General features: G+C 38.2%; 56 protein-coding genes, 5 pseudogenes and 1 riboswitch (1 of these 62 running past the window's edge). Of the genes and pseudogenes, 15 read left to right on the top strand and 46 right to left on the bottom strand.

Translation table 11 applies throughout. From position 1 onward, the window contains the following. The 11 genes from HT709_RS02985 to HT709_RS02935 all read right to left on the bottom strand — a co-directional run. Positions 1 to 641 carry the 5' portion of a protein phosphatase 2C domain-containing protein gene (locus HT709_RS02985; protein WP_023935650.1) on the bottom strand. It extends 106 nt beyond the left edge of the window, so only the first 641 of its 747 coding nucleotides appear in the window; the start codon lies at positions 639 to 641; its stop codon lies beyond the left edge, outside the window. Further along, the gene (gene pfbA / locus HT709_RS02980; protein ID WP_172925507.1) at positions 625 to 2,781 is read right to left on the bottom strand and encodes a multi-ligand-binding adhesin PfbA; all 2,157 of its coding nucleotides are present in this window, start codon (positions 2,779 to 2,781) and stop codon (positions 625 to 627) included. Before pfbA ends, HT709_RS02985 begins: the two co-directional genes overlap by 17 nt. A 1,143-nt stretch (positions 2,782 to 3,924) precedes the next feature. Further along, positions 3,925 to 5,160: a DegT/DnrJ/EryC1/StrS aminotransferase family protein gene (locus HT709_RS02975; protein WP_172925506.1), complete on the bottom strand. Its 1,236-nt coding sequence runs from the start codon at positions 5,158 to 5,160 to the stop codon at positions 3,925 to 3,927. A gap of 42 nt (positions 5,161 to 5,202) precedes the next feature. Further along, positions 5,203 to 5,895: a sugar transferase gene (locus HT709_RS02970; protein ID WP_023935647.1), complete on the bottom strand. Its 693-nt coding sequence runs from the start codon at positions 5,893 to 5,895 to the stop codon at positions 5,203 to 5,205. Between the two features lie 129 nt (positions 5,896 to 6,024). Then, on the bottom strand, positions 6,025 to 7,767 hold the full coding sequence (locus HT709_RS02965; RefSeq protein WP_050975794.1) for an ABC transporter ATP-binding protein: 1,743 nt from the start codon (positions 7,765 to 7,767) through the stop codon (positions 6,025 to 6,027). Next, positions 7,757 to 9,502, bottom strand: coding sequence for an ABC transporter transmembrane domain-containing protein (locus tag HT709_RS02960; RefSeq protein WP_138700615.1), 1,746 nt, complete (start codon positions 9,500 to 9,502; stop codon positions 7,757 to 7,759). The genes HT709_RS02965 and HT709_RS02960 overlap by 11 nt, the downstream gene beginning before the upstream one ends. A gap of 54 nt (positions 9,503 to 9,556) precedes the next feature. Next, positions 9,557 to 10,189: a DUF421 domain-containing protein gene (locus tag HT709_RS02955; protein ID WP_138700614.1), complete on the bottom strand. Its 633-nt coding sequence runs from the start codon at positions 10,187 to 10,189 to the stop codon at positions 9,557 to 9,559. Next, entirely contained in the window at positions 10,186 to 10,641 is a 456-nt protein-coding gene (locus HT709_RS02950) for a DUF3290 family protein (RefSeq protein ID WP_023932595.1), read from the bottom strand. The genes HT709_RS02955 and HT709_RS02950 overlap by 4 nt, the downstream gene beginning before the upstream one ends. 126 nt (positions 10,642 to 10,767) lie before the next feature. Next, on the bottom strand, positions 10,768 to 11,409 hold the full coding sequence (locus HT709_RS02945; RefSeq protein WP_172925505.1) for an SdpI family protein: 642 nt from the start codon (positions 11,407 to 11,409) through the stop codon (positions 10,768 to 10,770). After that, entirely contained in the window at positions 11,390 to 11,677 is a 288-nt protein-coding gene (locus HT709_RS02940; protein ID WP_050222921.1) for an autorepressor SdpR family transcription factor, read from the bottom strand. Before HT709_RS02940 ends, HT709_RS02945 begins: the two co-directional genes overlap by 20 nt. Continuing rightward, a complete protein-coding gene (locus tag HT709_RS02935; protein WP_166732137.1) occupies positions 11,661 to 12,560 on the bottom strand; it encodes a type II CAAX endopeptidase family protein in 900 nt (299 codons plus the stop codon). The genes HT709_RS02940 and HT709_RS02935 overlap by 17 nt, the downstream gene beginning before the upstream one ends. 220 nt (positions 12,561 to 12,780) lie before the next feature. Between HT709_RS02935 and HT709_RS02930 the strand changes: the two genes are divergently transcribed. The 4 genes from HT709_RS02930 to HT709_RS02915 all read left to right on the top strand — a co-directional run bounded on the left by HT709_RS02930 (position 12,781) and on the right by HT709_RS02915 (position 16,452). Continuing rightward, the gene (locus HT709_RS02930; protein ID WP_166732138.1) at positions 12,781 to 13,608 is read left to right on the top strand and encodes an exodeoxyribonuclease III; all 828 of its coding nucleotides are present in this window, start codon (positions 12,781 to 12,783) and stop codon (positions 13,606 to 13,608) included. An 11-nt stretch (positions 13,609 to 13,619) separates the two neighbouring features. After that, positions 13,620 to 14,006, top strand: coding sequence for a VOC family protein (locus tag HT709_RS02925; RefSeq protein WP_166732139.1), 387 nt, complete (start codon positions 13,620 to 13,622; stop codon positions 14,004 to 14,006). 383 nt (positions 14,007 to 14,389) lie between these two features. Next, positions 14,390 to 14,485, top strand: a riboswitch (purine riboswitch). A 123-nt stretch (positions 14,486 to 14,608) separates the two neighbouring features. Continuing rightward, entirely contained in the window at positions 14,609 to 15,190 is a 582-nt protein-coding gene (locus HT709_RS02920; protein ID WP_172925504.1) for a xanthine phosphoribosyltransferase, read from the top strand. Further along, entirely contained in the window at positions 15,190 to 16,452 is a 1,263-nt protein-coding gene (locus HT709_RS02915; protein ID WP_001194489.1) for a nucleobase:cation symporter-2 family protein, read from the top strand. Before HT709_RS02920 ends, HT709_RS02915 begins: the two co-directional genes overlap by 1 nt. A 55-nt stretch (positions 16,453 to 16,507) precedes the next feature. Here HT709_RS02915 and HT709_RS02910 read toward each other — a convergent pair whose 3' ends face one another. After that, positions 16,508 to 17,998 carry a Sau3AI family type II restriction endonuclease gene (locus HT709_RS02910; RefSeq protein ID WP_172925503.1) on the bottom strand — a complete coding sequence of 497 codons (1,491 nt, stop codon included), beginning with the start codon at positions 17,996 to 17,998 and terminating at the stop codon, positions 16,508 to 16,510. A 116-nt stretch (positions 17,999 to 18,114) separates the two neighbouring features. Between HT709_RS02910 and dcm the strand changes: the two genes are divergently transcribed. Then, the gene (dcm, locus tag HT709_RS02905) at positions 18,115 to 19,380 is read left to right on the top strand and encodes a DNA (cytosine-5-)-methyltransferase (protein ID WP_050207411.1); all 1,266 of its coding nucleotides are present in this window, start codon (positions 18,115 to 18,117) and stop codon (positions 19,378 to 19,380) included. A gap of 63 nt (positions 19,381 to 19,443) precedes the next feature. Here dcm and HT709_RS11675 read toward each other — a convergent pair. From HT709_RS11675 to HT709_RS02790, 22 genes and pseudogenes are all read right to left on the bottom strand, one after another. Beyond that, a pseudogene (locus tag HT709_RS11675) lies at positions 19,444 to 19,824 on the bottom strand (DpnD/PcfM family protein); the annotation flags it as partial. Next, positions 19,820 to 20,582 (bottom strand): annotated as a pseudogene (locus HT709_RS02895) (DpnI domain-containing protein). The pseudogenes HT709_RS11675 and HT709_RS02895, both read right to left, overlap by 5 nt. A 139-nt stretch (positions 20,583 to 20,721) precedes the next feature. After that, a pseudogene (locus HT709_RS11670) lies at positions 20,722 to 21,060 on the bottom strand (hypothetical protein); the annotation flags it as partial. A 256-nt stretch (positions 21,061 to 21,316) separates the two neighbouring features. Continuing rightward, positions 21,317 to 21,667, bottom strand: a complete 351-nt coding sequence (gene rbfA, locus HT709_RS02885) for a 30S ribosome-binding factor RbfA (RefSeq protein ID WP_001273597.1) — start codon at positions 21,665 to 21,667, stop codon at positions 21,317 to 21,319. Positions 21,668 to 21,832: 165 nt separating this feature from the next. Continuing rightward, the gene (infB, locus tag HT709_RS02880) at positions 21,833 to 24,634 is read right to left on the bottom strand and encodes a translation initiation factor IF-2 (RefSeq protein WP_023938704.1); all 2,802 of its coding nucleotides are present in this window, start codon (positions 24,632 to 24,634) and stop codon (positions 21,833 to 21,835) included. A 16-nt stretch (positions 24,635 to 24,650) separates the two neighbouring features. Then, complete coding sequence (locus HT709_RS02875; RefSeq protein ID WP_001041390.1) at positions 24,651 to 24,950, bottom strand: YlxQ-related RNA-binding protein; 300 nt, start codon at positions 24,948 to 24,950, stop codon at positions 24,651 to 24,653. Then, positions 24,943 to 25,236 (bottom strand): YlxR family protein, encoded by a 294-nt coding sequence (locus HT709_RS02870; RefSeq protein WP_000857562.1) that lies wholly within the window; start codon positions 25,234 to 25,236, stop codon positions 24,943 to 24,945. Before HT709_RS02870 ends, HT709_RS02875 begins: the two co-directional genes overlap by 8 nt. Before the next feature lie 21 nt (positions 25,237 to 25,257). Further along, entirely contained in the window at positions 25,258 to 26,394 is a 1,137-nt protein-coding gene (nusA, locus tag HT709_RS02865) for a transcription termination factor NusA (protein ID WP_023932582.1), read from the bottom strand. A gap of 43 nt (positions 26,395 to 26,437) precedes the next feature. Continuing rightward, positions 26,438 to 26,917 carry a ribosome maturation factor RimP gene (rimP, locus tag HT709_RS02860; RefSeq protein ID WP_007284956.1) on the bottom strand — a complete coding sequence of 160 codons (480 nt, stop codon included), beginning with the start codon at positions 26,915 to 26,917 and terminating at the stop codon, positions 26,438 to 26,440. Between the two features lie 125 nt (positions 26,918 to 27,042). Then, on the bottom strand, positions 27,043 to 27,678 hold the full coding sequence (trmB, locus tag HT709_RS02855) for a tRNA (guanosine(46)-N7)-methyltransferase TrmB (protein WP_001266096.1): 636 nt from the start codon (positions 27,676 to 27,678) through the stop codon (positions 27,043 to 27,045). Beyond that, the gene (locus tag HT709_RS02850) at positions 27,675 to 28,469 is read right to left on the bottom strand and encodes a phosphotransferase family protein (protein ID WP_000363006.1); all 795 of its coding nucleotides are present in this window, start codon (positions 28,467 to 28,469) and stop codon (positions 27,675 to 27,677) included. Before HT709_RS02850 ends, trmB begins: the two co-directional genes overlap by 4 nt. Before the next feature lie 160 nt (positions 28,470 to 28,629). Further along, positions 28,630 to 29,241, bottom strand: a complete 612-nt coding sequence (locus tag HT709_RS02845) for a type II CAAX endopeptidase family protein (RefSeq protein WP_000394033.1) — start codon at positions 29,239 to 29,241, stop codon at positions 28,630 to 28,632. Positions 29,242 to 29,270: 29 nt separating this feature from the next. Further along, the gene (gene blpZ / locus HT709_RS02840) at positions 29,271 to 29,519 is read right to left on the bottom strand and encodes an immunity protein BlpZ (RefSeq protein ID WP_000278083.1); all 249 of its coding nucleotides are present in this window, start codon (positions 29,517 to 29,519) and stop codon (positions 29,271 to 29,273) included. 42 nt (positions 29,520 to 29,561) lie between these two features. After that, positions 29,562 to 30,251, bottom strand: coding sequence for a CPBP family intramembrane glutamic endopeptidase (locus HT709_RS02835; RefSeq protein ID WP_000760519.1), 690 nt, complete (start codon positions 30,249 to 30,251; stop codon positions 29,562 to 29,564). A gap of 31 nt (positions 30,252 to 30,282) precedes the next feature. Continuing rightward, a complete protein-coding gene (locus tag HT709_RS02830; protein WP_000379956.1) occupies positions 30,283 to 30,516 on the bottom strand; it encodes a ComC/BlpC family leader-containing pheromone/bacteriocin in 234 nt (77 codons plus the stop codon). 307 nt (positions 30,517 to 30,823) lie between these two features. Further along, positions 30,824 to 31,860 (bottom strand): annotated as a pseudogene (locus tag HT709_RS11665) (thioredoxin domain-containing protein). A 165-nt stretch (positions 31,861 to 32,025) separates the two neighbouring features. Further along, positions 32,026 to 32,211 carry a hypothetical protein gene (locus HT709_RS02815; protein WP_078156111.1) on the bottom strand — a complete coding sequence of 62 codons (186 nt, stop codon included), beginning with the start codon at positions 32,209 to 32,211 and terminating at the stop codon, positions 32,026 to 32,028. A 235-nt stretch (positions 32,212 to 32,446) separates the two neighbouring features. Beyond that, on the bottom strand, positions 32,447 to 32,677 hold the full coding sequence (locus HT709_RS02810; protein ID WP_033679712.1) for a Blp family class II bacteriocin: 231 nt from the start codon (positions 32,675 to 32,677) through the stop codon (positions 32,447 to 32,449). A gap of 299 nt (positions 32,678 to 32,976) precedes the next feature. Then, complete coding sequence (locus HT709_RS02805) at positions 32,977 to 33,096, bottom strand: PncF family bacteriocin immunity protein (protein WP_007284953.1); 120 nt, start codon at positions 33,094 to 33,096, stop codon at positions 32,977 to 32,979. 2 nt (positions 33,097 to 33,098) lie between these two features. Continuing rightward, complete coding sequence (locus HT709_RS02800) at positions 33,099 to 33,329, bottom strand: bacteriocin class II family protein (RefSeq protein WP_172925501.1); 231 nt, start codon at positions 33,327 to 33,329, stop codon at positions 33,099 to 33,101. 191 nt (positions 33,330 to 33,520) lie between these two features. Then, positions 33,521 to 33,925 (bottom strand): hypothetical protein, encoded by a 405-nt coding sequence (locus HT709_RS02795; RefSeq protein ID WP_050207408.1) that lies wholly within the window; start codon positions 33,923 to 33,925, stop codon positions 33,521 to 33,523. Positions 33,926 to 33,944: 19 nt separating this feature from the next. Further along, on the bottom strand, positions 33,945 to 34,181 hold the full coding sequence (locus HT709_RS02790) for a Blp family class II bacteriocin (RefSeq protein ID WP_000379959.1): 237 nt from the start codon (positions 34,179 to 34,181) through the stop codon (positions 33,945 to 33,947). 282 nt (positions 34,182 to 34,463) lie between these two features. On the opposite strand from HT709_RS02790, the gene blpA reads away from it, so the two are divergent. Genes blpA through blpC form a run of 3 tightly spaced genes read left to right on the top strand, consistent with a single transcriptional unit; the run spans position 34,464 to position 38,201 of the window. Continuing rightward, positions 34,464 to 36,617, top strand: a complete 2,154-nt coding sequence (gene blpA / locus HT709_RS02785; RefSeq protein WP_000205164.1) for a peptide cleavage/export ABC transporter BlpA — start codon at positions 34,464 to 34,466, stop codon at positions 36,615 to 36,617. Between the two features lie 10 nt (positions 36,618 to 36,627). Continuing rightward, positions 36,628 to 37,989, top strand: a complete 1,362-nt coding sequence (locus HT709_RS02780; protein WP_001069109.1) for a bacteriocin secretion accessory protein — start codon at positions 36,628 to 36,630, stop codon at positions 37,987 to 37,989. Positions 37,990 to 38,045: 56 nt separating this feature from the next. Further along, positions 38,046 to 38,201, top strand: coding sequence for a quorum-sensing system pheromone BlpC (blpC, locus tag HT709_RS02775; protein ID WP_000358818.1), 156 nt, complete (start codon positions 38,046 to 38,048; stop codon positions 38,199 to 38,201). A gap of 41 nt (positions 38,202 to 38,242) precedes the next feature. Here the strand turns inward: blpC and HT709_RS02770 are convergent, their stop codons facing one another. From HT709_RS02770 to HT709_RS02760, 3 genes are read right to left on the bottom strand one after another with little or no spacing between them, the layout of a single operon-like run. Then, positions 38,243 to 39,583, bottom strand: coding sequence for a sensor histidine kinase (locus tag HT709_RS02770; protein WP_172925500.1), 1,341 nt, complete (start codon positions 39,581 to 39,583; stop codon positions 38,243 to 38,245). 13 nt (positions 39,584 to 39,596) lie between these two features. After that, positions 39,597 to 40,334, bottom strand: a complete 738-nt coding sequence (locus HT709_RS02765) for a LytTR family DNA-binding domain-containing protein (RefSeq protein ID WP_001219132.1) — start codon at positions 40,332 to 40,334, stop codon at positions 39,597 to 39,599. Positions 40,335 to 40,338: 4 nt separating this feature from the next. Continuing rightward, a complete protein-coding gene (locus tag HT709_RS02760) occupies positions 40,339 to 40,677 on the bottom strand; it encodes a LytTR family DNA-binding domain-containing protein (RefSeq protein WP_000682128.1) in 339 nt (112 codons plus the stop codon). Between the two features lie 358 nt (positions 40,678 to 41,035). Here HT709_RS02760 and HT709_RS02755 point away from each other — a divergent pair, with 358 nt between their 5' ends. Beyond that, the gene (locus HT709_RS02755) at positions 41,036 to 41,287 is read left to right on the top strand and encodes a hypothetical protein (RefSeq protein ID WP_001130045.1); all 252 of its coding nucleotides are present in this window, start codon (positions 41,036 to 41,038) and stop codon (positions 41,285 to 41,287) included. A gap of 28 nt (positions 41,288 to 41,315) precedes the next feature. Further along, a complete protein-coding gene (locus HT709_RS02750) occupies positions 41,316 to 41,645 on the top strand; it encodes a hypothetical protein (protein ID WP_023935628.1) in 330 nt (109 codons plus the stop codon). Positions 41,646 to 41,706: 61 nt separating this feature from the next. On the opposite strand, the gene HT709_RS02745 is transcribed toward HT709_RS02750, so the two are convergent. Both HT709_RS02745 and HT709_RS02740 read right to left on the bottom strand, forming a co-directional pair. Further along, complete coding sequence (locus HT709_RS02745) at positions 41,707 to 42,756, bottom strand: ABC transporter permease (RefSeq protein ID WP_172925499.1); 1,050 nt, start codon at positions 42,754 to 42,756, stop codon at positions 41,707 to 41,709. After that, complete coding sequence (locus HT709_RS02740; RefSeq protein ID WP_000889950.1) at positions 42,753 to 43,484, bottom strand: ABC transporter ATP-binding protein; 732 nt, start codon at positions 43,482 to 43,484, stop codon at positions 42,753 to 42,755. The genes HT709_RS02745 and HT709_RS02740 overlap by 4 nt, the downstream gene beginning before the upstream one ends. A 67-nt stretch (positions 43,485 to 43,551) precedes the next feature. Between HT709_RS02740 and HT709_RS02735 the strand changes: the two genes are divergently transcribed. Continuing rightward, a complete protein-coding gene (locus tag HT709_RS02735; protein WP_001278321.1) occupies positions 43,552 to 43,962 on the top strand; it encodes an HIT family protein in 411 nt (136 codons plus the stop codon). A 9-nt stretch (positions 43,963 to 43,971) separates the two neighbouring features. Further along, positions 43,972 to 44,259, top strand: a complete 288-nt coding sequence (locus tag HT709_RS02730) for a hypothetical protein (RefSeq protein WP_000777749.1) — start codon at positions 43,972 to 43,974, stop codon at positions 44,257 to 44,259. Between the two features lie 682 nt (positions 44,260 to 44,941). Here the strand turns inward: HT709_RS02730 and dnaJ are convergent. From dnaJ to HT709_RS02700, 6 genes are all read right to left on the bottom strand, one after another. Further along, on the bottom strand, positions 44,942 to 46,081 hold the full coding sequence (dnaJ, locus tag HT709_RS02725) for a molecular chaperone DnaJ (protein WP_014017330.1): 1,140 nt from the start codon (positions 46,079 to 46,081) through the stop codon (positions 44,942 to 44,944). 278 nt (positions 46,082 to 46,359) lie between these two features. Then, positions 46,360 to 46,761, bottom strand: coding sequence for a hypothetical protein (locus tag HT709_RS02720; RefSeq protein ID WP_000114360.1), 402 nt, complete (start codon positions 46,759 to 46,761; stop codon positions 46,360 to 46,362). A gap of 1 nt (position 46,762) precedes the next feature. Next, positions 46,763 to 48,586 carry a molecular chaperone DnaK gene (dnaK, locus tag HT709_RS02715; RefSeq protein ID WP_000034669.1) on the bottom strand — a complete coding sequence of 608 codons (1,824 nt, stop codon included), beginning with the start codon at positions 48,584 to 48,586 and terminating at the stop codon, positions 46,763 to 46,765. Positions 48,587 to 49,061: 475 nt separating this feature from the next. Continuing rightward, the gene (gene grpE / locus HT709_RS02710) at positions 49,062 to 49,586 is read right to left on the bottom strand and encodes a nucleotide exchange factor GrpE (protein ID WP_000046024.1); all 525 of its coding nucleotides are present in this window, start codon (positions 49,584 to 49,586) and stop codon (positions 49,062 to 49,064) included. A gap of 26 nt (positions 49,587 to 49,612) precedes the next feature. Then, a complete protein-coding gene (hrcA, locus tag HT709_RS02705; protein WP_000255760.1) occupies positions 49,613 to 50,647 on the bottom strand; it encodes a heat-inducible transcriptional repressor HrcA in 1,035 nt (344 codons plus the stop codon). Positions 50,648 to 50,786: 139 nt separating this feature from the next. Then, the gene (locus tag HT709_RS02700) at positions 50,787 to 51,248 is read right to left on the bottom strand and encodes a DUF2812 domain-containing protein (protein ID WP_172925498.1); all 462 of its coding nucleotides are present in this window, start codon (positions 51,246 to 51,248) and stop codon (positions 50,787 to 50,789) included. A gap of 607 nt (positions 51,249 to 51,855) precedes the next feature. Between HT709_RS02700 and HT709_RS02695 the strand changes: the two are divergent. The 3 genes and pseudogenes from HT709_RS02695 (at position 51,856) to HT709_RS02685 (ending at position 57,210) form a co-directional block, all read left to right on the top strand. Next, positions 51,856 to 54,190: pseudogene (locus HT709_RS02695) on the top strand (DEAD/DEAH box helicase family protein). A gap of 12 nt (positions 54,191 to 54,202) precedes the next feature. After that, the gene (locus tag HT709_RS02690; RefSeq protein WP_000029046.1) at positions 54,203 to 55,666 is read left to right on the top strand and encodes a class I SAM-dependent DNA methyltransferase; all 1,464 of its coding nucleotides are present in this window, start codon (positions 54,203 to 54,205) and stop codon (positions 55,664 to 55,666) included. Continuing rightward, positions 55,666 to 57,210, top strand: coding sequence for a restriction endonuclease subunit S (locus tag HT709_RS02685; protein ID WP_172925497.1), 1,545 nt, complete (start codon positions 55,666 to 55,668; stop codon positions 57,208 to 57,210). Before HT709_RS02690 ends, HT709_RS02685 begins: the two co-directional genes overlap by 1 nt. Here the strand turns inward: HT709_RS02685 and HT709_RS02680 are convergent. Then, positions 57,170 to 57,671: restriction endonuclease subunit S (locus HT709_RS02680; protein ID WP_226373517.1), on the bottom strand; the 502-nt coding region annotated here is incomplete at its 5' end. The genes HT709_RS02685 and HT709_RS02680 overlap by 41 nt on opposite strands.

Raw genomic sequence — 57,671 nt, 5'->3', positions numbered from 1 at the left:
TGATTATTTTGATAGAATTCATAAAAGCCATCGCTCATTAAAACAATTTGTTCACTAGTAACATCTATTTGATTAATAATAGCATGGTCTAAAAATCTCTCATCCAACGAACCTATCCAGTACCCACTCGGTTGATTAGATAATTTTCTGATTTTTTGTAAAATAATTTTTTTATTTAAAACACTATTTGTACCAATTGAATCTTTTATCTCATTTTTCCCTTTTTCAAATAAGTTATCTACTCTATGATCAGTTATTTCCATTTCGTTTACTAACATGACGCAGTCACCTAGCATCATATACTCCAACTTTTTTTCTGAAAGTTTAGCAAATATAAAAGCAAATGTTGGTAAGCGATAATACTCTGTTAATTCATATGAGTTTAAACCGATTTCATCTTTAACCTCAAGTAAAGCAGTTTCAAATATTTGTTTAAGAGTTTTTGATTCTTTACAATTAACCGACAAACTTTCTGATAAAATATGTACAACTTCTGAGACTGAATAACCTATCTCCTCTTTAGAATTATATAAATCTGTAGCTCCATCAATAATCCAAAAATACTGATTTTGTGAACCTACAGCATCCTCATTTTCTACAGAACTTCCTTGTATCGAACAAATTTTATTTATCTTTACCATAATACTTCAACCCTTTTAGTGTCAAAAGTAAACCAATTCCTGTCACTGTTAAGAATAGTTCCATAATCTTGTTCGAACCAGTCTTTGGTAATTTTTGTTTTACATCTACTATTTCTTTAGATTTATTAATATGATTTTCAGTTTCTCTGCCATCTCCAACTATTTTATGGTTCACTTCTTCTGTCTTATTATCTTGTTTATTGTCGATCTTGTCATTCATTTGTCTATTATCTTTACTTGAGTTAAACTCTCCGTTCTTCTGGTTACTATCAATTACATTATTTGAATTAGATTGTTTTTCATGCACATATGAACTTGTTTTAAATTTTTCCTCTTTGTTTTTTTCTTTTTCGTTTTTATCACTTAAGTTATTTGTTACAATTTTATAAAGCCCATTCTCCGTTACAATATTGAAATTACCATCGCTATCACGTATAACAGGTTCTTTCTCATTTGCATTAGATTTGATGAATGATATATACTTACCGGATAAATTATAAAATTGGTTATTTAAAACGGTTATTTTACCCTTTGAATCCTCAATAACAATTCCTTCTTTACCACCGAATATACTATTCTCTGACACTACTAAATTATCACTAACTCGTAATAATTCAATATTTGGTTGTTCTGTTTCCTTAGAATTATTATTAATTACATTTTTTGTTACAGTAATATCTGATACTTTTCCTAAATATTCTGCACTATCTTTTGCAACTCGTATCGCTTTTGTTTTAGGATCGGCAATATTAAATATATTTTCAGTAATAACGACTTTCTTATTTAAATCAAGTTCATCTTTTACATTTTTATAACTAAAAGCATTTATTAAGGCTGCACCATTTTCTCTATAATGTACACTTTCTCCTTTTACTTTCTTATCAAATCTATTTCCTTTGATTAATACATCAGTGAATCCTGTAAAACGTACACCTGCATACATCATGTTATCAAAATGATTATTTAAAATTTTAATATTAGAGGGGTTCTGTGTCGACAATGTTTGATAGTGTGTGCCAATTGCTGTTACTAATTCCCCAGATTTATCACTTTTGCCAAAATAGGAATTTTGAATAGTCACATTTTCAGATTTTTTCCCATCATCATTCAAGGCATAAGGAAAACCTTTTCTAGTTAATGGTTCAATCTGAATGCTCTCCTTACTTATGATTTGCCCATCTTTCATCGTTTTGGGTAAAGCTTGACCAAGAAAACGAGAATTATCAACTAATACATTTTTCGAACCTGCAATTTGAATAGCATGCCCTTGATAACTATCCTTGAATGTTACATTTTTTATAGTTACGTTATTTGAATTCCCAATAGCAAATGCACCTGAAGAATTTATAAGTGGTAGATTTTTTGCTTTAGTTCCTTCTTCATTCAAAGCACCGTTCATATCAATCGTACCACCAGAATAACTAATATCTTCTGTTGGGCCCCATTCTACTTGCGCACCATCATCCGTAAATAAACCTGTCATAAAAACAATGGAAGGGTGATTCTTAATATTTATACCATTTAGAATTGTAGCTTTCTCATTCAATTCTAAGTGTGTATGACTTTTTAAAAAAACAATTTCTTTTACTAAATAAGTTCCTTCAGGAAAATATACATTTCCTCCACCTAGCCCTTGAGCTGCAGCATCTATTGCATCTTGAATTGCTTGTCGATCATCATGAATCCCATCACCTACCGCACCATAATCTTTTACACTTAAAGCAGTATCTTCAAATTCTTTTTTGATAATTCTGTCACTTATAACATCTTCCTTATAACTCTTATTTTCATTAGTAGATGTTACTGTAGATTCAACTGTTCTGTTGTCTAATTGTGAATTGGAACGAATAGTACCATTAGAGCTGATACTATTAAGACTTAACGAATTATCTAAACCATTAGTGGTTGAATTAGAGGCAATCATTTCAGCAGAACGATTCTGATTAACAGTTGGTGAATTATCTAAATCATTAGTAATTGCATTAGAAGACTCTTTTGTAGCCATCGGTGAAGAACTAGTAACAACTTCATCCGATAAAATACCTTGGCTTCCCAAAATTGAAATTGCCAATAGTACCGAGCAAGTCCCCACCTTTAATTTACGAATACTGAATACCTCATTAGGAACAAAATATTTCATCAGAACCTCCAATTTTTTTTACTATTTTTAACAATTGATTATTACTTTTCTTAAAATAGATAGAATGACACCGCTGTCATTATCTTTATCATATATTTTCCAAATTGAATTGTCAAGGAATAACACAAGAAAATATTAAAATTTATACTCTTCGGAAATCTCTTCAAACTAGGTCAGTGCCGCCTTGCCCTAAGTCTAGGTTACTGACTTGGTCAGTTCTATAGTAGACTGAAACTAAAATAGTACACCTCTACTTCTAAAACNNGTCCTGATCGATTTGTCCTATTCTTATTTCATTTTACTATATCTACAACCTCAAAGCAGGGTTTTGAGCTATCTATGGCCAACTTCCTAGTTTGCTCTTTAGCCTTCCATTCAAAAGTGATGCTATCTTTCTTAGCTTGAATATAAAATATCCCATTTACTATATTTAAATTTGTTGATATGTTGTAAATTATAAATGAAAGAACAAATATCTTGTCATACAAGCATTCGCCAGGGATATTTACATGAATATCGCTCATATGGCGGATTGAAACTAAAACACTACAATATATTTCTTAAATAGACCTTCTATAAAAGCTAGATTTAACCTCGATAAAAATAGATGCAGTGCTTCTAAAATACTGGAATAGGGTATATAGGTAATCGTAGACAAGTGTTTTATAGATTGTCTCGCAGGAGATCTAATGATGTATAGCAAGCTTCACTAAACATATGGGATATTTGTATTATTGTAATATCAACATACTATAAATTCTATCATGCAAAAGAATGACTAGAACATGAAAGACAGGCACAAAACTTTGAACAATATTCTGAAAACAAAAAAAGACGCGAGTTTCCACAATCTCACTCATGGAAACTCACGTCTTTCAAAAAATAGGGTGAATTGAAAACTAGAACAAGACACTAGATTTTCTAAATGATGTCTAGTAAGGATTCTAAATGCTACACCAAATTGCTCACATCTTATTTCAAACCACGGGACTCCCACAAGAAAGGAAAATCCTATAAAAATTCTCTCTCTGAGGAGAAAGGAGCCTCAACTACAGGTGTAAACTATTATCAATTGAAAACAACAGTTTTTACACTCAATTAGACTTTTTAAGGACAGGATCACTTTCGCTTGTCTGTAGTTTGTCATTTTTTTGATAAAGTTAGTACTTTTTCAGAAACTATTTTGAAAGTCTCAATGATATAGTCTACTTCTTCATCGCTTAATTTAGTATGAAGAGGGAGGGTAATTTCATTCTCAAAGAAGGCATAGGCCTTAGGATAGTTCGTCATATCAAATCCAAGATTCTTATAGGCTGTCAAGAGCGGAAGCGGTTTGTAGTGGACGTTACTTGCAATTCCTGCTTTAGCTAATTCTTGGATGATAAGATTGCGTTCTTCTAAGCTCGCTCCTTCTACATGGGTAATGTAGAGATGGCGTGAAGATTCAACAGTATCAGTCTTGTGTGCCAATGGATGGATGCGAGAACCTGCAAAACCACGATCATAGCGGTCCACAATGTCCTTACGACGTTCTAGCAAACCAGAGAAACCAGAGTAACGGTCCAATTGTACCAAACCAAGCGATGCCATGATATCAGTCATATTGCACTTGTAGGCTGGTGTGACGATATCGTATTCCCATGACCCCAGTTGCATCTTGGCAAGGGCATCCTTAGTTTGCCCGTGAAGGGAAAGGATTTGGAATTCCTTGTACATCTCTTCGTCGTCAATCGCTGGATTGGCCTTCCAAGTCGCACTTCCACCTTCTGCCGTTGTAAAGTTCTTAACGGCATGGAATGAGAAGGAAGTAAAGTCAGCGATAGAACCAGAAGGTTGTCCTTTATAAGTAGATCCCAAAGCGTGGGCACTATCAGAGACAATGACAATACGGTTAAAGGCCTGTTGCCACTTGCTTGAAGCGGTAAAGAAGTCACGTTTTTTCTCCACGACTTGGAACAAACGGTCATAGTCGCAAACAATCCCCGCAAGCTCAACCGGAATAATCACCTTAGTCTTTTCAGTGATAGCTTGCTCAAGCAAGTCATAGTCCATCTCAAACGTATCTGCTTGGATATCCACCATGACAGGGGTTGCTCCCACGTGCGTAATGACACTACATGAAGCCGTATAGGTCATGGCTGGAACGATGACTTCATCACCAGGTCCCACTTCCAAAACGCGTAAAATCAACTCCAGAGCGGCTGTCGCAGAGTTGAGACAAACAGTCTTAGGTGTCTGTGTGTAAAGAGACAAGCGGCGCTCCAGTTCTTTTGTTTTAGGACCTGTTGTGATCCAACCAGAACGCAGGGTATCCGCTACTTCAGCAATTTCTGCTTCTGTGATATCAGGCGGTGAAAATGGAATATTGTAATTTGGCATTGATTTGCTCCTTTTATCTGTACTCATTTTCTTATGACTACTTTATTTTAGTACCTCAAACACGGTTTGAAACATGATTTTGATGTCCCCAAGGAAACTAAACTCTCGGAGATAGGCGAGGTTATAGCGCATCTTTTCAGGAAGAACATGCTCCACATAGGCCTGATCAACTGACATACCTTTCTCCGTCATTTGACTGATGATGGTGTCCTCATCCTTGTAGTTGATGCTGGCTGGAGAGGTAATCCCTGCTTGCAAGAGCAAGGTTGCCATCATTTCAGGGCTATACTGCTCTGTATAACGTGGCACTTCAGGTCGTGTACCGACAAAGGACATCTCACCTTTAAGGACATTGACCAACTGAGGCAGTTCGTCCAAACGGACACGTCGGATGAAATTTCCAACCTTGGTAATGCGGCTATCGTTAGCAGAAGTCACCAGACTTCCTTTTTTATCCGCATCCGTCACCATGGTACGGAACTTCCAAATCTTGAACCGACGGTTGTACTGGGTCACACGCTCTTGCTTGTAAATCACTGGCCCCTTGCTATCCAACTTGATCCAAATGCTCAAGATGAGAAAGATGGGAGAGGTCAGAACCAGTAAGCCCAAGGCCAAAACCCAGTCCAAGCAACGCTTGAAAATCAGCGAACCCTTCCTTTTAGAGACAAGCTGGTAGTAAGACTCAACCTCGCTTGATTTCATTTCCACAGGCAAGTCTTCCCATTTCAGCATGCTGTTCTCCTTTGTTTTTATTATACTATTTGTCAACATTTTTCATTATACCACAAAATGGAAAAGGCGGTGAAAGAAATCTGTAATTTGAAGGATTTCCTTCTTTTACTCAATGAAAATCAAAGAGTGTTAGGACATGGCCCCTGCCTGCAAGCTATACATCTTGTGATAGGTTCCTCCCAAGGCCAAGAGTTCTTCATGAGTTCCACTCTCGATAATGCGCCCCTTGTCCAAAACATAGATGCAGTTGGCGTCTTGAATAGTAGAAAGGCGGTGAGCGATAGCAATAGTTGTTCGGCCCTGTCTCATCTTCGCCAGAGAAGCTTGAACCAAGCTTTCTGTTTCAGAGTCAATATTGGCGGTCGCTTCATCCAAAATCAGGATTTTAGGCTGGCTGGCAACTGTTCTGGCAAAGGCAAGAAGCTGTCGCTGACCAGTTGAAAAACTCGATCCACGCTCAGACACAGGGGAGTCGTACCCCTTAGGAAGTTCTTGAATAAAGGAATCTGCATCCACAAAGGCTGCCGCAGCCTGAACCTGATCATCACTGATTTCTTGGTACATGGCGATATTGGACTTAATAGTTCCATGATAGAGGAAGGGTTCCTGCAAGACCAAACCGATGTTTTTTCTCAGCTCTTCTTGACTGAAATCCCTGATATCCACATCATCCAAGAGAACTCTCCCTGACTGGAATTCATAAAAGCGCATGAGGACATTGATAATCGAAGATTTCCCCGAACCTGTATGACCTACAAAGGCAATGGTTTCACCCTTGTTGACCGAAAAAGAAATATCATCCAGAATAGGATGTTTGCCATCATATGAGAAACACACATGTTCAAAACGAATATTGCCTTCTTCAACCTCAACCTGACTATTTTCTTGAAGAGGCTCATAGGTTGCCTCGTCAATCAAGGCAAAGACACGGCCTGCAGACACCATAGACGTTTGCAGGGTTGAAAAGTTTTGCGTTACTTCAATCAGAGGATCAAAGAGACGATTGATGTACTGGATAAAAGCATACATAGTCCCGACCGTTATCCCGATAGAAAGACCACGGTAGCCAAAATAGGCCATTAAGACAGTATAACCTAGGAGTTTCAACAAACTCATAGCAGGGCGCAACAAGAGGGCATCAAAGGCTACAGAGCGGTTGGCATAGACCAAGTGTTCTTGGTTAATCTCATCAAATTCTGCCTGCTGGCGCTTTTCTTGATTAAAGACCTGGATAATCCTAATTCCTTCGATATTTTCTGCCAGCTTACTATTGATATCTGACAAGAGACTTCTGGTTTTCTCGATAATCTTGACTGATTTTTTACGATAGAGATTGACCAAAAGGAAAATCAAGGGGAGAAAGAGCAGGACTAATGCTGTCAAACGAAAATCCAACACCAACATGGTATAAAGGGTTGTCAAAAAGATAAAAATTGCTGAGATAAAACTGGATAAAATCCCCGAAAACATATCACTGATTGTCTCGGTATCATTAGTCAAACGAGAGACGATAGAGCCTGCTGGCGTCTTGTCAAAATAAGACATGCCTAGCTTCTCCATATTGGCAAAGGCATCGCGACGAATATCCCTCACAATACTGTAAGACACCCGTACAAAGAGAAGATTTCCGACATACTGAACCAGAGTTTGCAGGATATAGAGACCATAGTAGGCCAGCAACACTGTCACAGCGAGTTGATTGAGATTGCTGAGATACTGGTCGATAAAGTGGGAAGCCACAAGGGGAATGACACTTTTAATGACCGTAGTCGCTAGGAGAAAGCTGAGTGCCAAAAAGGTCAGAAGACCATAAGGTTTGAGATAAGATATCAAGCGCTTCAATACAGCCCATTGTTCTTGTTTATTCTGCATCTTCTTCTCCCTTCATTTCCAGCTGCTGAGACTGGTAGGTTTGGGCATACCAGCCATCCAAAGCTAGCAAGTCTTCGTGCCTGCCTCGTTCGATGATTTGACCATTTTGCAGGACTAAAATCAAATCTGCATGGACAACTGCACTGAGGCGATGAGCCGTAATAATGGTTGTCTTGTCCTTTCGCGTCTCCTTAAGGTTGTCGATAATCGCATACTCTGTCTTGGCATCCACGGCCGACAAAGAATCATCCAAAATCAAGATATCAGGGTCTAAAATCATAGCCCGACTCATAGCCAGCCGCTGCTTTTGCCCACCAGAAAGACTGACTCCCTTTTCACCAATCAACGTATCAAATCCCTGTGACATGACTACAATGTCTTGGTAAACTTGAGCTAGCTTAGTCGCTTCCTCGACCGCTGAAATGGGCAAGTTAGGATTGCCAAAGCGAATATTGTCTAAAATCGAAGTCGCAAAGAGGAACTGGTCCTGAGGGACGTAGCCCATAAGACTACGAAGCTCTGTCAAACGATAATCGCGAATATCGTGACCATTTAGATAAATAGCTCCCTTATCCACATCGTACTCACGCAAGAGGAGTTTAATCAAGGATGTTTTCCCAGAGCCTGTCTGCCCAACCAAGCCCAGAGTTTGCCCTTTTTCCAAACTAAAGTGAATATCCATCAGCGTTTCCTCGTTTTCAAAAGCAAAGTTATCAATAGCATACTCCAAGCGCCCGTTTTCAATACCATCCAGAGGAAACTCGGAGTCTTTTACAGATGATTCCTGAGACAAAAGATTCTCAATCCGCTGGTAAGAAACCTTTCCTCGCTGAGTGATATTAAAGAGGAAACCAATAGCCATGAGAGGCCAGACCATCATATCCAAATAACTAATAAAAGTGACCAAATTTCCAACTGTAATCTGCCCCTCCCGAACCATCAAAGAGCCGACTAAGAGTGTTAAAACATAGGATAATCCAACAAACAAGAAAACCATTGGGTCAAAGAGTCTATCGTATTTCATGGTTTGGAGGTTCTTTTGGAAGGTTAATTCATTGACTGCCTGAAAGGACTCCAGCTCATCTGCCTGATAACCAAAAGACTTGGTTACTTTGATACCTGATACAGACTCCTGAACCTTGTTATTGAGTTCAGAAAAGGCATCCTGTGACTCTCCAAAGACCTTATGAGTCTTTCTTCCCAAACGACTGGTCGCATATGCCATAAAAGGCAGGGGCAAAATTGCAACTAGAGTCATCTGCCAGGAAATGCTAAAGAGCATGGTCAGCAAAGTCACTAAAGCTGTAATAGAGGCATCCACCGCAGATATAACACCACCACCTGCAAGACTCGTCAAAGAATTGATATCATTGGTTGCGTGTGCCATCAAGTCCCCCGTCCGATAGGTTTGATAAAAGGCTGGAGACATCTTTGTAAAATGCTCAAACAAGCGAGACCTCATAATCTGCCCCAGACGGTAGGATGTCCCAAGAATATACATACGCCAAACATAGCGCAGATAGTACATACCAAAGGCCGCAAGAAGCAAGTAAAATAGGTAAATAAGTAGTTCATTCTGAATTAATTGCCCCGATGTGATAGCATCAATGATCCGCCCCATGACCATTGGGGGAATGAGGTTAAGGACAGAAACCAAGACCAAGGCCACAATTCCGACTAGATAACGGCGTTTTTCTAGCTTAAAAAACCACCAGAGTTTTTGAATAATGGACATAAAATTCCTTTCTAGTTCCAAATGGAAACCTGAGACTCCGACCCCAGGTTTTTCTTATTCATAGGTTACAACTGTAACGTCACCTTTGTCATACTCAGCGATAAAGATATTGGCTACATTGTCATGCCCTTGTTTGCCGAGATTATCAATCAACCACTCTTCGCTACAGCCAAGCGATTCCAAGACTTCTACTTGGATAACACCATCAGTCACAATTAGATACTTAGGATTTTCATCTCCCATTTGGACCACGATGAGTTGGTCATTTTGCTCCTGCACAGCTCGTTCAACTTGCTTCATCTGGAAAATCCCTTGGCTACGAAGTTTGAGGGTTACATCCACCCCAAACAAATCAACCGAACGACAGGCTTCTAGGTCAATCTTCTCATGTTTGATGAGGAGAGTTGGCTTACCATCAATCAAACATTTCACAAAACGAATATTATGAAGCCACTTGAGGGTCAAAACCAAAATAGTCCACATCAGTAAAATCACCTCGTACTGCAAAATGCTGATAGAACTATTGTAAATCACCCCACCGATAATACCACCAAGAACATAATTCTGAATTTGGTCTGTCGCAGAGTTAGGTGCTAGGTTTCCTTTTCCTGTCACATTGATAACAAAAACAAGCGAGAAGAGACCCAAGGCCAGTTTGATTAAAATTTCCATATAGTTGAGTGTCATTTGCTTACCTCCACCAACTCAATAGCGTCTGTTTGATGCAATTCTAATTTCTCTAAAAGATACTTGTCTGGTTGGCTCCCATTCATAGCGCGGTAGAAATTTGAACCCACCTTGATTAGCGCTCCATCAGTGGCTGCAGAAGTATTGACGTAAACTTCTGATTTATCCACTCCCAAGTCTTTGGAAATGACCTCTATGAAATGAAGGGAAGTTTGAAATTGATTGTTAGAGGCTTGATTGGTCTGGTATTTTGAAATTGTCACCAAAAGCATGACCACTAAGGTCAGGGCCAAAATCATGACCAATTCCCGAAACTTAGTCCCCTTTTTATCCCGATAAGCCTTAAAAGCAAAAAATCCTGTGATAGCTAGGAGCACAATCCCAAAGCCAATCATGATTCCATTTTGCTGACTGATTTGGCTAAGCACATAGTCATATGAGTAAAATTTCATTTATTTTCACTCCTTTTCATAAAATCATTCTTCATTATAAACGAAAGAGAGTGATTTTTCAAACCATACGTTGGGGAAATAGACCTATCAGACCAACTTCTCAAACTAATGACTCCAGTAGCTATTTCAAGATTCTGATTTTGATAATTGATAAGAATAGACACTAGGAATTATCACTGCAAAGAAAAGTGTCAAGAAAAACACCCAGTAAACATACAGTTGCACAAAGGAATTTAGAAACAATAACAATCCTCCTAATACCCAAATTTTTCCAGCTAGGCGATGTGTTTTTCTCCAGTTTTTATCACTCTCCAAGGTCCACGGAAGTCGAATACCGATTATATAATTTCGGTGTGTTTTTGGTAGATAATTTCCAATTACGATCATCACGACTCCCATAAAAATCTGAGCTAGAATCCCGCTCATCATGGAATAACCCAAAGATTCTCCGAAGATAGAAATCATTAATAGACAAGATACAAAAGGAATAATCCAGTAAATCAAAACTTGTATTTTTGAACTGATATTGCTAGATTTAGGATCCTTAATCATTAAAAATAGAAGCAACCAATGCATCAAAAGCATGAGAGTCGGTAATCCAAAGATAGCAGACATTTTATAATTGTAGCCATCTGCTTGACCCAGTAGATTAAAATGAGTGGGTATCTCCTCTGGTAATTGATTCCAGAAAACACAACCTACAAGGGAAGGTAGTAGGATGAGAATGCTCATAAATAATAGCAATTTCTTATTGATTTTTATCTTCATCAAAATGATCTCCTTTCAGATCTGCTAACCAAACCATTATATCCTCTAAAACCGATGTATTTAACTCATAATAAATAAAGTTTTTTTCTTTCATTTCATGAATCAAATCCGCTGCTTTCAAAATCGTGAGATGGTGTGAAATAGTTGCACTAGTCAACTCGAATTGACTGGCAATTTCTCCTGCAGGTAATCTACCTGTTTTGAGTAAATTCAAAATCTCTCTCCTAACTGAATGAGATAAGGCTTTAAAGCTATTTGCAAAACTCATAATGACTCCTTTCCCTTTGTAATATTAGTAGGGCTAGGACTAAGCAAGGTAGAACTGATAGCATTCCTGTCGGTGATGGGTCTAAAATCAAGAGGCTTGAAACTTTTTCTCCTGGTAATTGAAAGAGTAACCCAATACCTGCAGTTGCATTGATTGCCCCATGAAATAGGACTGAAGCCCAGATAGAGCCTGTCTTTTCCAACAACCAGCTTAACAATATTCCTAGGCTAAAACAAAATAGAAACATGGCGACAACTCCTAAAACGGGATAAGAAAAATAAGATAGTCCATAATTATAGCCTTGCAAATTGATTGGTAGATGCCAAAGACTCCAAATGAGACCAAGCAAGACATGAGTCTGGACTCTTGAAAAGCGTCCTCTTAGCACTGGGTAAAGATAGCCACGCCAACCAATTTCCTCCCCTAATGCAAAGAAACTATTAAGAAAAGGAGCGTAAGTCAAACTAGCTAGGATTTGAATCAAAGCCAAGAAAGATAAGGGAATGGCTGATTGAGAGACACCTTTTTCTTGTAAAATAGCTTGAATAGATTCAAAACCAAGGCTGAAATTGCTAGGAAATACAAGAAAATAAAGTCCCGCTCCTAAAAAACTGATAACTGCTGGTAACCAGATAGCTAGTAAGTAAAAGCGCCAGTTCCTCTTGAGATTCACGGCTAATTTAGATTTGATTCCACTAGATTGATTCGTGATTTTCCCTAAAATAAAGACTGCAAGTGCAGGCATCCACATGGCTACAATACTAGCAAGCTGACTCCATGGAGAATTTAGACCAACACCACTTAGCCATAGTGCCAACCATATTATCCAAGCAAGGGCATAAGCCAAGACCACAAAAAGAAGGATTGTTCTCTTATTTGACATATTTGTACACTTCACTTTCTATTTAGATGTTTTTCTAAATAACATTATACACCTTTCCATTCTAAACACAAGATCTATTTAGATTTTTTTCTAAATAGTTTAGGGAATTTTTATTTTCTCAGAATAAAGTCTAAAGAGTGATTTTTCAAACCATACGTTGGGGAAATAGAGCTTTTTTTGGTATAATAAAATCTATAATTTGAATGAAAAAGGTAACTTTATGAAACTTATCTCATGGAATATTGATTCCCTCAATGCTGCCCTAACTAGTGACTCAGCTCGTGCCAAATTGTCCCAAGAAGTCCTACAAACCTTGGTCGCTGAAAATGCTGATATCATTGCTATCCAAGAAACCAAGCTTTCTGCCAAAGGGCCTACAAAGAAACACTTGGAAATTTTAGAAGAACTCTTCCCAGGCTACGAAAACACGTGGCGCTCTTCCCAAGAACCTGCCCGTAAAGGCTATGCTGGAACCATGTTCCTCTATAAGAAAGAACTTACACCTAATGTCACTTTCCCAGAAATCGGTGCCCCTTCTACCATGGACTTGGAAGGCCGCATCATCACTCTAGAATTTGATAAATTTTTCGTTACCCAAGTTTACACACCAAACGCTGGTGATGGCCTCAAACGCTTGGAAGAACGCCAAGTCTGGGATGTCAAATATGCTGAGTACTTGGATGAACTAGACAAAGAAAAACCAGTCCTTGCGACCGGTGACTACAATGTAGCCCACAATGAAATCGACCTTGCAAATCCTGCTAGCAACCGCCGTTCACCAGGATTTACCGACGAGGAGCGTGCTGGATTTACCAACCTTTTAGCAACTGGATTTACTGATACCTTCCGCCACATTCACGGTGATGTCCCAGAACGCTACACTTGGTGGGCACAGCGCAGCAAGACTTCTAAAATCAACAATACAGGCTGGAGAATCGACTACTGGCTCACAAGTAACCGCATCGCTGACAAGGTGACCAAGTCTGATATGATTGACTCAGGTGCTCGCCAAGACCACACACCCATTGTCATGGAGATTGAACTCTAAGGAGAAAACGAATGGACTATCAAGCTGTCATTCCTGAATTTGTAGTATCTGACATCGAAAAATCACGCCACTTCTACTGCGACCTGCTAGGATTCTCTGTCGAATACGCACGTCCAGAAGAAAACTTTCTCTTCCTTTCTCTTGAAGACTGCCAACTTATGCTAGAAGAAGGCAGCGCAGAAGAATTAGCTCAGCTGACCTATCCTTTCGGACGCGGTGTCAATATTTCCTTTGGCATTGCAGATGTTCCTCAGCTCCACCAAAAACTGCTGGAAGCTGACTATCCTATTTATCGTCCCTTAACCAAAAGAAAGTTTCGTGTTGGGGATCACTATATCTATCCTCATAAATTTGCAGTTTTGGATCCTGATGGTTATTTTTTAAGATTTAGCGAGTAGAATAATAAAGATTGGGAAAAAGTCTTTAAAGTTAGAAAGAGGCATATTGTCAGGTGTTTAAAAACTTGATAGTATGCCTTTTATGATGGAAAAATCTTCTAATACTCTTCGAAAATCTCTTCAAGCCACGTCAACGTCGCCTTACCGTAGGTATATGATACTGACTCTGTCAATTCTATCCACAACCTCAAAACAGTGTTTTGAGGTTGTGGATAGCTTCCTAGTTTGCTCTTTGATTTTCATTGAGTATAAATGTTAGCTTACAATGGAGTTTTTGTTCACCCTCTCTTCTTTTTGTTCGTTTTTTAAACTAAAACACTAACAAAACAGTTGATTTCTAAAGTGATTTGGTGTAAAATAAAAACATTGGCTCAAGCCTATTTAAAATTGAATATCATTTTACTTGTTTATGTCGTGAATTGGCACGACGTTTCTACAAGGTGCCGGAACACCTAACAATAAGTAAGTCAGCAGTGAGATATGGCCGTTTTTGCCATGCCTATTTGGGGGACTTACTTAGAGATTAAGTAGGTCCTTTTTCTATTTCTTGCTAGAAACTATAAACAAGCAAATGGATTGGCTTTTAGACTTTAGGAGGTCTTATGAAATTATTAGAAGAGCGCATCCTCAAGGATGGGCATATCTTGGGTGATAACATCCTCAAGGTAGATTCCTTTTTAACCCACCAAGTTGACTTTAGCTTGATGCGAGAGATTGGTAAGGTTTTTGCGGAAAACTTTGCTGCTACTGGCATTACCAAGGTCGTAACCATTGAAGCGTCGGGTATTGCCCCAGCCGTTTTTACAGCTGAAGCCTTAAACGTTCCCATGATTTTCGCCAAAAAAGCTAAGAACATCACCATGAACGAAGGCATCTTAACTGCTCAAGTCTACTCCTTTACCAAGCAGGTGACCAGCACTGTTTCTATCGCTGGAAAATTCCTCTCACCAGAGGACAAGGTTTTGATTATCGACGATTTCCTTGCTAATGGCCAAGCTGCTAAAGGCTTGATTCAAATCATCGAACAGGCCGGTGCCACAGTCCAAGCTATCGGTATCGTGATTGAGAAATCCTTCCAAGATGGTCGTGATTTGCTTGAAAAAGCAGGCTACCCTGTCCTATCACTTGCTCGCTTGGATCGTTTTGAAAATGGTCAGGTCGTATTTAAGGAGGCAGATCTCTAATGCAAACTCAAGAAAAACACTCGCAAGCAGCCGTTCTGGGCTTGCAGCACTTACTAGCCATGTACTCAGGATCTATCCTGGTTCCCATCATGATTGCGACAGCCCTTGGCTATTCAGCTGAGCAGTTGACCTACCTGATTTCTACAGATATCTTCATGTGTGGGGTGGCAACCTTCCTCCAACTCCAACTCAACAAATACTTTGGGATTGGACTCCCAGTCGTTCTTGGAGTTGCATTCCAGTCGGTCGCTCCCTTGATTATGATTGGGCAAAGCCATGGTAGTGGCGCTATGTTTGGTGCCCTTATCGCATCTGGGATTTACGTGGTTCTTGTTTCAGGCATCTTCTCAAAAGTAGCCAATCTCTTCCCATCTATCGTAACAGGATCTGTTATTACCACGATTGGTTTAACCTTGATCCCTGTCGCTATTGGAAATATGGGAAATAACGTTCCAGAGCCAACTGGTCAAAGTCTCTTGCTTGCAGCTATTACTGTTCTGATTATCCTCTTGATCAACATCTTTACCAAAGGATTTATCAAGTCTATCTCTATTTTGATTGGTCTGGTTGTTGGAACTGCCATTGCTGCTACTATGGGCTTGGTGGACTTCTCTCCTGTTGCGGTAGCTCCACTTGTCCATGTCCCAACTCCACTCTACTTTGGGATGCCAACCTTTGAAATCTCATCTATTGTCATGATGTGTATCATCGCAACGGTGTCTATGGTTGAGTCAACTGGTGTTTATCTAGCCTTGTCTGATATCACAAAAGATCCAATCGACAGCACGCGCCTTCGCAACGGTTACCGCGCAGAAGGTTTGGCGGTACTTCTCGGAGGAATCTTTAACACCTTCCCTTACACCGGATTTTCACAAAACGTTGGTTTGGTTAAATTGTCAGGCATCAAAAAACGCCTGCCAATCTACTACGCAGCTGGTTTCCTGGTTCTCCTTGGACTGCTTCCTAAGTTTGGTGCCCTTGCCCAAATCATTCCAAGCTCCGTCCTCGGCGGTGCCATGCTGGTGATGTTTGGTTTTGTATCTATTCAAGGGATGCAAATCCTCGCCCGAGTTGACTTTGCTAACAATGAACACAACTTCCTTATCGCAGCTGTTTCAATCGCTGCAGGTGTCGGTCTCAACAACAGTAATCTCTTTGTCAGCATGCCGACAGCCTTCCAAATGTTCTTCTCAAACGGAATCGTCGTAGCCAGCCTACTCGCTATTGTCCTCAATGCCGTATTAAATCATAAAAAGAAATAAGAAAAAGAGGTGCGAGCCTCTTTTTTTGTTTATCACAAATTGATTATAAATACTATCAATCCCAATTCCCATCTAATATTTCTTTTATAAACTTCTTAGGCATCCAAAAGGAGTGTTTTGTAATCCTACGTCCATCTGGAAGTTCATCTGTATCAGATAATGAGCCTTTCCCAACAAATTTTCCTTTTTCAATTTCATAGTAAGCATTGGTAGCATGTAATTTCGTAAATAGAATTCTATTTATCTTACTTTGAGGGAAATTAGTTGAAACTTTATTACCATTTTGAGTTAATTTAACTCCGTCAGAAATAATTTGTCTAGTTTCCTGCCACACTCTTTCGATTTCTTCCAATTGTCTATCCTGAAATCCCCAAAATTTGATAGAATCTAATACAAATAGCTTAGGTTCAATTTCCTTAAAAATAACGAAAAGGAATCGTTTATTATAAATTTCATTATAAACATGTGATGATTCCCAACTATCTGTTGCTGCTAATTCTTTAAAACAATAAGTTTTAAATGGAGAGTCTTCCTTAGGTAAATTATTCTTATCTACTCGAATAACTCTCAAATTCATGTTTGCTTTTTGAAATTCTTTGGTCTTATCCAAATCCCCTGTCAAGCCTAAAATTTTTCTAATCAGAGTACTATTCTTACCTTTTGCCTTGGGATTCACTTCAAATCTATCATATAACTTTTGTTCAGAGAAACCTTTGTAGGAAAGAATCTTCTCTGCAATAACCTCAGTAAATGACTTTTTTTCACCCCTAAAATTAGCCAAAACACTTTCTTGATCTGATTGGTTAAAAATTTTATGATTAATCAGATAGGTCATATAACTTGATTTTAATTCCCAAGCTCTTTGTTTTGCTAATTCATGACTAAATGGTTGCTGTCTTAAATCCTTTCCTTTACCTGCACCTTTTGTACAAGTTGATAAATAGTTTCCATCTGATTCTGATAATTCATGTGCCCTTCCATTTTTGATTTTATCTATAATCTTCTGATAGTCTTCAAGGATGACTGCCATATCCTCCTCAAACCATTCATATAAAAATATTTTTTCAATGACATAGTCCTTCATTGTTTGATTGGGAATTAAGCCATTGTAAAACAATAACAAAATCTTTGCACATTTTTTCCATAAATGAGTGGAGTAAAAATCCTCTAAATTTTCCTCCATATAGTTTAGTATTGTTAATACAAGTCGTTCTTTTGCACTAAGTGTCCCATTTTTGTTTATCTTAAAAGGAGTAACTTTTAACTCTACACCTATTTTTTCAAAGTCAGCTTCCGAGTCACTATTTGGCTGGTAACCATAGAAATATTTTTCAATATAATTTCCATACTGCCCTTTTGACTTCATACTAATTGCTTTATCTTGTACCTCAGAGACTACTCTATCATTATAATCGTCATATGATTTATAAAGCGAACGATTATACTCTTCCATAACATCGGAAAATTTTCTATTTAATAGTTTGTGAGAATATTCAATAACACTATCGATATCTTCATCGTTATAGTTAAATAAGTTTTGATCCATTTTCTTCTCCTATCTTTTATATTATATCAAATTAAACTAAAGCAAACATTAATACTTGATCAATCATTGAAAATAGTATATAATGGATTAAACTGTAAAAAAATGAAGGAGAAAAGATGAAAGTTCTCGAACTATTTGCTGGAGTTGGCGGTTTTCGGATAGGATTAGAAAATGCCGATAAGCAACTCTTTAAAACAAAATGGGCAAACCAATGGGAACCATCTCGTAAATCTCAAGACGCATTTGAGGTCTATGATTATCACTTCCCCAATAGCGAAAACATCAATATTAGTATCTCTGATGTAACAGACGAACAATTTTCCAAAATGGATGCCGATATGATTGTCGGTGGTTTTCCTTGCCAAGATTACTCTGTTGCGCGTAGCAAGAAAGATGAAAAAGGTATTGAAGGAAAAAAAGGAGTTTTATTTTGGGAAATCATTAGAGCAACTGAAATCATTAAACCCAAATACTTAATTCTGGAAAACGTGGATAGGCTTTTAAAAGCGCCCTCAAAACAGAGAGGACGTGATTTTGCAATCATGCTAACAGCTTTTAATAACCTTGGATATTCTGTAGAGTGGAGAGTTATTAATGCTGCTGAGTATGGAAGAAGCCAACGAAGACGTCGTGTATTCTTTTTCGTATATCGAAATGATACAGTCTTTGCCCAAAAAAATGACAATCTTTACGAAAAAAATGAAGAAATCTTTGAAGATAATAGGTATGATGACTATATTTTCAATCAAGGTCTATTTGCAAAACAATTTCCTATTAAACCTATAGCAGTTAAAAATCGTCATGTGTTTTATGAGTTACCAAATGATATAGTTGAAGTTTCAGATACTTTTACTGGTACTGTTTGGAATACAGGAATTATGAGACATGGAAAATACTATTCTATTGATACAGAACCTAATTACAATGGCAATCCTATCACTCTAGGAGAAATTCTTCAAGATGAGTCTGAAGTACCTGAAAAATATTTTTTAACTGATCAGTCAAAATTGGAAAAATTTCAATATCTTAGAGGACCTAAGAAAATTGAACGAACATCCTCTGACGGACATCAATACATCTATTCAGAAGGAGGAATGTCCCCTTATGATGATTTAAACCTTCCAGGACGAACAATGCTTACATCCGAAGGAACAGTTAATCGTTCCACACATTTATTATTTGTAAACAATAAATATAGATTAATTACACCCATTGAAGCTGAACGCCTTCAGGATTTCCCAGATGATTGGACAGCTAAAAAGAAATTGTCAGATGGATCTATTGTAGAGGTATCTGATAAAATGAGAATGTTTTTTATGGGAAATGCTTTGGTTACTGAGATTGTAAAAGAAATTGCTAAATTTATTAAAAAAATTGATTAATTTATCTGAAACTAAAAAAGAGGTGCGAGCCTCTTTTTTGTGTGACAAAATAAAAACATCTATCTAATCATATATGCTAGTGTCATAGTTCTGAAAATCATCTGAATCAAGAACAATTTCACAACTCTTATACTTTTCTCTTACAAGTCATTCGGCTTCATCTGGATTTTCAGCTTCTATACTTACTAAACGTGATAAAGTTTCTGTAATTTCTACTGTATACTTTTTCAGTTTTAAATTGTTTTCCAATCATTCACTTATTAGCAATAATCTATATAGTTTTGGGCTTTCCAACCACTCTGGTAATTCATCTCCATATTCCCAGCTATATTTTTTATTCAATAAAAAAAGTTGTTTCTCATCACCAAACTCCATATTTTCAGACAACCACCTCACACAATCAGGGTCTGATAAAGTATAAACCATTACACATAAGTTTTCATAATTTCCGATACTTTCCTCTACCTTTAAATTCTATTATTTCTTTGTCTCTTAATATTTGAAGCTGTTGCCTAATCTTTTCTTTGATATGATTGTTCTTAACAAAGATATTTTTTAGGTCACTTTCAAAACGATACATATCTTCAAGGGTAAATTCTGAACCCTCTATCTTATCTATACAATTTAGAATTTCTATTGTCCAACCTCTTACTGAAAGAGAGTTCTTCCTTAAAAATAAACTTTGCTTAAATTCTTTTGTAACTTTTTCTGGATCTCTAACTTGTCCATTTTTCACAAAAAATATTCTTCCTTTAGAAAGTACTTGTGATAAATCAATGTTACAACCAATCCAACCTGCTCGTCTAGCAGTTGGCGCAAGTGGCTTCCTTTGAATAATTGATTTCGGTGTAACAAATTGCTTCGGAAGGACAAGAAAATTATTTACCTCAAAATTTTTTGTATAAGTTAAAAAAGAAATTAGAATTATTATCTACCTGCACACGCTCCATCATCGTTGCATAAGCACCATCATTGATTGTTGATGAAAAATTTCCTTTTTTGCTCTTTAGTTCAAACTCCTCACTACAATGATTACAGTAAAAATCTGCTACAGGTCTATTATTTTCAAAATGATTTAAAGGATTTTTCCCACAATTAGGGCAATAAGACTGACGATAAACCCAATCCTCCATTAAGATACGTGCCTTCTGACTATTACTTTTATAGGTTTCTACTAGTTCTAAATTAAATTGTAATTCCATTTAAAAATTCCTCACTAATATGAGAATTCACTCGATATAAGCAATTAAAATCTACTATAACTAGTATACCACATATATGTACCTATTACATTTGTATTTCATCATTCTCTTTTATATTTCCTTCTCACATATCTCATAAAATATACCCTAGTTCTTGAGCTAATTTTAAAGAAAAAGCATAAAATTGAGCTATATTCGCTGGTATGGTAATTGCCATGGCAAGTCCACCTGGTAATCCTGCAACAACAGAAGTCCCACTCGCTAATAAAACATTATCCCTAATACAGACATTAGCCACTCGATCTAAGATTTCTTAAGATAAGAGAGACGTTGGGCCTTGTTCTAATAAGGTAGGAATGTCCTGTGAATCTAATTCTTTGGAAAACTTATCCACTAAAAACTTCGAACGATCAACCTTAACAACAGGTAGTTTCACCACTTGTTGCAATACTTGCATAGCTAAGTCTTGTTCAGCCATATAAATACCTCTTTCTCTTGTATCTTTATCTCATAATATCACACTATCTAAATTTTATAAATCTTTTTAATAATTTTTAATACTCTTCGAAAATCAAATTCAAACTACGTCAGCTTCACCTTGCCCTACTCCAGTACAGCCTGCGGCTAGTTTCCTAGTTTGCTCTTTGATTTTCATTGAGTATAAGTCTAGAAAGATTCCCCCATCATGTTTTATTGCCTTTTTCTCCACCAAAAAAGAGGGTTGCCCCTCTTCTTTAGTTCTTATCCAGATTGCGTAGCATCTCGTCAATCTTGTTTCCATACTCGATGGACTCGTCTTTGACGAAGGTCAAATCTGGGATTTTGTACAATTTCAAATTGCGACCAAGTTCACGTTTGATGGTACCAGTTGCTTTTTCAAGCCCGATTTGGACTTTTTGGATATCCGAAGCAAGGTTACTCAAAATGGTGTAATAAACCTTGGCAACAGACAAGTCACCCAGCATCTGAACATCTGTGATGGTCACACCTTGGACACGTGGATCACGGACTTTCTTTTGCAAAATCTCATTGACTTCACGCTTGATTTCCATGCCCACACGATCTGTACGGAAATGATTTGCCATGATATTCCTTTCTCTACTTTGAACCAAAAGCTAGGCCAGCAGACCTAGCTATTTTTATTAGATAGAGGAACTAGAGCCATTTGAATCTAGGAAACAAGCCTTAGATAGAACTGAAGTTCATCAAGGCGCTGTTGACGACGAGTCAAATGAGCTATCGTTTCTCTATTATCTCTTGATTTCTTCCATGACATAGGCCTCAATCACATCATCCATCTTAATATCATTGTAGCCGTCGATCATCAATCCACCTTCACGGCCGTTTGTAACTTCCTTAACGTCGTCTTTATAGTGTTTCAAGCTTGCGAGTTCACCATCATAGATAACGACACCATCACGGATAACACGGACTTTAGAGTCACGGGCAACCTTACCGTTGATAACCATAAATCCACCGATAGTTCCCACTTTAGACACCTTGAAGGTTTCACGAATAACTGCTTCACCGATAACTTTTTCTTCGAATTCTGGATCAAGCATCCCTTTCATGGCTTCTTCCATCTCTTCGATAACCTTATAGATAATGCTGTGGAGACGAATTTCCACATCGTCAGCTTCTGCTTGTTGACGAGCTTGTGGTGTAGGGCGTACGTTGAAACCAACGATAAAGGCATTTGAAGCTTCGGCAAGGGTCACGTCAGATTCATTGATAGCACCGACCGCTGAGTGGACGATGGTCACTTTGACACCTTCCACATCGATTTTCTGAAGTGATGCAGAAAGGGCTTCAACAGAACCTTGTACGTCAGCCTTAATGATAACGTTAACAGACTTGAGTTCACCAGCTTTAAGGGTATCAAAGAGGTTTTCAAGGCTAACACGTTGGGTAGCTTGACGTTGTTTCATGAGGGCACGTTTGGCACGCTCTTCACCTGCTGCACGCGCAGATTTTTCATCTTCGTAGACAGCAAAGTGGTCACCCGCCATTGGCGCTTCGTTCAAACCTGTGATTGAAACTGGCGTTGATGGACCTGCTACCTTAACACGACGACCAAGGTCATTGGTCATAGCACGGACACGACCGAAGGTATTTCCGACAACGATTGGGTCTTGAACATTCAAGGTACCTTGTTGAACAAGAAGGGTTGCGACCGCACCTTTTCCTTTATCCAAGCGCGCTTCGATAACTGTACCGATCGCACGCACTGTTGGGTCTGCCTTGAGTTCTTGAATTTCAGCTACAAGAAGGACTGTTTCCAACAATTCTTCGATGTTTTGGTTGAATTTAGCTGAGATTTCAACAAATTCAGAATCTCCACCCCAAGCAGTTGACATAACTCCATGCTCTGCCAATTCACCGATAACGCGTTCTGGGTTAGCACCTGGTTTATCAATCTTGTTGATAGCTACGATGATTGGAACATTGGCCGCTTTTGAGTGGTTGATGGCTTCGATAGTCTGAGGCATAACCCCGTCATCTGCCGCTACGACCAAAATCGTAATATCGGTAACAGAAGCACCACGCGCACGCATAGATGTAAAGGCCGCGTGTCCCGGTGTATCAAGGAAAGTAATCTTCTTGCCATTTTCCACGATTTGGTAGGCACCGATATGCTGAGTGATACCACCTGCTTCACCTGTCGCAACACGAGAATTACGAAGGGTATCTAGGAGTGTTGTTTTACCGTGGTCAACGTGTCCCATGATAGTTACAACTGGTGGACGCTCAACCAATTCATTTTCATTGAGATAACCATCTTCGACAAAGAAACGTTCGATGTCAGCATTATCCACTTCAACCTTTTGTTTGGCTTCGATACCGTAATCCACCATGAGGAGTTCGATGGTTTCCCCATCCAAGGATTGGTTTTGTGTGGCCATGACACCCATCATAAAGAGTTTCTTAACGATTTCAGCTGGTTCACGTTTGATACGTTTTGCGATTTCCGCAACGGTCATACCATCTGTATACTCAAATTCTGTTGGCAATTCATGGAATTTACGCTCTGTAACAGGTTTTGGAGTCTGATTACGGTTGTTCTTGTTATTGCCTTTTTTGTTCTTTTTGTTGTTATTCCAGTTACTATTCTTTTGATTTCTCACTTGATTTTGACTACTTCGATTCTTTTGTTGTTTTCTAGGACCATCTTCTTCGTGATCATAATCGTCACGATTTTTGTCTGGTCGAGCTTGTTTCTTACGACGTGTATCCACTGGCGCTTCTTTAGCTACAGGAGCAAGTTCAACCACTGCTTGAACTTGCTGTTCTTGTTGCGCTTGTTCAGCTAACTTAGCCGCTTCTTCAAAGATTTCCTCTGGTTCCTTGCGTTTGTTAGCTTGAGCCAAGGCTTCTTTAGCAGCCTGATACTGCTTGAAACGTTCCTCACTTGAACGTGCATATTCAGCATTTTGCTCTGCTTTTAGGGCTGCTGCACGGGCTTTAAAGTCAACACGTGGAGCCGCTTGATTTGGACGTTTATCCTCTTGTTGACGGCGTTCATTTCCTCGATTTTGCTGACCTTGCTGTTTCTTAGCTTGATCATTAAAGCGACGATTATCGCGGTTGCCTTGACCTTGTTTTCCACCATTGCGACCGTCGTTTTTCTGACGGTTTCCGTTTTGTTGTTGGTCACGGTTATTGCCCTTATTTTGCTTGCGTCGTTCTGCCTGTTCTTTGGCACGAGCTTCACGCTCAGCCTTGAAATTACGACTTTGCGGTTTAGCTGCTACTTTTTCTGTTTTCGGAGCGACTGGCTCAGCAGGTTTTGCCTCTTCCTTAGCTACAGCTGGTTTAGCTGGCTCAGATTTTTCGGCTTTCTTTTCTGCACTTACTTTTGGTGCTGCAGGTTTTGCTTCTACTTTCGGAGCAGCTGCAGGCTTAAAGCTGGCAGCAATTTTTGCAGCGACAGCTTCTTCCACACTTGATGAGTGGCTTTTCACATCCAAGCCCAACTCTTTTGCACGCGCTACAACTTCTTTACTTTCTTTTCCAAGTTCTTTTGCGATTTCGTACAATCTTTTCTTAGACAAATCATGTCCTCCTCTTCTATTCCATAAGAGACCTCATTTTCTTTGTAAATCCAGCATCTGTTACAGCCAAAACCTTTCTCGATTTCCCGACTGCTATGCTTAATTCCAGTGTTGAAAACACGGTTACAATTTCCACTTGATAATAATGACTTTTATCTTGAATCTTCTTGGTCAGATTGGGTCCAGCATCATGAGCTAGAAAGACCAACTTGGCCTTGCCGTCTTGAATGGCCTTGACCACCAATTCTTCACCCGATATAATCCGCCCTGCTCGCTGAGCAAGTCCCAAGAGATTACTTATCTTTTGCTTATTCAAGTCCTAACTCTCTTCTTTTCACTTTGTGATCCACATAAGCGATCAACTCGTCATAAAAGCTTTCTTCCACTTCCATGCTAAAGCTGCGGTTAAAGACCTTCTTCTTTTTCGCCTCTAGGGCTTCTGCATTGTCTAGTTTGATATAAGCGCCGCGGCCATTGGCCTTGCCCGTAGGATCAATAAAGACTTGTCCTTCCTTGTTCTTGACAATGCGGAGCAAATCACGCTTATCAATCACTTCGTTAGACACAACAGACTTGCGCAAAGGGATTTTTCTTGTTTTCATCTTTCCCTCCTCTAGCAGCTTTTATTCTTCTACAGTATCGTTTTCTACTTCCAACTCTACTGAAGCAGCGTCTTCCATGGCTTCAAATTCGCTAGCAGACTTGATATCGATACGGTAACCAGTCAAGTGAGCCGCCAAGCGCACGTTTTGTCCACGACGACCAATGGCAAGAGAAAGCTTGTTATCTGGAACAACCACCAAGGCACGTTTGCTGTCGTTTTCATCAAAGATAACTTGGTCAACCTCAGCAGGAGCGATGGCATTGTAGATAAATTCAGCTGGATCTGCTACCCACTCGATAACATCGATATTTTCTTCGATTGGTACCATGCGGTCATTTTTAGCATCGTAACGAGCTGGGTGGAATTTGCTAGTAATCTTCTTAATATTAGCACCACCACGTCCAACGATTGTACCGATAGCATCCACGTTTGGATTGTGGCTACGAACAGCAACCTTCGTACGGTCACCTGCTTCACGAGCCACGCTCATGATTTCAACAGTTCCATCATAAACTTCTGGAATTTCTTGCTCCATCAAACGTTTGATCATTTCTGGATGGCTACGGCTAACAAAGACGTTCACACCACGAGGGTTGTCTTCAACCTTGTAAACATAAACTTCGATACGATCATGAGAAGCAAAAACTTCTCCAGGAATTTGGTCTTGTTTTGACAATTGGGCTTCGATGCTACCAAGGTTGACATAGATAAAGCGGTTGTCAAAGCGTTCTACTGTACCAGACATGATTTCTTGCTCATGTTCTTTGTAAGTATTGTAAGTGATGGCACGTGTTTGCTTGCGCATTTTTTCCATGATGGTTTGTTTGGCAGATTGGGCTGCTACACGACCAAACTCAGCTGGTGCTTCTTCAAACTTGATTTTGTCTCCAAGTTCATAAGCTGAATTAATGGCAAGAGCATCTTTCAAGCTGATTTCCAAACGGCTATCAAATACTTCATCAACAACTTCACGGACAGTATAAACTGTAAAGTTACCTGTTTTTTCGTTGAAGTCAATAGCTACGCTGTCTGACTGACCATAGCGTCTGCGATAAGCGGAACGAAGCGACTCTACTACTGCGTCGATGATGTCTTCTTTTTTGATTCCCTTGTCTTCTTCCAAAATGCGGAAGGCCTCTAGCATTTCTTTACTCATGTTTTCTTCACTTTTGAATCCTCAAAAGCTATCCTTTCTTTTTCTATAATTTAACTGCTAAACGTGCTTTTGATACTAAACTGTATGGAATTTGGACGGTTTTCTTACGCGTCTTGTCCATATATTCCATAGTCAACTCGTCCTCTTCGAAGGCCAACAAGGTTCCTTCAAAGACCTTTTGCTTATCGATGGCTTGGTAGAGCCCGACATGGATGTATTCCCCAACTGCTCCAGCAACGGCATCCTTGGTTTTTAAAGGACGTTCCAAACCTGGACTGGTGATTTCTAGGAAATATTGTTCTGGGAAGGGATCTGGCTTGATGGTATCTAGGACAGGACTGATCATTTCTGTCAAGTCTGCCGTGTCGTTCAAGGTAATTCCTTCAGGTTTATCTACAAAAATACTGAGAATCATGTCACTGCCAATCTTTCCATACTCGATATCCACGAGCTCGAAAGGAGCTTCTATGACAGGTTCTACAACTTCTCTGACTAATTCTACGATTGTTGCGATTGCGTCCACCTCCTCATAAGCAAGAGGCGAAGATATTTCCCCGCCTCACTTTTCATATTCTTACTCTTAGTATATCACATTTGCTAACTTATGTAAAGCAAAAGCACTTATACAGCCTGATTTCAGGCTATTTCTTAAAATTCTACCTCAACTCGGTAGATAACTTGCCCCTTATTGGAGAATTTTTGCTCGTATTCTGTCATGACATTGCCTTCAAAATCACTGGCATGTAAGTCTAGCCAGACACCATTGAGCTTCATGCCATACTGAGAAAAGCTCACTAAACTGTACTCAAACAAGCCACGGTTATCCGTCTTGAAATGAATTTCTCCATTTTCAGGCAAGATACGTTTGAAGGTATCCAAGAAGGTCTTGTAGGTCAAACGACGCTTTTCATGGCGTTTTTTCGGCCATGGATCTGAAAAGTTCAGATACAAGCGATCAATCTCACCGTCTTCAAAGTAGTCAGTCAAGTCAGAACCATCTACCCACAAGAGCTTGATGTTAGGCACTCCAACTTCAAGAACCTTGTCTAAAGCATAGCTTAAAACAGACTTTTGAATATCAATCCCGATATAGTTGATGTCAGGGTTCTGCTTTGCCATACCTGAAACAAAGGCACCCTTCCCACTTCCAACTTCCACATGAATGGGATTGTCATTGCCAAACAAGTCCCGCCATTTCCCCTTGGCTTCCAAGGGATTGAGGACCACATACTGGGGATTTGCCTCTAGTAATTCTGTCGCCCCTTTACGATTTCTAACTCTCATCTTCTCTTTCCATACTTGTCTCGGAAGTGACGCAAGCCATGAATCTCCCGATTAACATTTTCTAAATCTTGGTTCATATAATACTTGGAAATCTGGCTCAAATAAGACAATTGACCGTACCAATACAATTTACTTAATACCGTTTGATTATACTTGTAACCGTAGTAGGTCAACCATTCCTTCCACTGATGTTCTGGAATATAATGGCAGAGCATATGGGCCACATCAAACATGCGGTCGGTCAAGCGAACCGAATCCCAATCTACCAAATAAATCAAGCCACTATCTGTCTCAATCCAATTACTATGTCGTACATCTCCATGGACAATGGTCGCATAGTCCTCTCTAAATCCTGGAATAGTCTGACGTAAATCAGCCATCACTTCACTGATAAAATGATTTTTACGCAAAGCATCTGGAGCCGTTTCCTGCCAAGACTGTAGTAAATCTACAGGTGTTTCCATGGCATAGCCCAAACGACTCAACTGTGTCATCAAAGGACGTGAGCGATGAAGGCGGGTTAAAATATTGACGATTTGTTTACGATTCATATCATAGGGGGTCAATATCTTGCCTGTCAACCATTCTTGAGCACACATATCACGCCCATCTGCCAAACGGCGACTCCATAATAATTGTGGAGCAATTTGTTCTCTAGCTAGACCAGGTAGGATTGGAGAGGTGTTCATTTTTACAAAGATGCGCTTCCCATCAGGATAGCTACCCATATAAGCCTTGCCACTTTTCCCAGGTATGGGAGTCAGTGTTAGCTCATTATCACCCAAATCCATTTCTTTCCTCCGTATAAAGTTTCCTTACTATTCTACTAGTTTTTGGCCTATTCGTCAACCGCTCCACACCCGATTCTCAAAGAAAAGCCTCTGGATTGGCTTGGGTATCATTATAGAAAGAAAAAGGCAAGCACCGTCTTCTGCTTACCTTTCATGATTTTTATAAATAATATAAGAGTGGCCAAGCATTGTAAAACATGTGAACTAGAGTAGAAACCCATAGGTTTTGGCTCTTTTTATAAGCAAATCCCAGTAACAAGCCCCCAAGTAGATAAAAAATAAACGAAGGGACATTAGAAGGACCATGCATAAAAGAAAAGAGAGAGGAAGTTAGCACAAGCCCTAACCAAGAATTGTCAAAAACCGCACCTTGAAGAAGTCCTCTGAAAATGAGTTCCTCCTGGATGGGGCCAAAAACTGAGGAAGTCAAAATCAAAGACAGAGAAATTCCTCTGCTGACTTCCGCCAAGTGTTGAACTCCTGCGCCAGAAGAAATAGCGAAGAAATGAATATAAACCAGCGTCTCAAGTACACTTAGAAGAAAGATTGCAATGAAAAGCAAAAGGTCTTTCTTGCTTAACATCCCAAAAGAAATCATATCAAACTTTCTAGCATAAGCAACGCTCAGCGAGGTTACTAGAAGACTTACAAGAATCAATGCAAATTCATTTTGAAAAAAGTCCCCATGGTTAATCGTATAAGGAACTGTAATGACGATTATTAGTACTAAAAATCCAAAGCACAAGGCATGAAATTTATCAAAAAACTCCATAAAATTATCCTCCTCACCAAACAGACTTCCTACGCGTTATTCTTTAGTTCTAGCCTTTCCAAAACAAACCATTTGAGTAACCAAAATCCGACCACATAACCACCCCCTAAAAAGATAGCCATTAAAGATAGCATGGGGTTTAGGAAATTAAAGACCACCGCAGATACAAAGGTTAGCACAAAAACATTAAAGGCAATGGTGTCAGAAGCCAAGACTAGAATATAGGGTGTCAACCAGTCTAAGGTTTTGGAATCTAGGAAAAATAAGCGTTTATACATGATAACCTCCTCTATGGCTGAAAAGCAAGCCTTTTGCTTTTTTTACCCCAAGACCCTATGTAGAAAAGTCAGCAAAAACGGGAAGGTCGCTACAATATTATTGATCACATGCACCGCATAGGATGGATAAATACTCTTGGTATAGCGGGTCAAACCGGCAAAGATGATGCCAAATGTCGCAAAGACGAAAATATCTAACAGACTAGGTAAGTTTGAAAAATGAGGAAGAGCAAACAAAATGGAAGGAAGAAGCAAATCAAGGCCAAATCGCGAATGCTTAAAGAAGGCGTGTTGAAGTAATCCCCTATAAATCAACTCTTCCATTAGTGGAGTCAGGAAAAACAGGGTTACATAGATACCTAGCTCAGCAAAGTTGGTCCCACTATAACCGATCAATACGGCCCAACCTTCAGCAGTTGACTGAACATGTTTAGCTATCTGAACGTTAAAAGAGATCTGGAGCACTAGCACTAATACTGTCAAAATCGAATACCAAAGCCATTTTTTTCTTGGAATGTGAAAGAGATAACCATGACCTGTCTTAACCAGAATCCAAATCATGACTCCGCTAAATAGTAAACTCAAGATATTTTGAATCCAGACGAAATTGCCAATCTGGGAAGAAAATTGCCAATAATTTTGGACGATAAGCGTCAGCTGAGAAAGACCAAATACGAAAAATAAGTAAGAGAAGACTGCACTTATTTTGAATAGAAGTTGATACTTTTTCATAGAAATTCTTCCTCATTTCTTGTATTTCAGCCTATATTCCACATAAATGAAAACCCGCTCCTATATAACCACGGTCATGATAACCGCGCGGGCAGTAACCACTTACTGGAAAAGGACCTGAATTTTTTAATATAGGAGGGTAAGAACCGAATGGACTTACCTGATTAGCGTACCCTCTATAAATATCAGATACATCCCCACCCTCTATACGAGCAAGCATTTCATTATCCATAACTGCAAATTGTGACATCATTTTTGTATCCATGACGAATATCTCCTTTTTTATGTTTAATTTTTGTCCTGTTGCAACCTTAACAATGTTAGTATACTACTATTTTTTGAAATTTTCCATCCAAATCATAAATAGTCATCAAAACATCTTGAGGCGTTAAAATAGTCGAAAAAGAAAGCATTTCAGAAATACTTTACCTTTTACCATTCATTTCATATACAATTATAATCTTTTATATATAAAATAAATACACCTATCTTCTCATTCTTATCTACAGGCAAATTCTAGCCATATATTATTACAAACAAATAGTATCATTGCACCTGTTTACCATCTATTTTTATTTATGAATTTTTTGTTTCACTTTAATCATTACAGAAGTCATAAAAAACGCGACAGCCAGCCGAAGCAGTTGGTAACTTTCTTCCTCTCCTGTTTTCGGTAATAATTTTTCATTCGAAGTAATAGATTTGCTTACATAATCAGTCCCCTTAACATCAGTTGAAGGAGTTTTATTTTCTTGAGCAACATCAAAAATAGGTTTAGGAGTTTCCAATTGATTCTTATTGTCTAACATTGCTAAATTGTCAGATTGAGTAGTTTTAGCTTCAGAAGTTGAGTTTGTACTCTTCACTTTCCCACTATTTTCACTATTAGAATTGGGATTAACATTGGATATTTTCATTTCAGTTCTTTTTTCATCACTCATACCTTTGCTGTCACTTACAACTTTATCACTAATATTCATGCTGTCACTTCTAGTATTCTCATCACGGACACTTTCAGTTACTGTTTCCTCAGAAGATTTCACTGTCTCCGTTTGCTTAGGTGAGTTTCTCGAGTACATATAATCATACACCTGTTGTGCAGTTGCTCCGCCACCAACCCATCCAGATGTCGGATGTCCATTTCTTAAATACAAAATTGTTGGTGTTCCTGGAATACCGACTTTTTAAATAGAAACTCTCTCGCTTCCTCATCAAAATCCTTACCATCCAAATCATAATACTCTAACTTCTTTTCAATCAAGTTATTAAATTCTTTCAATTCAGGAGAAAATTGACGACAATGAGAGCAAGTTTTTCTACCAAAATAAATAGTATGTTCCAATTGATCCTCTGTAAAAGATTGACGAACAGCTTCAATATCTATCTTTTTAAAGTCCGTAACATTGTTCTCATATTCTTCTGGAGTTACAACAGAAGGTTTATGCTCCACCTTTTCCTTAGCCGATGGCAAATCTGGTGCCACAACAGAACTATCATTCGCCTGGATAGATGAAGTAGTAGGATGTTCTTCTGCATATACAACACCCGTAGTAATAGATGCAAATACAAGTGGTACAAGTAATAGCGATTTTATATTTTGTTTCTTCATAAGAATACTCCTTTACATTTGTTATCTTTATCTTACCTTATTTAAGATTACAAATTCATCTAAATCTTAAATGGTCATCGAAACATCTTGAATTGCAAAAACTTCATTATAAAAGAGTAAGTATTGCGAAAACACTTACCCTTTTCTTTTATACTTCATTAAGCTCTACTTTTTATAATACTTCAAGCCCCAAATGAGTAAAAACATGACAATCAAGCAGAGAATATCACCAATATAGGCGATTATTTGTTGGTAGAATTTTCCTGCTGTGATACTTCTATACAAACAAATAATAGACATAAAACCTGTCAAGCCGACGAACATGAGTTGATTGGTTCTAGGACTAACCAAATCATCATTTACGTATATTTAAGAGCATTTCTTTTATGTTAATGTATGTTAGCACTGAAAAGCAAGACAGGCCAATAATATTTAAAATGAACAGTAATGGGTTTAAGTCTCTAAAAAAATTAGCCACTGACACTATAAGAAATACTAACAATACTATAGTCGAAACTATTTTTTTCTTATCCATAATTATTCACTCCATTCCAAGTCAGTCCATCTTATCAACGAAGAGCGATTTTTAACAGAAGGTAGCAGCACCCGTTGCACCTCCACCCCAAAAACCAGCAGCCGCTCCAGATACAGTACCAATGATAGGTAGCGTTACAGTGCCCACAGCACCACCAGCAACTCCTCCAGTCAATGCACCTCCAACTACACCGAGTCCACATTTTATCCAACCGCCACCTTCAATACAAGCAAGCACATCAGTATCCATAATCTCAAATTGTTCCATCATTTTTGTATTCATGACAAATACTCCTTTTTTATTTTTAATTTTTGTCCTGTTGCAACTTTGACAATTTCAGTATAGCACTATTTGTTAAAGTTTTTCATCCAAATCTTGAATTGTCATCGAAACATCTTGAATTGTAAAAAAAATTAAAAAAAGCAAGCATGAAAAACATACTTTCCTCTTTATATTGTCTTGATACCGACTTGTTGGTAAACTTTTCACCCTGCTATCCCATATCACTTTGACAGACGAAATAATATTAAAGAAACTCCCCTGTAAATTAATCTAGCAAATACAGGGGAGAAATTGATTCTTTAGAAAGTACTATCCTTATTCTTTTTGGGAGATTTTGAAAATATTTTTCTAATTAAATCATCCATATAGGGGCCTAACATACCAACTACTAAACCAATAATAAAACTTTTAAAATCCATAATTACCACCAACATGTGGCTGCATAAGCTACACCTCCAAGTATAGCTCCTCCTGCAGCACCAGCTGCTGCACCTTGCCATGTTCTTGTTTTAATTCCTAGCCGAATACCTCGTGCTACTCCTCCTCCAACACCTGCTTTGGCAAAATCTCCCCAATTGCATCCGCCACCTTCAACGCAAGTAAGCATATCAGTATCCATAATCTCAAATTGTTCCATCATTTTTGTATTCATGACAAATACTCCTTTTTATTTTTAATTTTTGTCCTGTTACAACTTTGACAAGTTTAGTATATCATTGTTTTTTAAAATTTTTCATCCAAATCTTGAATTGTCATCGAAACATCTTGAATTGCAAAAACTTCATTATAAAAGGGTAAGTATTGCGAAAACACTTACCCTTTTCTTTTATACTTCATTAAGCTCTACTTTTTATAATACTTCAAGCCCCAAATGAGCAGAAGCATGATGATTAAGCAGAGAACAGCGCCAATATAAGCGATTAGTTGTTGGTAGGATTCTCCTGCTGTGATACCTCTATACAAACAAATAATAGACATAAAGCCTGTCAAGCCGATGAACATAAGTTGATTGGTTCTAGGACTAACCAAATCATCATCTTCAAACTCTCTTATCCTCATTTCCCTAGTGAGATAAACAGTAACCAAAATAGAAGCCAAGTTAATAACCACTAAAAGAAATTGGAAAACTACGGAAAAATTTAAAAACTGACGAGATAGAAATAGATAAGTAGAAACAACCAAAGGTATCTGACCAAACAACAATCTTACTAAGAATGCATTGCGTTTTGTTGCAAATATTGTGTTCATTACTATCTCCTTTCCTATGCTAACAGGTAAGTGCACCACCAATCCCACCTAGTACAGCACCAATTGCTCCTGTTCCTATAGCATATGGTCCCAATAGAAATGTCGAACCATAAGTTGTTGCATACCCATCAATTGCGCCATACGCAATCCCTGCTCCACAAGCAATTGTTCTTCCCCAATCAATATCTCCACCTTCAACGCAAGCAAGCATTTCATTATCCATAACAGAAAATTGTGACATCATTTTTGTATCCATGACAAATACTCCTTTTTTATTTTTAATTTTTGTCTTGTTGCAACTTTGACAAGTTTAGTATATCATTGTTTTTTAAAATTTTTCATCCAAATCTTGAATTGTCATCGAAACGTCTTAAATTAGCTTTTTTATTTAAAACTACCTCTAAATTTTTTTAAAAAGATAATTTCTAATCACTTTTTTTACCATTCAGGAACTTTCAATGACTATTCAAGATTTCATAAAATATGAACTTATTTTTATGGCATAATATACCTATCTACTATATGAAAGGAATTGCCAATGACTTCTTATAAACGTACATTTGTTCCTCAAATAGATGCTAGAGACTGCGGTGTTGCTGCCTTAGCCTCGATTGCTAAATTCTATGGTTCAGATTTTTCTCTAGCTCACTTGAGAGAACTTGCAAAGACCAATAAAGAAGGAACGACTGCTCTTGGCATTGTAAAAGCCGCTGATGAAATGGGCTTTGAAACAAGACCTGTTCAAGCAGATAAAACTCTCTTTGACATGAGTGATGTCCCCTATCCATTTATCGTTCACGTTAACAAAGAAGGAAAACTCCAACATTACTATGTTGTCTATCAAACAAAGAAAGACTATCTGATTATTGGTGATCCTGACCCTTCTGTAAAAATCACTAAAATGTCAAAAGAACGCTTTTTCTCTGAATGGACTCGAGTAGCTATTTTTCTAGCTCCCAAACCCAGCTATCAACCCCATAAAGATAAAAAAAATGGTCTACTAAGCTTCCTTCCTCTGATTTTCAAACAAAAATCTCTCATTGCTTACATCGTTCTCTCAAGTTTATTGGTCACGATTATCAATATAGGTGGTTCTTATTATCTCCAAGGAATCTTAGATGAATACATCCCAAATCAGATGAAATCAACTTTAGGAATCATCTCAGTCGGTCTGGTTGTAACCTATATCCTCCAACAAGTCATGAGCTTCTCCAGAGATTATCTCCTAACCGTTCTGAGCCAGAGATTAAGCATTGATGTGATTTTATCCTATATTCGCCATATTTTTGAACTTCCTATGTCTTTCTTTGCGACACGTCGTACAGGAGAAATCATTTCACGGTTCACAGATGCCAACTCTATTATAGATGCCTTGGCTTCTACCATTCTCTCTCTTTTTCTGGATGTTTCTATTCTGATTCTTGTAGGGGGAGTCTTACTGGCACAAAACCCTAATCTCTTCCTTCTTTCTCTTATTTCCATTCCTATATACATGTTCATCATCTTTTCTTTTATGAAGCCTTTCGAAAAAATGAACCATGATGTCATGCAAAGTAATTCTATGGTTAGCTCTGCCATTATCGAAGATATCAACGGGATTGAAACTATAAAGTCGCTCACGAGTGAAGAAAATCGCTATCAAAATATAGACAGCGAATTTGTAGATTATTTGGAAAAATCCTTTAAGCTCAGTAAGTATTCTATTTTACAAACGAGTTTAAAGCAGGGAACAAAATTAGTTCTGAATATCCTTATCCTATGGTTTGGCGCTCAATTAGTCATGTCGAGTAAAATTTCTATCGGTCAGTTGATTACCTTTAACACACTTCTTTCTTACTTTACAACTCCTATGGAAAATATTATCAACCTCCAAACCAAACTCCAATCTGCGAAGGTCGCTAATAACCGTTTGAACGAAGTCTATCTAGTCGAATCTGAATTTCAAGTTCAAGAAAACCCTGTTCATTCACATTTTTTGATGGGCGATATTGAATTTGATGACCTTTCTTATAAGTATGGTTTTGGACGAGATACCTTAACAGATATTAATCTCACGATTAAACAAGGAGATAAGGTTAGCCTAGTTGGAGTTAGTGGTTCTGGTAAAACAACTTTAGCCAAAATGATTGTCAATTTCTTTGAACCCTACAAAGGACATATTTCCATCAATCATCAGGATATTAAAAACATTGATAAAAAAGTCTTGCGCCGTCATATCAATTACCTACCCCAACAAGCCTATATCTTTAATGGCTCTATCTTGGAAAATTTAACCTTGGGCGGTAATCATATGATTAGCCAAGAAGATATTCTAAGAGCTTGTGAATTAGCTGAAATCCGTCAAGACATTGAAAGAATGCCTATGGGCTATCAAACTCAGCTCTCTGATGGAGCTGGTCTATCAGGAGGACAAAAGCAACGAATAGCCCTCGCTCGTGCTCTTTTAACTAAAGCTCCTGTTTTAATACTAGACGAAGCCACTAGCGGTCTTGATGTCTTGACTGAGAAAAAAGTTATAGATAATCTTATGTCCCTAACTGATAAAACCATTCTCTTTGTAGCCCATCGTCTCAGTATAGCCGAACGAACTAACCGTGTCATTGTTCTTGACCAGGGGAAAATCATTGAAGTTGGTAGTCACCAAGAGTTAATGCAGGCGCAAGGCTTCTACCATCATCTGTTCAATAAATAAGGAGAATGTCATGAATCCTAATCTTTTTAGAAGCGTCGAGTTTTATCAGAGACGTTACCATAACTATGCGACAGTGTTAATTATACCTCTTTCATTACTACTTACTTTCATCTTGATTTTCTCCCTTGTTGCCACAAAAGAAATTACTGTTACTTCCCAAGGAGAAATCGCTCCTACAAGTGTCATTGCATCTATTCAGTCAACCAGTGATAATCCTATCCTTGCTAATCATTTAGTGGCAAATCAAGTAGTTGAAAAAGGTGACTTACTCATCAAATACTCTGAAACAATGGAAGAAAGTCAGAAAACTGCCTTAGAAACTCAATTACAAAGACTTGAGAAGCAAAAAGAAGGACTTGGAATTTTGAAACAAAGCTTAGAAAAAGCGACTGATCTTTTTTCTGGCGAGGATGAATTTGGCTACCATAATACCTTTAGGAATTTTACTAAACAAGCTCATGATATTGAACTGGGTATCACAAAGACTAACACTGAGGTTTCAAATCAAGCTAATCTTGCCAATAGCAGTTCATCAGCCATCGAACAAGAAATTACAAAAGTTCAACAACAAATTGGAGAATATCGAGAATTGAGAGATACTATCATAAATAAAAGGGCTCGCTTACCAACTGGCAATCCGCACCAGTCAATTTTGAATCGTTATCTTGTAGCCTCACAAGGACAAACACAAGGAACTGCAGAGGAGCCATTTTTATCTCAAATTAATCAAAGTATTGCAGGTCTTGAATCATCTATCGCAAGCCTCAAAATTCAGCAAGCTGGTATCGGAAGTGTAGCAACTTATGATAATAGTTTAGCAACCAAAATTGAAGTACTCCGCACTCAGTTTTTACAGACAGCTTCTCAGCAACAACTAACCGTGGAGAACCAATTAACAGAATTAAAAGTACAGCTAGATCAAGCGACACAGCGCTTAGAAAACAATACCTTAACCGCCCCAAATAAAGGTATCGTTCATCTGAACAGCGAATTTGAAGGTAAAAATAGAATTCCAACTGGTACAGAAATTGCTCAAATATTCCCTGTCATCACAGATACAAGAGAAGTACTAATCACTTACTACGTATCTTCTGACTATCTACCTCTACTAGATAAAGGACAAACTGTAAGATTAAAACTGGAGAAGATTGGAAATCACGGCATTACCATCATCGGCCAACTTCAGACAATTGACCAAACTCCTACCAGAACAGAGCAAGGTAATCTCTTTAAATTAACCGCTCTTGCAAAACTATCTAATGAGGATAGTAAACTTATCCAATATGGCTTACAAGGTCGCGTCACTAGTGTAACTGCAAAGAAAACATATTTTGATTATTTCAAAGATAAAATTTTAACCCATTCTGATTAATTTTCAGATAACACTCTATAACTATTTATTATCTTATCAAAAAGGAGAATCATAACATGGATAAGAAACAAAACCTAACTTCATTTCAAAAACTAACAACTACTGAACTCAACCAGATTACAGGTGGAGGATGGTGGGAAGAACTCTTACATGAAACAATTTTAGGTAAATTTAAAATCACAAAAGCACTTGAACTACCTATTCAGCTATAAAAATAAGACCGAGAAACAAGCACTCTCGGTCTTATTTTTTATCATTCTGTATGTATTATAGTAAACACCTGACGAAATACTTGATTTTGGCAGGTGGTATTTAGACTGGTATTGGGATGGCTTTCCACAAGCTTCATGACGGTATAGAGACCAACTCCTCTATCCTCCCCTTTAGAACTGGCTCCAAAGGAGAAGATTTCAGAAATATCTATGCTCTCTTTTTTGATGGAGTTTTCAATGATAAAGGTCTCCTGTGCTCCATTTTTAAAAAAGGCAATTGAAACATGAGGTTGACTAGTCTCTGCACTGGCTTCAATAGCATTATCACAAAGGATAGACACAATGGTTAGAAAATCAAGTAGGCTCATCCCCTCAACCTGAATCTCCTCAGGAACTTCAACATTAAAGACAATGTTCTTTTCTCTAGCTTTTAGAAATTTCCCTGCTAGGAGACTTTTGAGGGCGCGGTCCCGAACATTCAACAATCGCCCAAGGTCATATTTATTGTCCTGCAATTTCTGACTGGAATCTTTTAAGACGGAGCCGTAGACCTCTTTTATCTGCTCCATATCCTCCTCTTCAATACCCAGACGTAAACTAGTCAAGAGGTTGGTGTAGTCATGGCGAAAACTCCGTACTTCCTTGTAAAGCTCCTCTATATGCAGACTATAGCGTTCCATATCTCTATAGCGCAAGGCCTGCTCTTGGTCCAATCTCTCATGGAGTTTGTCCTTCAAATAGGTATCTAATTTCTTGATAACCCCCATAAAAAAGAGGAGGTAAAACACTAGAATCAGATGGCGAACAGTCTTTGATTGAATACCTTGTTCATATTCAAGGTAAGATAGACTTTGCATCACTAGATAATAAGACCCCATTACCCAGTTAATCTTAGTAAGAGACTTTTGAAAACCTTTATCGAGAAACTCCTTTCTCAATCTAGTGAAATCATAGTCTAACCATTTCAAAAAGACTAAAACTATGAAGCAAACGAATATCATAATCAATACAAAGATAGGATTGCCATCCCCATCTACAATTCCTTGCCCCAAAAATGGAAGCACAAAATAGGAAACACCTCTGTAAAAGAGCTCTACTAATATCATTGGGAAGAGACCATAAAAAATAAGGATTTTTTTAGGAAGCCCTCTTAACAATAAGAAAGATAGACCTATACCGAACAAAGGTTCTATAAAATAGGACAAATATTCACTTACATCCAAAAATTGAAAAGTCGCAAAAATGGCTCCTAGAAGAAATTTCAGAAGAAAAGCTTTGAAAATCCTCTCAAAAGTGAGACCAATTCCATCTACCTTAAAGAAAATGACAATTTCTAGTCCATTAATAACAAGCGCATACAACAATATCCAAGCAACAGCCATAATTTCTCCTTAATCAGTGTAAGTTATTGATAGCTTCAGACACTTTCCTGACCTTATAACGCGCGATTAGACAGCTTCCACCATTGGGAAAGAAAAGCAGTTTTTCTTTCTTATCTAAATGCACCACATTTGCTGGATTGATAAGAAAAGAGCGATGGCACTGCAGGAGACGAGGCTCCTGCTTGAGAATCTCCTCTAAACTCGCTGTAAATTCCAGTCTGTCCGTCTCGGTATAGAGAATAACATGATGAGATTTTGGGGACGTTTCGAGATAGTAAACCTCTTTAAAAGGATACTGGAATTGAGCAAATTTTGATTTAAAATAAAAGCAATCTTCCGCCAGACTTTTACTGTCTTGACCATTGGCATAGAGGAGGGCTGTCTCGATACGAGATTCAAACTTCTCTGCCGAAAGGGCCTTATCAATATAGTCCAAAGCAGACACTTGGTAGCGAAAGGACAGGGGCATAAACTCCGAGTGAGTCGTCACAAAGACGATCAGGGCATATGGATCCCGATCTCGAATCTTTCTAGCCACTTCTAGCCCCTTCATCTCCTCGTTTCGAATCTCAATATCCAAAAAGAATAGCTGATGTGCGCCCTTCTCATGCACCTCTGCCAGTAGCTGGTCTGGCTTACCAAAGACCTCAAAAGAGCTGGGAATGATATGATGTTCTTTCAAAAGTTTCTCAATCGTCGTTTCAATCCTAGTCTGTTGGGAAAAATCATCTTCCAAAACAAATATTCTCATCTTCCTACTCTCCTTCTTTCAACCATTTTTGACGAATTTCTCTATAGCGACGTCTGGCATACTTGACAGCGTATTGACCTTCTTCTCCGAGAAAAAGGATTCTTTCTTGAAAATCAATCGATTTCACTTTATCAAGATTGACCAAACAATTTCGATGACATCTCATCAAGGTTTTCCCATATTGGTTCTCAAGATCACTTAAATTTTGAACCATATTAAAACTAGCTTCTTCTGTAACAATCTGTACAGTATGGGCTTTAGTTGGATGTGTTTGGATATAGTAGACATCGTCGATGTTTACTTTATAAACTGTTTTCTGTGTCTGAATAATCATATGTTTCATTGGATTCTCCTCCTAAGAAAAGAATAACAGAAAAGTTCTCACACAAGCGCACCCAATCCTAAACAGTCTTTGAAAACTCCTAAAAGGACTATTTTTCTACAACATCATGACGAGCTTACAACTATTTTATCATAAAATTCACTCAGCGCAATTCAAGACATTTCAAGGACAATTAAAGATTTGAAGGTGAAAAAGGAGATAAAAGTGATAGACTATGATTATAGAAAGACTATGTTTGCAACAACTTTAAAAATCATCAAAAAAGGAGGGGTGCATATGATTTATTCACATCCACCATGATTAACACCCTATAAATATACTCTATTGCAATTGACGTAAATATAACAAGGAGAAAATTATGGCCAAGTCAAATAAAACAAAACAATTAACATCAATCGAACTTTCTCATATAAATGGCGGTAGTATTCCATATGGATGGTATTCTCCGTTTCATATGATTAGCGATAATGTACTATGTAGAAATGGATATTCATATAATAAAGCTAATCTTGATAATGGTAAATGTATCATTGATTGGGGCAACATAGTTGGCAATGTTGCTAATAATATAGGTGCCTCACTAGGAGATTTACACAATCCCTTACCTTAAAACATAAATTATATAGGAGGTCACGTAAATGACAGACACAAACCCCATCAAAACAGCTCAGGCTTTGATTACTGACTTAAATAAAGCCTACCAAGCATGCAAACAGGCAACCGCTGACGACGTCCGCTTTCAGGAGCAATTAAACTCTATTCTTGGTTTTTTAGCCAAGGCTGAGACAGTGGATAATCGAGTCTTGATTGAACTGGAAAAATTTTACCAGACTTCCAGTCTTCTCATGGGACTCAGCGCTCTTGATCCAGATGCTCCAACTCGCGCCGCTTGGCGGGCCTATGACCGCTTCCACTTTGACCAAGTCAAGACCAAGTTGAGCCTCTACGGGCCAACCATTATCTTGTAGAAAATAAAAGAAGTTGAGGCAAACTGAACTCAACTTCTTTTTTAGTGTCATATAGGCAATGTTAGTCCTGCATCTGACGTTTTACCTGATAAGGCAAATACAAGACTTGTAAAACCAAACCTGCACCCAGCAAGGCTAGAAGGGCTAGTTTTTCTTGGAAGGTAATCAACCCGACAACTAATTCCACAAGTAAAACAAAACTGGTCAATCCTCGGACTACCGCCTGCAAGCCTTTTTCCTTTTGCCCCTTGTCCAGTGGAAAGAGTTGAGTCAAATACTGGTAGTCAAAGGCATGATAGAGGGCCAGCAACTGGAAGAGCAAGAGGTAGTTAAAGAGAACTACCACTGCTGTCGCAATCCAAGCTTGCTCGATAAAGACCTGCGCCAGCAAGGAAAGTAGGAGCAGACGGAGACTGAGCGCAAAGAGATCTCCATTTCGCAAATAAGAACGAAGATAGAGATTTTGCCAAATCTTCCCAGGCACCTTCTGAACAACCTTTAGGATAAAGTCCAGATAGGCACGACGCTTGACGCTGTTTGAAATTCCCTTTACCTGCGTAAAGAGGGCAAAGAAACGAAGCAAGACTTGTTTGCGCTTGCTTTCTTGGGAAATGACATAGTCCCAGTTCAGTCCAGTTTCAGTGAAAAATTTGCTGGCCTTTTGACGAAAGAGGAAATATTTACCTAACCCAAACAAAAGCACATAGATTAGGAAGACAGGCAAGCCATAACCCATGGCTAAAAATAAGGGCGCAAATAAAAGCAAGAAAAGGGTCTGTACAAAGAGCCAAAAGACTAGGGAAATGCCAGTTTGACGCTTGAGATGGAGCTTGATTTCCTCTTCTCCAACTAAGAGAAAGAGCTTGTCTGGAGCCTCCATATAGGTGGCAATTCCACCCCAAAGCAACAGTAAAACAGAGGTAATTCCTACAAACAAAAGGATGAGCCAATGATTTTCAGGAAAATCTTGCAAGAGTTGACTGTACTGGTAGGCTAGAAAGCCCAGCAGGACAAGCAGGAACAAGACAAAGTGGTCATTGAGAACATAACGTAGATAACCAAGACACTCCTTACGAAAAGCCTGCTTTCTCTTTAAAAACAAGTCTTTCATAGGTCCTCCTCTTTGGTCAGAGCCAAGTAAATATCATTCAAACTAGCCTCAGGCATGTTAAAGGCTTCGCGCAGTTGCAGGAGATTTCCCTTAGCACGCACTTCCCCTTTGTGAAGAATGACAAAAGCATCACACATCTTTTCCGCTGAATCCAGCACGTGGGTACTCATGAGAATAGACTTGCCTTTTTGCTTTTCCACTTCCAAAAGCTGAATCAAGTCCGCAATAGCCAACGGGTCAAGACCAAGGAAAGGCTCATCCACGATGAAAAGACTTGGATCCACCACAAAAGCACAGATAATCATGACCTTCTGCTTCATCCCTTTTGAAAAATGAACAGGGAACCAGTCTAATTTCTGGTCCAGACGGAACATTTTTAACAAAGGTTCTACTCGATCAAAAGCAAGATCTTGCTCAATACCATAAGCCATGGCAACCGTTTCGATATGCTCTCTGAGGGTCAATTCCTCATACAAGCTAGGTGTCTCAGGAATGTAGCCAATTTGCTTGCGGTAACTTGTCGCATCTTCTTGCAGGGTCAGGCCATTGATATTGATGGAGCCACTATAAGGTGTCAACAGACCGATAATTTCATTGATGGTCGTCGATTTTCCAGCACCATTGAGACCAATCAAACCGACCAACTGCCCACTTTCAACAGTAAAAGACACATCTTTCAAAACAGGGACATGAACATAGCCACCTGTCAGGTTTTTAATTTCTAACATATTTTCTCCAAATCTGGTATAATGTAGCTATATTATATCAAAATTCAGTACAGTAGAGGTAGATTTTATGTCAGATTGCATTTTTTGTAAAATCATCGCAGGGGAAATTCCTGCTTCAAAAGTATATGAAGATGAGCAGGTTCTTGCCTTTCTTGATATCTCTCAAGTGACACCAGGACACACCTTGGTCGTGCCAAAAGAACACTATCGTAATCTTTTAGAAATGGATGCTACTAGCGCCAGCCAACTCTTTGCCCAAGTACCAAAAGTAGCTCAAAAAGTCATGAAAGCTACCAAGGCTACTGGTATGAATATCATTGCTAACTGTGAAGAAGTCGCAGGTCAAACCGTCTTTCATACCCATGTTCACCTCGTACCTCGCTACAGTGCGGACGATGACCTTAAGATTGATTTTATCGCCCACGAACCAGACTTTGACAAACTCGCTCAAGTCGCTGAAACCATCAAAAATGCCTAAGGAGTTGCCATGAAATTATCCAATCTATTGCTATTTGCAGGAGCTGCAGCTGGAAGTTATCTGCTCACAAAAAATCGCCAAACCATCACAGATGAAGTCTTGAATACCACTGACCGCGTTCAAGCTATCAAGGACGATGTGGATATTATCCAAAACAGCCTACAAATCATTGACCAGCAAAAAGAACTCATCAAGGAATATCAAGAAGACCTGACTTACAAGTTTAAGGTCTTGGAAAAGGATATCCAGACTAGACTAGCTGTGATTAAAGAAACACAGGAAATCGAAGATAAGTAAAAAGAGCCAGTCGGCTCTTTTTTAAAACGTAAACAAGTTATATCCCATCAACTATACATCATAATTTAGGCAACTCATACTCAATAAAAATCAAAGAGCAAACTAGAAAGCTAGGCGCAGGCTGCTCAAAACACCGTTTTGAGGTTGTGAATAGAACTGACAAAGTCAGCTCAAAACACAGTTTTGAGGTTGTAGACAAGCCGACGCTGACGTGGTTTGAGGAGATTTTTAAAGAGTATCATTCACCATTTCACAACTAAATCGAAGATTTTCCGCCGTACTGAAAACGAGTCTGGGATAAAAGTCTAATCTTCAATATAAAAAGCGAACAAAACGAGTTATCTGACACTCAGAATTCTGTCTTGTTCGCTTTTTTATCTAATCTATCGATTTTTAAAATTTATAATAAAGAATTCCTGAAATCAAAATCTTTTTGTCTCAGACTCGTCCGGAAACTTTGAGACCTAGGCTCAAAGTTTAGGTATGGAACTTCGAAGAAGATCGCTACCGTCCGTCATTACTTAAGGAAAGTCTTAAAAAATCTATAAACAAAAAGAGCCACTCGGCTCTTTTTGTTTATACTCAATGAAAATCAAAGAGCAAACTAGGAAGCTAGCCGCAGGCTGTACTTGAGTACGGCAAGGCAACGCTGACGTGGTTTGAATTTGATTTTCGAAGAGTATTATTCTCCTTCAAAGGCATCTTTAATATGGTCAAAGAAGCCCTTTTTCTTTGGATTGACTTTTAAATCACCAGCAGCTGCAAATTCTTTCAAGGCTGCTTTTTGACGATCGTTCAAGCCTGTTGGTGTTACGACATTAACGGTAACATATTGGTCACCAACTGCACCACCACGAAGACTCGGAGCTCCTTTGCCACGTAGGCGGAATTTCTTACCAGTCTGAGTTCCCTCTGGGACAACCAATTCAACATCACCGTGAACAGTTGGAATATCTACTGTGTCACCAAGAGCTGCTTGGACAAAGTTGAGGTTGAGATTGTAGAAGATAGTAGTTCCTTCACGTTCAAACTTATCGCTGGCTTCCACAGAAACAACCACGTACAAGTCACCATAAGGTCCACCGTTAAATCCAGCTTCACCTTGACCAGCTAGGCGAATTTGTTGACCAGTTTCCACACCAGCAGGAATTTTGACATGTACGCTATGATCTTGTTTTTCATGCCCTGTTCCGTGACATGTTGTACATGGATCTTTGATTTCTTTTCCGCGACCATGACAGACATCACAGGTTACTTGACGACGCATCATACCAAGCGGAGTCTGCGTATCGACGTTAATGACACCAGCACCATGACAGCGTCCACAAGTGACTGGACTGGTTCCTGGCTTAGCACCTGAGCCATTACATGTACGACAGCTTGCTTCACGGTTGTATTTAACTTCTTTTTCAGCTCCAAAAATAGCTTCTTCAAAGGTCAAGTTCACACGATACTGGAGGTCATCCCCTTGGCGAGGAGCATTTGGATTGCGTGAAGCACCGCCTCCGCCGAAGAAACTTGAGAAAATGTCCTCAAAACCACCGAAGCCACCTGCCCCATTGAAACCGCCAGCTCCACCACCGAAGCCTCCAAATCCACCATTGGCGCCTGCAGCACCATATTGGTCATAGGCAGCCCGTTTTTGGTCGTCACTCAAAGTCTCATAGGCTTCTTGAACTTCCTTGTACTTTTCCTCAGCACCAGGCTCCTTATTGATATCTGGGTGATATTTTTTCGAAAGCTTACGATAAGCCTTTTTGATCTCGTCTGCCGAAGCGTTTTTTGACACCCCCAGACGATCATAAAATTCAGTATTGTTCATACAAGATACCAAGACCGTAAAATTCGACTGAAAAATAGGAAATCTGACGCTGGAGCGATGCTCCTAGACAGATTTATCTTTTTTCCGAGAATTTAGGTCGGGTTCAATTCCTTTCTGTTATATTAAGTAAGAAATTTGGGAACCCGTGTTCAATTCCCTGAACACATTTGTTCCTTTCTTTCATATTGATGAGACAAAACCCAAACAAATGATATTCCGTCCCTTTTTATCGAAAAACAGAGGCTGGGTTGCAACCTCTGCAAATAAGTAAATTAACTTTATTTTGATTTTAAATATCCTATAAGTACAGAAATATTTATATATTTTTGTCTCTTCTTAGTATTTGCTATAAAATTCCAATAGATTAGAAGGAATACACCGACAACCCAAATCATGCCCATTATAAACGATATTATAAATTCTGGTTTTTGTATGGTTGCTGATACTAGTGCTGATACTAGCGCTGACAACAATACTGAAGTAACAAAATTCCTTACCGCCTCATCATTTTTAACACAACTTTCATGCTCAGCTAAAATAATTGCTTTATACCTAGCCAAATATACTGCTGGAATATTATCTATAAAATCTTTTGCAGACTCATAACTATCAGCTTTATTACAGAAATCATTATAAACTTTTCGTGTATTTTTTAGATATTCTTCAGCCAATACACTCATCTTACTTTTCAGTAAACTCTCCGTCTACGACGTCATCGCCTGCGTTTCCTGTTGCTTGTGTGCCTTCTGCTCCTGCTTGAGCTTGTTGCGCTGCTGCTGCTTGTTCGTAGAGTTTAACAGCAAGTCCTTGAGCTTTTTCGTTCAATGCTTCAAGTTTTGCTTTCATATCGTCCAAGTTGTTGTCTTCTTGAGCTTTTTTAAGGTCATCAAGGGCAGATTGGGCAGCGTCACGTTCTGCGTCGAATCCTTTGCCTTCAGTTTCCTTGATTGTCTTTTCAGTCGCAAAGATCGCTTGGTCTACTTCGTTACGAAGGTCAACTTCTTCTTTACGTTTCTTATCTGCTTCAGCGTTAGCTTCTGCATCTTTCATCATGCGGTCAATTTCTTCGTCAGTCAAACCTGAGTTTGATTGGATGACAATTGTTTGTTCTTTTTGAGTTCCAAGGTCTTTAGCTTTAACAGACACGATACCGTTCTTGTCGATATCAAATGTTACTTCGATTTGAGGAATTCCACGAGGTGCAGCTGGGATATCTGTCAATTGGAAACGTCCAAGAGTCTTGTTATCTGCTGCCATTGGGCGTTCACCTTGAAGAACGTGGATATCAACGGCTGGTTGGTTGTCTGCCGCAGTTGAGAAGACTTGTGATTTAGATGTTGGGATTGTTGTATTGCGGTCGATGAGTTTTGTGAAGACTCCACCCATTGTTTCGATACCAAGTGACAATGGTGTTACGTCAAGAAGGACAACGTCTTTGACATCACCAGTAATCACACCACCTTGGATAGCCGCACCCATAGCAACTACTTCGTCAGGGTTTACTGATTTGTTTGGTTCTTTACCAGTTTCAGCTTTAACAGCTTCAACAACGGCAGGGATACGAGTTGAACCACCAACAAGGATAACTTCGTCGATTTCTGACAAGCTCAAACCTGCATCCGAAAGGGCTTGACGAACTGGAACTTTTGTACGTTCTACAAGGTCACGAGTCAAATCGTCAAATTTCGCACGAGTCAAAGTCATTTCCAAGTGAAGAGGGCCAGCTTCACCTGCAGTGATAAATGGCAAGCTGATTTGAGTTGAAGTTACACCAGAAAGGTCTTTCTTCGCTTTTTCAGCTGCATCTTTCAAACGTTGCATTGCCATCTTGTCAGTAGACAAGTCAATACCGTTTTCTTTCTTGAATTCTGCTACCAAGTGGTCAATGATTTTTTGGTCAAAGTCGTCACCACCAAGTTTGTTGTCCCCTGCAGTTGACAATACGTCGAAGACACCGTCACCCAATTCAAGGATAGAGACGTCGAATGTACCACCACCAAGGTCAAATACCAAGATTTTTTCTTCTTTGTCAGTCTTGTCCAAACCATAAGCAAGAGCTGCTGCAGTTGGTTCGTTAACAATACGTTCTACTTCAAGACCAGCAATTTTACCAGCGTCTTTTGTTGCTTGACGTTGAGCGTCGTTGAAGTAAGCAGGAACTGTGATAACTGCTTTGGTTACTTTTTCACCAAGATAGTCTTCAGCGTATCCTTTCAAGTATTGAAGAATCATAGCTGAGATTTCTTGTGGAGTGTATTCTTTTCCATTAGCAGAAACTTTTTCAGAAGTTCCCATTTTAGATTTGATAGAGATAACTGTATCTGGGTTTGTAACTGCTTGACGTTTCGCAGCGTCACCAACAATGATTTCTCCGTTTTTGAATGAGACTACAGATGGAGTTGTGCGGTTTCCTTCTGGGTTTGCGATGATTTTACTTTCAGTTCCTTCAAGAACTGCTACTGCTGAGTTTGTTGTACCTAAGTCAATACCGATAATTTTAGACATGTGTTTTTCTCCTTGTTAGTTAATTTTCTTTTTGATATTTCCCTTAAGTGGTGGGGACGTGAGCAACTCCCTTCGGGATTTCATCACTTATTTTTGAGCCTATTGTCTCAAAAATCCCCTGTTTCAGTAGCAAAAGCTACTGAAACTTTTACCACGGCGGGAAATATCTTCCTTGCAAGCCTCCGGCTTGCCTCTTATCTTTCTTCATAGTTTATTGTCGTTTCGGACAAGTTTTCTATTATGTAAATTGCGACACGAGAAGTCGAAATCGATTTTATTTCGACGACGAGTTAATAAGGAGGCTAGGCAAATGCCATAGCGATTGCCGTTTTCTGACGAGTTGCTTTAGCTACCGTCAGAATTGCCGAATCGAACACGCCCTAAGCTCTGAGTAAAAAAGATAGATTTTCTTGTGTTCATCGAACACTTCGTCAATCTCCTATTTTTACTGCGAGCTTTTTACGGGCTTTGTATCTTAGTTATACACCACTACCATTGCTGGGCGTAGGATGCGGTCATGGAGTTTGTAGCCTTTTTGGAAAACTTGGGCGATGGTATCTGCTGGGTGTTCATCGTCTGCTGGGAGAGTTTGGATGGCCATATGGTAGTTATGGTCAAATTCGCCATCTGCTGCGATTTCTTCAATTCCTTCTTCTTTCAAAGAGTGAATCAAGCTTTCTTGCACCATCCCCAAGCCCTTCTTCACATCATCTGTCAAACCTTCAACTGCAAGTGCACGCTCAAGGTTGTCAAGAGATGGTAAGATTGCTTTTGCCAAGTCCTGGCTACGATAACGTTGCAAGTTTTGACGTTCTTCATTGGCACGGCGTTGGATATTTTGCATTTCTGCATGAGCGCGAAGATATTTGTTTTCGAACTCATCTGCACGTTCATTTGCCAAGTCCAACTCAGACTTTTCAGGAGTTGTTTCTTCAGCTGTTTCCACAACTTCCTCTTCTTGAACTTCTTCTACTTCTTCCTTTTTTATATCTTGGGCCATGTTCGCCTCCTTTAATGATTTCAATCTTAGTGTACTTCGTAATGATTACTGCTGAGGTAGCGGTAAAAATCTGTCAACTTCATGGTCAAAACACGGTTGACCACATTGACTTGGTTGATTAGCTGTTGGTAATCCAGATTGACTGGACCGATAATGGCTAGAATTCCAACTCCCCGATAAGGAATGAGGAACTTGCTACTAATCACCGCTAGGTCAGCTAGACAGGACTCTTGACTGTCTGCAACACAGACATTTTGCATCTGATCTTCACGCAATCCCTCACGAATCTCCAGAGCCACCTTTTGCGGTTGGTCAAAGAACTGATAAGCTGCCAGATTGGCAAAATTCAAGAGATTGACCTTGCCCGCCACCACAATGTTTTCGTTGAACATTTCCTTAAAGATGTGTTCAAAGAGATCAATGACATTGTCCGTTGTTGTAAAGTATCGCTGGATAATCTGCGGAATCTCCGTCCGAATCTTGTAGTGAATATCTAGAACAGTGTGACCGAGGAAACGTTCTCGAATGATTGCCTTCAGTTTCAGCAAATCTTCCTGCAAGAAGTTCCTTGGAATCAGAAACTGACTGGTAACCGTTCGCGACTCGTCTAGGGTAAATACTGCCAAGGCTGTATGTTGCCCCAAAACAACGATATCAAAGGCTGTCAACCACTGCCTGCTGGGCTCAACATCCAGTGCCACTACCGTACAGCCACTCAAGTCTGTCAGTAGATTAGCAGCCTCTTGCAGAATATCCTCCAATTTGAAGAATTCCTGATCAAAGGCTTTGACAATCTCATATACCTCATTTTCAGCTAGTCGGTCAAAATCCAGTGAGTGTTTCACATAGTACTGAAAACCAGCAACACTTGGCATCCGACCACTTGAAGTATGAGCCTTCTCAAGCAAACCTTGCTTTTCTAGAGCCGCCATGTCATTACGAATGGTAGCACTGCTAGAGTTAATAGACTCTTGCAAGGCTTTGGATCCGACAGGTTCGTGCGTTTTGGTAAAGATGTCAATAATCAGATTTAAAATATCCTGCTGACGCTCTGTAACCATCTCATCACTCCTCTCTGTCTGATCGATTAGCACTCGATGCACTCAAGTGCTAACTTATGATTCTATTATACACCCTTAAAAGAGAATGTCAAGACAAAAACTCAAAAAATTAGCACTCTTTTATCAAGAGTGCTAAAAATCAGTCTGAAGACCTAAAGGCATATAGAGCAAAAATGACAAAGAAAGATTGCGACAGTTCTTCCCGAAACAAACTCATACAAACAACAAAACCTCCTAAGAAAGTAGCTGCACATGAACGAAGTCTATATCGCATAACTTCCCACCTGAGATTATTACTCATATAGACTTGATCCTCTGAAAGTATATCAGAAGCCGATTTACGAAGAATCGAACAAAAACCTGCTCCTATCAATTCCCAACCTCTATTTCTAAAATCTTGCAGTTCATGCTTATATTTTTTAAGAAATCTAGAATCATAGATACGGTAGATGACATCGTCTGGTTGACATTGGTCAAGATAGAACAAACCAAAACGACCCGTTCTATATCTCCAACCTTTCAAATGCATCTCATGCAAATACTCTTCTTCCTTGTCCAAATCAACAATGGTGAAAATCCGAAATTCTACTCTGCTATTCATTGTCTTACCCCAAAATTAGAAAACATGCCTAGCGTTATTTATTAGATAATTCTTTCCATTTTTGACTCAATCTCCAAAAAATATAAGAAATCTGAACCGCAAAAACTATCAATAAAACCCAATCTATTATGAAAATCAAAAACACTTTCCAACTGAAAGAACTACCTCCAGTGACAAACTTTGAGAAAAACGGTAGTAGAGCTAAAAAGAGAAGTAAAATAGGAAGCATCCGCATTGTTAAAATCCTTTTGACATAAAAAAATCTTTATTTAAACTAAAATATTATAGCAAAATTTACGCCAGTTTTTGAACGGCTGATGTAGATATTTTATACTTTCAAAATGTTTAAATGTGATTATTTATTTTTGAAAAATAGCTCACCAGCCCGACTGAAAGTGCTTATAGAATGATAATAAGTTGCCTGCCGAAAACAGTGAAAAATAGCGGTGTTATGCGGAGATAATCTGACGCGATGCGAAAATATATTGCATACTTATTTTCAACAATTTAGCAGAGTATTTTTATAAGTGTGATATAATAGAAGTATAATTTGTTCTGATAGTTTATTTTATGGAGAAGTAGATTTTTAGAATGCGGAGGGTTCAATATGGTTGAGTTTATAAAGTCTAAGAAAGAAATGAGTGAGGAGGATATTAAAGCAAATTTCATCACTCCTGCTATTGTATCCAAAGGATGGAAAAATGGTGAACATATCGCTTACGAAGAATACTTCACTGATGGTCGAATTGAAGTTAGAGGAGATAAGGCTCGTCGTAAAGAAGGAAAAAAATCAGACTATTCACTGTATTACCAATTTGGAACTCGAATTGCAATTGTTGAGGCAAAGGATAATAAACACAGCGTTCGAGCAGGATTACAACAAGCTATTGAATATGGAGAGATTTTAGATGTTCCATTTGTTTATTCTTCGAATGGTGATGGCTTTATTGAACACGACCGTATCACGAGAGAAGAACGTGAGTTGGAGTTAGACGAATTCCCTACTCGTGAAGAATTATTTTCTCGTATGACGAAGGAAAAAGGATTGACGTACGAAATTACAGAAGCTATCTCAACTCCATACTATACAGACGCCTTCTCAATGAAAACGCCACGCTATTATCAGCAAATAGCTATCAACCGTACTATTGAAACAGTTGCCAGAGGACAAAAACGAGTAATGTTTGTGATGGCAACAGGAACGGGGAAAACGTTCATGGCTTTTCAAATTATTCATCGCCTTCGAAAAGCTGGTTTGGCTAAACGAGTTTTATTCTTAGCAGATAGAAACATCTTAGTAGACCAAACGATGGCTGAAGACTTTAAGCCATTCGAAAAGATAATGACGAAAATTACACCAAAACTTTTGACTGCTCCAGAAAAATTAAATTCTTTTGAAATTTATCTAGGGCTTTATCAGCAACTAACTGGTGAAGATGGAACTGAAACACATTATCAAAAGTTTGACAAAGACTTCTTTGATTTAGTCATAATTGATGAAGCGCACCGTGGCTCAGCTAAGGAAGACAGTAACTGGCGTAAGGTGATTGATTATTTCAGTTCTGCGACACAGATTGGGATGACCGCTACTCCTAAAGAAACCAAGAATGCTTCCAATACGGAATTACTTTGGTGAGCCAATCTATACTTATAGTTTAAAACAGGGAATCGAGGATGGTTTTTTGGCTCCATATCGTGTTATGAGGATTAATTTAGATGTGGATGTGGATGGTTATCGTCCAGAAACTGGAAAAGTTGATGCTAACGGACAATTAATAGAAGATAGGTACTACGGCAGGAAAGATTTTGACAAAACCATTGTCATTGATGATAGAACGCAAAGAGTTGCCAAGTTTGTTTCTGATTATATGAAGCAAAACAATGCACGATTTGATAAAACAATTGTTTTTTGTGTTGATATTGACCATGCCGAGCGAATGCGTGCTGCACTTGTAAAAGAGAATCTAGACTTAGTCCAAGAAGACTATCGTTATGTCATGCAAGTAACTGGTGACAACGCTGAAGGAAAAGCTCAACTGGATAACTTTATGGATGTCAATTCTAATTTTCCCGCTATTGTAACAACGTCTAAATTATTAACGACAGGAGTTAATGCTAAAACATGTCGTTTGATTGTTTTAGACTCTAATATCCAATCCATGACTGAATTTAAACAAATTATTGGTCGTGGCACACGTCTTTATCCTCAAAAGGGGAAAGAATTTTTTACGATTATTGATTTTCGAAATGTTACCAATTTGTTTGCTGACCCTGATTTTGATGGTGAACCAGTGAAGGTTCTGGAAACGGGCGCAAAAACAAACAATGGTACTACACCTGGTTTTGTAAACGAAGGTGGTGACCCAGTAGAAAAATATATCGTTACAGACAAGCAGGTTACCATTCTTAATTCTACTGTTCAAGTATTGGATGAAAACGGGAAACTGATTACCGAAAGCCTGACCGACTACACTCGGAAGAATATCTTAGGTAGCTACGCCACTTTGAACGATTTTATCACAGTTTGGCATACGGCGGATAAAAAGAAGCTTATCTTAGACGAACTTTATAAAAAAGGAGTTTATCTAGATGCTATTCGAGAGTCGGAGGGAATATCAGAACAAGAAATCGATGATTTTGATTTACTCCTAAAACTTGCCTATGGTCAAAAAGAATTAACCAAAACGGAACGTATCAATAAACTCAAACAAAGCGGATATTTATATAAATATAGTGAGGAAGCGCGTGCTGTTTTGGAAATTTTACTGGACAAATACATGGATAAAGGTATTGGAGAACTCGAAAGCATTGAAACATTAAAACTTCCAGAATTTCAGATATATGGTGGAACCTTCAAAATCATCAATACTTATTTTGGAGATAAAAAACGATATTTACAAGCAATTAAAGAATTGGAGAAAGAGCTATTTACAGTAGCTTAATGAAAGGAAAGTATGTCAATTACATCATTTGTAAAAAGAATTCAAGATATCACTCGAAACGATGCTGGTGTTAATGGTGATGCTCAACGTATTGAGCAAATGTCTTGGTTATTATTCTTAAAAATTTATGATAGCCGTGAAATGGTTTGGGAATTAGAAGAAGACGAGTATGAGTCAATTATCCCAGAGGAATTAAAATGGCGGAATTGGGCTCATGCTCAAAATGGAGAGCGGGTATTGACAGGCGATGAATTACTTGATTTTGTCAATAACAAGTTATTCAAAGAGTTGAAAGAGCTTGAAATAACTTCAAATATGCCTATTCGAAAAACGATTGTTAAATCAGCTTTTGAAGATGCGAACAACTATATGAAAAATGGCGTCTTGTTACGCCAAGTCATCAATGTTATTGATGAAGTTGATTTCAATAGCCCTGAAGATCGTCATTCGTTTAATGATATTTACGAAAAAATTCTTAAAGATATTCAAAATGCTGGGAACTCAGGAGAATTTTATACGCCACGTGCAGCGACTGATTTTATTGCCGAAGTTCTTGACCCAAAACTTGGAGAATCAATGGCAGACCTTGCTTGCGGAACAGGAGGCTTCTTGACTTCGACTCTGAACCGTTTAAGTAGTCAACGTAAAACTAGTGAAGATACCAAAAAATATAATACAGCTGTTTTTGGTATTGAAAAGAAAGCATTTCCTCATCTTTTAGCAGTTACAAATCTGTTTCTTCACGAAATTGATGACCCTAAAATTGTTCATGGAAATACTTTGGAGAAAAATGTTCGTGAATATACGGATGATGAAAAATTTGACATTATTATGATGAATCCACCTTTTGGAGGGTCAGAATTAGAAACAATAAAAAATAACTTTCCAGCAGAATTACGGAGTTCTGAAACGGCTGATTTATTTATGGCTGTCATTATGTATCGTTTGAAAGAAAATGGTCGTGTTGGAGTTATTTTACCTGATGGTTTTCTATTTGGTGAAGGTGTAAAAACTCGCTTGAAACAAAAACTGGTAGATGAGTTCAACTTGCATACGATTATTAGGTTGCCTCATAGTGTCTTTGCACCGTATACAGGAATCCATACGAACATTCTTTTCTTTGATAAAACAAAGAAAACAGAAGAAACTTGGTTTTATCGTTTAGATATGCCAGATGGTTATAAAAATTTCTCGAAAACTAAGCCGATGAAGTCAGAACACTTCAATCCTGTTCGTGACTGGTGGGAAAATCGTGAAGAGATTCTGGAAGGTAAGTTCTACAAATCTAAATCATTTACACCTAGTGAATTGGCTGAGTTGAATTATAATTTAGACCAGTGTGGTTTTCCAAAAGAGGAAGAGGAAATCTTAAATCCCTTTGAGTTGATTCAGAATTATCAAGCGGAAAGAGCAACTTTAAATCATAAGATTGATAATGTATTAGCTGATATTTTGCAGTTGTTGGAGGACAAATAATGACACCAGAACAACTTAAAGCAAGTATTCTCCAAAGAGCGATGGAAGGGAAATTAGTGCCGCAAAATCCCAATGACGAACCTGCAAGTGAATTATTAAAGAGAATTAAAGCTGAAAAAGAAAAACTTATCAGTGAAGGAAAAATCAAACGAGATAAAAAGGAAACTGAGATATTTCGTGGTGATGATGGGAAACATTATGGGAAGTTTGCTGATGGAAGTATAAAAGAGTTTAAACATAATATACCTAAAGGATGGGCCATAGTTTATTTACCAGACATTTGTGCATTAGAGGACGGCTCAATAAAAAGAGGTCCTTTTGGTAGTTCTATAACAAAGTCAATGTTTGTTCCGAAAGGAAAACATACATATAAGGTTTATGAACAAGGTAATGCTATAAGAAAAACTATAGATTATGGAGACTATTGGTTAAAAGAGAGTGATTATATACGTTTAAAAAATTTTTCAATAAAAGCAGGAGATATTTTAATATCTTGTGCAGGTACTATTGGAGAAATCTTTCAAATACCTTCAAATTATTATAATGGAGTTATAAATCAAGCATTATTAAAACTTACGTTAAACTCAGATATAATAGATTCACAGTATTTTAAATGGATGTTTACGAGTTTGATTAATACACTAAAAGAGCATTCTATAGGTTCAGCGATAAAAAATTTAGCTTCAATAAAATTTTTAAAATATGAAGTTCCTATGTTATTGCCTCCACTATCCGAACAACAACGAATAGTAGAAGCAATCGAATCAGCTTTAGAAAGAGTAGATGAGTACGCTAAAAGTTATAATAGACTCGAACAGCTAGATAAAGAATTTCCAGATAAACTAAAAAAATCTATTCTTCAATATGCTATGCAAGGAAAATTAGTTGAACAAGACCCAAATGATGAATCAGTCGAAGTTTTACTTGAAAAAATACGAGCAGAAAAACAAAAACTCTTTGAAGAAGGCAAGATTAAAAAGAAAGATTTGGACATTTCTATTGTTTCCCAAGGAGATGATAACTCTTATTATGGGAAGATACCTATGAATTGGGTACAGACAACATTAAATTATATAGGAATAATTAGTACTGGTAACACGCCATCTAAAAATAGCCCTGAAAACTACGGCGGCGAAATACCATTCTATAAACCTGCTGATTTATTACAAGGAGAACTATACAATGCAACTGAATATTTATCGGTTCTAGGAAATACAAAATCCAGAAAAATAAAAGCAGGTTCTATTTTAATAAATGGTATTGGAAATATTGGAATTGCTGGGATTGTTCGTGTTGATGGAGCGTTCAATCAACAAATGCATGGCATAGAAGTATTTAATTTTGTCAACTCAAAATTTTTACTTTTAGCTATACAGTCTGATTTTATGCAAAAACAATTCAAGAACAATACATCATCTACCACTATTCCTATATTAAACAAAACTAGATTTTCTCAAACTATAATTAATTTTCCAGGTATACGTACACAAAAATTAATAATTACTAAAGCTGAGAAACTTTTTGAAAAAGTAAATCAATTTTAGCGACAATTCTCTTTTGTTCTAAAACTGAAGGAATACCTATTATTTTAGATTTTAGATACGAATAATGTCGAGCATAGCCCCTGTTCCTAACAAATAATAGCGTATAGTCTAAGTGGTATTTTAAAAATTTTGCAGATAAGCAAATTGGAGACAGAATTTTTACTCCGTCTGCACCAACAACAAAAGGGAAGTCTATAATCTTAAGATTTCTTGTATGGTCACCAAATATTACAACGTCTGTTTTATAGTCTAGAATCTTAGAAAAATTATTAGAAAATCCTTCAACTAATATTTTAGATTGACTAACTACTGGAATCTTGCCCTCTTTTACAATTTCAGACTGTTTTATTTGATAAGGCTTAGCTGAAATAGTTGTTACAATTTTTTCTAAAGGAGCTAGCAACCAAGTTGATCTTCTTGGAAAATCTATTTCAATTTTAATGTTATTCAGATAATAAGAG

The organism is Streptococcus sp. 1343 (genome assembly GCF_013277355.1).
Classification (GTDB): Bacteria; Bacillota; Bacilli; order Lactobacillales; family Streptococcaceae; genus Streptococcus; species Streptococcus pseudopneumoniae.
The sequence above is the reverse complement of the archived record's forward strand: the minus strand, read 5'-3'. Positions and strand labels throughout refer to the sequence as shown.

Excerpts from the sequence above, each read along its gene's own strand:
- pfbA (WP_172925507.1), bottom strand. The coding sequence starts at position 2,781 with ATGAAATATTTTGTTCCTAATGAGGTATTCAGTATTCGTAAATTAAAG.
- HT709_RS02975 (WP_172925506.1), bottom strand. The coding sequence starts at position 5,160 with ATGCCAAATTACAATATTCCATTTTCACCGCCTGATATCACAGAAGCA.
- HT709_RS02970 (WP_023935647.1), bottom strand. The coding sequence starts at position 5,895 with ATGCTGAAATGGGAAGACTTGCCTGTGGAAATGAAATCAAGCGAGGTT.
- HT709_RS02965 (WP_050975794.1), bottom strand. The coding sequence starts at position 7,767 with ATGCAGAATAAACAAGAACAATGGGCTGTATTGAAGCGCTTGATATCT.
- HT709_RS02960 (WP_138700615.1), bottom strand. The coding sequence starts at position 9,502 with ATGTCCATTATTCAAAAACTCTGGTGGTTTTTTAAGCTAGAAAAACGC.
- HT709_RS02955 (WP_138700614.1), bottom strand. The coding sequence starts at position 10,189 with ATGACACTCAACTATATGGAAATTTTAATCAAACTGGCCTTGGGTCTC.
- HT709_RS02950 (WP_023932595.1), bottom strand. The coding sequence starts at position 10,641 with ATGAAATTTTACTCATATGACTATGTGCTTAGCCAAATCAGTCAGCAA.
- HT709_RS02945 (WP_172925505.1), bottom strand. The coding sequence starts at position 11,409 with ATGAAGATAAAAATCAATAAGAAATTGCTATTATTTATGAGCATTCTC.
- HT709_RS02940 (WP_050222921.1), bottom strand. The coding sequence starts at position 11,677 with ATGAGTTTTGCAAATAGCTTTAAAGCCTTATCTCATTCAGTTAGGAGA.
- HT709_RS02935 (WP_166732137.1), bottom strand. The coding sequence starts at position 12,560 with ATGTCAAATAAGAGAACAATCCTTCTTTTTGTGGTCTTGGCTTATGCC.
- HT709_RS02930 (WP_166732138.1), top strand. The coding sequence starts at position 12,781 with ATGAAACTTATCTCATGGAATATTGATTCCCTCAATGCTGCCCTAACT.
- HT709_RS02925 (WP_166732139.1), top strand. The coding sequence starts at position 13,620 with ATGGACTATCAAGCTGTCATTCCTGAATTTGTAGTATCTGACATCGAA.
- HT709_RS02920 (WP_172925504.1), top strand. The coding sequence starts at position 14,609 with ATGAAATTATTAGAAGAGCGCATCCTCAAGGATGGGCATATCTTGGGT.
- HT709_RS02915 (WP_001194489.1), top strand. The coding sequence starts at position 15,190 with ATGCAAACTCAAGAAAAACACTCGCAAGCAGCCGTTCTGGGCTTGCAG.
- HT709_RS02910 (WP_172925503.1), bottom strand. The coding sequence starts at position 17,998 with ATGGATCAAAACTTATTTAACTATAACGATGAAGATATCGATAGTGTT.
- dcm (WP_050207411.1), top strand. The coding sequence starts at position 18,115 with ATGAAAGTTCTCGAACTATTTGCTGGAGTTGGCGGTTTTCGGATAGGA.
- rbfA (WP_001273597.1), bottom strand. The coding sequence starts at position 21,667 with ATGGCAAATCATTTCCGTACAGATCGTGTGGGCATGGAAATCAAGCGT.
- HT709_RS02870 (WP_000857562.1), bottom strand. The coding sequence starts at position 25,236 with ATGAAAACAAGAAAAATCCCTTTGCGCAAGTCTGTTGTGTCTAACGAA.
- nusA (WP_023932582.1), bottom strand. The coding sequence starts at position 26,394 with ATGAGTAAAGAAATGCTAGAGGCCTTCCGCATTTTGGAAGAAGACAAG.
- trmB (WP_001266096.1), bottom strand. The coding sequence starts at position 27,678 with ATGAGAGTTAGAAATCGTAAAGGGGCGACAGAATTACTAGAGGCAAAT.
- HT709_RS02850 (WP_000363006.1), bottom strand. The coding sequence starts at position 28,469 with ATGGATTTGGGTGATAATGAGCTAACACTGACTCCCATACCTGGGAAA.
- HT709_RS02845 (WP_000394033.1), bottom strand. The coding sequence starts at position 29,241 with ATGGAGTTTTTTGATAAATTTCATGCCTTGTGCTTTGGATTTTTAGTA.
- blpZ (WP_000278083.1), bottom strand. The coding sequence starts at position 29,519 with ATGTATAAACGCTTATTTTTCCTAGATTCCAAAACCTTAGACTGGTTG.
- HT709_RS02835 (WP_000760519.1), bottom strand. The coding sequence starts at position 30,251 with ATGAAAAAGTATCAACTTCTATTCAAAATAAGTGCAGTCTTCTCTTAC.
- HT709_RS02830 (WP_000379956.1), bottom strand. The coding sequence starts at position 30,516 with ATGGATACAAAAATGATGTCACAATTTGCAGTTATGGATAATGAAATG.
- HT709_RS02810 (WP_033679712.1), bottom strand. The coding sequence starts at position 32,677 with ATGAATACAAAAATGATGGAACAATTTGAGATTATGGATACTGATGTG.
- HT709_RS02805 (WP_007284953.1), bottom strand. The coding sequence starts at position 33,096 with ATGGATTTTAAAAGTTTTATTATTGGTTTAGTAGTTGGTATGTTAGGC.
- HT709_RS02800 (WP_172925501.1), bottom strand. The coding sequence starts at position 33,329 with ATGAATACAAAAATGATGGAACAATTTGAGATTATGGATACTGATATG.
- HT709_RS02795 (WP_050207408.1), bottom strand. The coding sequence starts at position 33,925 with ATGAACACAATATTTGCAACAAAACGCAATGCATTCTTAGTAAGATTG.
- HT709_RS02790 (WP_000379959.1), bottom strand. The coding sequence starts at position 34,181 with ATGGATACAAAAATGATGTCACAATTTTCTGTTATGGATAATGAAATG.
- blpA (WP_000205164.1), top strand. The coding sequence starts at position 34,464 with ATGACTTCTTATAAACGTACATTTGTTCCTCAAATAGATGCTAGAGAC.
- HT709_RS02780 (WP_001069109.1), top strand. The coding sequence starts at position 36,628 with ATGAATCCTAATCTTTTTAGAAGCGTCGAGTTTTATCAGAGACGTTAC.
- blpC (WP_000358818.1), top strand. The coding sequence starts at position 38,046 with ATGGATAAGAAACAAAACCTAACTTCATTTCAAAAACTAACAACTACT.
- HT709_RS02770 (WP_172925500.1), bottom strand. The coding sequence starts at position 39,583 with ATGGCTGTTGCTTGGATATTGTTGTATGCGCTTGTTATTAATGGACTA.
- HT709_RS02765 (WP_001219132.1), bottom strand. The coding sequence starts at position 40,334 with ATGAGAATATTTGTTTTGGAAGATGATTTTTCCCAACAGACTAGGATT.
- HT709_RS02760 (WP_000682128.1), bottom strand. The coding sequence starts at position 40,677 with ATGAAACATATGATTATTCAGACACAGAAAACAGTTTATAAAGTAAAC.
- HT709_RS02755 (WP_001130045.1), top strand. The coding sequence starts at position 41,036 with ATGGCCAAGTCAAATAAAACAAAACAATTAACATCAATCGAACTTTCT.
- HT709_RS02750 (WP_023935628.1), top strand. The coding sequence starts at position 41,316 with ATGACAGACACAAACCCCATCAAAACAGCTCAGGCTTTGATTACTGAC.
- HT709_RS02745 (WP_172925499.1), bottom strand. The coding sequence starts at position 42,756 with ATGAAAGACTTGTTTTTAAAGAGAAAGCAGGCTTTTCGTAAGGAGTGT.
- HT709_RS02740 (WP_000889950.1), bottom strand. The coding sequence starts at position 43,484 with ATGTTAGAAATTAAAAACCTGACAGGTGGCTATGTTCATGTCCCTGTT.
- HT709_RS02735 (WP_001278321.1), top strand. The coding sequence starts at position 43,552 with ATGTCAGATTGCATTTTTTGTAAAATCATCGCAGGGGAAATTCCTGCT.
- HT709_RS02730 (WP_000777749.1), top strand. The coding sequence starts at position 43,972 with ATGAAATTATCCAATCTATTGCTATTTGCAGGAGCTGCAGCTGGAAGT.
- dnaJ (WP_014017330.1), bottom strand. The coding sequence starts at position 46,081 with ATGAACAATACTGAATTTTATGATCGTCTGGGGGTGTCAAAAAACGCT.
- HT709_RS02720 (WP_000114360.1), bottom strand. The coding sequence starts at position 46,761 with ATGAGTGTATTGGCTGAAGAATATCTAAAAAATACACGAAAAGTTTAT.
- dnaK (WP_000034669.1), bottom strand. The coding sequence starts at position 48,586 with ATGTCTAAAATTATCGGTATTGACTTAGGTACAACAAACTCAGCAGTA.
- grpE (WP_000046024.1), bottom strand. The coding sequence starts at position 49,586 with ATGGCCCAAGATATAAAAAAGGAAGAAGTAGAAGAAGTTCAAGAAGAG.
- hrcA (WP_000255760.1), bottom strand. The coding sequence starts at position 50,647 with ATGGTTACAGAGCGTCAGCAGGATATTTTAAATCTGATTATTGACATC.
- HT709_RS02700 (WP_172925498.1), bottom strand. The coding sequence starts at position 51,248 with ATGAATAGCAGAGTAGAATTTCGGATTTTCACCATTGTTGATTTGGAC.
- HT709_RS02690 (WP_000029046.1), top strand. The coding sequence starts at position 54,203 with ATGTCAATTACATCATTTGTAAAAAGAATTCAAGATATCACTCGAAAC.
- HT709_RS02685 (WP_172925497.1), top strand. The coding sequence starts at position 55,666 with ATGACACCAGAACAACTTAAAGCAAGTATTCTCCAAAGAGCGATGGAA.